The organism is Streptomyces sp. NPDC088261, assembly GCF_044740805.1.
Classification (GTDB): domain Bacteria; phylum Actinomycetota; class Actinomycetes; order Streptomycetales; family Streptomycetaceae; genus Streptomyces.
In genome coordinates this window covers 115,344-171,760 of record NZ_JBIURL010000009.1, presented here as the reverse complement: position 1 = coordinate 171,760, position 56,417 = coordinate 115,344, and the positions used below count along the sequence as shown (strand labels likewise).

The following is a 56,417-nucleotide window of genomic DNA, read 5'->3' as shown; positions in this document are numbered from 1 at the left end:
GGACCCGGACGCCCTGTACCCGGACCCGCTGCGCCCCGACCCGTCGTACGGCGACACGGTGTACCCGGACGCGGTGTATCCGGAGGCGGCCTACCAGGAGACCGCGTACCACCAGCCCCCCTATCAGGAGGCCGCGTACCAGGACACGTCGTACGGGGAGCAGGCCTACGCGGCGCCCGCGGAGACGGTGGTGGAGGACGAGGACCTGCTGCTCATGCCGAGCGCGCAGGGGGCGTGGGGCGACCCGCTGCCGGTGCCTCCGCCGGAGCCGGTGCGGGTGGAGCAGCAGGCGCCGCCCATAGAACAGCCGGCGCCGCTGGCGGAGCCGGTTTCCCCTTCCCCTTCCCTTTCGGTGCCGGTCGCGGCGCCGGTTCCGGACCCGGTCCCGGATGTGTACGAGCCACCGCTTGAGTTCCCCGCCGAGCAGGGGTTCGTGGCCGAGCAGGCGTTCCGGGCGCCGGAGTTCACGGCGGCGGAGGCGTTCGCCGCGCCGCCGGTGGGGCAGGTGCCGGCCGCGCGGGTTTCCCAGGACGAGGTTCCGGCGGGCGAGGAGTCCAGGGGCCAGGAGCCGGTGGAGCGGCAGGTGGGGGAAGAGCACGCGGTGGGCCGACAAGAGGTGACAGGCCCGGAGCCCGTCGCGCAGGAGCCCGCAGCCTTGGAGCCGACGGCGCAGGAGCCCACGGACCAGGGAGCCACGGACCAGGGATCTGCGAACCAGGGATATGCGGATCAAGGATCTGCGGATCAAGGCTCCACCGGCCCGGAATCCCCCGTCCAAGAATCCCCTGTCCAGGAGTCACTGGAGTCCTCCGTCCAGGAATCCCTCGGACGCGGGCTGGACCTGCACCAGCCGGAGGCGCACGAGACCGACGGGCGGGACTCCGGTGCGGTGGATCTCACCGGCGTACGGATCCCGCAGCCCGAGCCGGCTCCTGTCCGGACAACGCCCGCTCCTGCGCCCGCCCCGGCGCCGACGCCCGTGCGCCGGCCGTTGCACCTGGGCCCGCCCCTGCCGGACACCTCCGGCGGGGTGGTGCGCTCCCTGGCCGACCGCGGGCCCGCGGCGGCACCGTCCCGGGCGGTCCGGGTACGGAACCGCGCCCAGCCCACCCCGACCCTGGGCCCCGAGTACCTGGACATCCCGCGTGAGGACGCCGCGGTGGCCCCGGCCGTCCCCGCACCCCAGCTGAGCGAGATCCCGCCGCAGGCGGGCACGCCGTGGAGCGCCGAAACGGCCGCCCCGGCAGAAACGGTCGTTCAGCAACCCGAACCGGTCGCGGCAGAGCCGCTGCCCGAGGCGCCCGAAGCGGTACGGGAAGCGCCCCCGGCGGAGGAGTCCGTACCGGCCGAGGCCGAGGCGCACCTGCCTCCGACCGAGCCCGAGCCGCAGCCCGATCCGGTCGCCGAGCCGGTCTCCGAGCAGGCGCCGGACGAGACGCCCGTGGTCGCGGAGCAGGCCGAACAGGCCCCGGCGTCCCCGGAGGCGCTCGTGCCGGTGGCGGAGCCGGAGGCCGTACAGGAACCGGTCGTGGAGGCGACCCCCGTACCGGAGCCGACTCCTGTAGCGGAGGCGACCCCCGTGCCGGAGTCCGCACCCGCACCCGAGGCGATTCCCGTACCGGAGGCGGACATCGCGCCGGTGGCGGAGCCGGACCCGGAGCCGCTGCCGGAACCCACCCCGGAGGCAGCCCCGGAACCCGAGCCGGAGCCGGAGCCCGCGCCGGAGTCCGAGCTCGCGCCGGAAGCCGCGCCCGAGACCGAGCCCGAGCTCCCGACGGCCCTCATCCCCGAGAACACCCCGCAGGCCGCGCCCGTGGCCGAGCCCGACGCCGCCCCCGAGCCCGCCTCCGTACCGGACGCGGACGAAGCGCCCCCCCTCGCGGCCGAAGCAGCACCAGCGCCAGAACCGGCCCCCGTCCCCGTCGCGGACGAAAGCTACGCGGCGGCGTCCGGCTACGACGACGCGGAGCGCGACGCCGTGCTGCGCGTCATGCGCGAACGCCGCGACATCCGCAACGGCTTCCGCTCCGACCCGATCCCGCACGAAGTGCTCCTCCGCGTCCTGGAGGCCGCGCACACCGCCCCGAGCGTCGGCCACTCCCAGCCCTGGGACTTCGTGGTCATCCGCTCGGCGGAGACCCGGCGTTCCATGCACGAACTGGCGCAGCGCCAGCGCGAGGCGTACGCGAAGTCGCTGCCCAAGGGACGGGCGAAGCAGTTCAAGGAACTGAAGATCGAGGCCATCCTCGAAACCCCGGTGAACATCGTGGTCACCGCCGACCCGACGCGCGGCGGCCGGCACACCCTCGGCCGCCACACGCAGCCGCAGATGGCGCCCTATTCCTCCGCGCTCGCCGTGGAGAACCTCTGGCTCGCGGCCCGCGCGGAAGGGCTCGGCGTCGGCTGGGTCAGCTTCTTCGACGAGCGCGAGATGGTACGGGCGCTGGGCCTGCCCGAGCACCTGGAGGTCGTGGCGTATCTGGTGGTCGGGTACGTGGACGAGTTCCCGGAGGAGCCCGAACTGATGCAGGCGGGCTGGTCCAAGCGCCGCCCGCTGTCCTGGGTCGTCCACGAGGAGACGTACGGCCGCCGCGCGCTGCCCGGCGGGGAGCCGCAGGATCTGCTCCAGGAGACCGTCGCGGCGATCCGTCCGCTGGACGCGAAGGCGCTGGGGGAGGCGTGGGAGCGGCAGAAGCGGATGACGAAGCCGGCCGGCGCGCTCGGCATGCTGGAGATCATCTCCGCCCAGCTCAGCGGTCTGTCGCGGCTGTGCCCGCCGCCCATCCCGGAGCCGGCGGCAGTGGCGATCTTCGCGGGTGACCACGGGGTGCACGCCCAGGGGGTCACCCCCTGGCCGCAGGAGGTGACCGCGCAGATGGTCGCGAACTTCCTCGGCGGGGGCGCGGTGTGCAACGCGTTCGCCAACCAGGTGGGCGCCGAGGTCTGTGTGATCGACGTGGGCGTCGTCGGCGACCTGCCGGCCACGCCGGGGCTGCTGCCCCGCAAGGTACGGGCGGGCACGGCGGACTTCACGACCGGACCCGCGCTGAGCCGCGAGGAAGTGCTCGCGGCGATCGAGGTGGGCATCGAGACGGCCCGCGACCTGGTGGCGGCGGGCAACAAGGCGCTGCTGACGGGGGAGATGGGCATCGCCAACACGACGGTGTCGGCGGCGCTGATCTGCGTGTACACGGGCCAGGACCCGGCGGAGGTCACCGGCCGGGGCACCGGCATCAACGACGAGACGCACGCGCGGAAGATCGATGTCGTACGGCGTGGCCTCGACCTCCACCGCCCCGACCCGGCCGACCCGGTGGGCGTCCTGGCGGCGGTGGGCGGCCTGGAACACGCGGCGATGGTCGGATTCCTGCTGGGCGGCGCGTCGTTGCGTACGCCGGTGATCCTGGACGGCGTGAGCGCGGGCGCGGCGGCGCTGGTGGCGCGGGCGATCGCGCCGGAGGCCCTGGCGGCCTGCATCGCGGGCCACCGCAGCGCGGAGCCCGGCCATGTGGCGGCCCTCAACAAGCTCGGCCTGCGCCCGCTGATCGACCTGGACCTCCGCCTGGGCGAGGGCACCGGCGCCCTGCTGGCCCTCCCGGTGGTCCAGAGTGCGGCGCGGGCGATGCACGAGGTGGCGACGTTCGACTCGGCGGGCGTGACGGAGAAATAGCGGACGGCACGGCGGAACAACCGGGCGGAGGGCAAGCGGACATGGAGCGCGGTGGGCGCCGAACCGTCCGGTGGCGCCCCCCTCTGACGACGCGCCGGCCACCCGGCCCGCCGGCCACCGGACCGGGCTCGTCCACGCGGCCGCAGTGCTGGGTGCTCAACCGGGTGCACGGCGCCCCGGCGCCACCGAGCCGCCAGGCTCCGGCTGCGCGCTGGTGACCCACCCGCGCGCCGTGGTCCACCGGGGTGTCAGTAGCGAGGAATACGTGGCCGCGCTCAAGGTGCTGCGCACGGTGGTCGCCGACATCGAGGGCGATGTGGCGTTCCAGCGCCGTGACGGGACCGATCACCGGAGCGGGCTCCGCCCGGTGGGAACGGCGTCCCCGTCGTCGCCGGGCGTGCGCCCCCCGTCAAGCCCCCTCGGGCTTGCGGGCCAGCAGGCACGCCCGTGGCCGGTTCACTCGTCCGCCGGGCTCCTGCTCCAGCCGCGCGGTGACGACGAGTCCGGCCTCCTCCAGCAGGCCGGCCACGCGGTCCAGGGGCAGGAGGTACGACTCGTAGGTCACCGGACGGCCGTAGCCCCGGGTCGGCCGCAGCCGCTCGTCGCCGACATAGTCGCCCCAGAGCAGGTAGCCGCCGGGCGCGAGCGTGCGGTGGAACTCGGCGCACACGCCGGGCAGCCACTCCGGCGGCGTGTGGTGGGTGGAGTACCACGCCAGGACGCCGCCCAGCTCGTCGTCCCCCATCTCCAGCGCGGTCATCGAGCCCTCGTGGAACCGCAGCTCCGGGTACGCGAGCCGGGCCAGCCCGATCATCTCCGGCGACAGATCGACGCCGAAGGCGGACACGCCCAGCCCGGCCAGGTGCGCCGTCACACGACCGGGTCCGCACCCCAGATCCGCGACCGGCCCCGTCCCCGCCGTCCGTACCAACTCGGCGAACGCCGCCAGCATCGCGCGGGACAGCGGGTCCATCGCGGCGGGAGGCGGGACGCGTTCGACGTAATCGGCGGCGACCGTGTCGTACGACTCGCGCACGGCGGCCAGGAAGGAGGGCTCAGCCATGCGGCGACCCTAGACCAGGGAACTGACAGGCCCTGCCACGACCTTGACCCGAACCCGACCCCGGCGGACGGGGCGGGCACGCGGGACAACGGCCGTACGTGACAGCTGTCCCAGGTACGGGGCGGCGCCCGGTTCTCGCGTACCGCGACGCACCGCATCGCACCGCCGTCCAGGCACACCGCACCGCACCGCCCGCCACGCCAGGACCCAACGCCCGCCGCCCACGCCACGCCCGCCGCCCCCGCCGCGCGCCCCGCCCCCGCCACGGGCCCCGCCCGCGCCGCGCACCCGCCCGGCCCGGGGCCTCATCCCGCTCCGGGGGTCCCCGTAAGCTGGTTCCCGGGAGTCACCCCATCTCACCAGCCGCTTCAGGAGTCCCTACCGACATGGCCGAGCACGCCGAGCACCCCGCCTACCCCGTCGGACTCCGCCTGTCAGGGCGGCGCGTCGTTGTTGTCGGCGGCGGGCAGGTCGCCCAGCGCCGGCTGCCCGCGCTCATCGCGGCGGGCGCCGACATCGTGCTCGTGTCGCCCTCCGCGAAGGCGTCCGTCGAGGCCATGGCCGAGGCCGGCGAGATCCGCTGGGAGCGCAGGCGGTACGAGGAGGGCGACCTCGCGGGCGCCTGGTACGTCCTCGTCGCCTCCAGCGACCCCGTCGCGAACACCACCGCCTCCGCCGAGGCCGAACGCCTCCGCGTCTGGTGCGTCCGCAGCGACGACGCGGAGGCCGCCACCGCCTGGACCCCCGCCACCGGCCGCGGCGAGGGCGTCACCGTCGCCGTGCTCACCGGCCGCGACCCGCGCCGCTCCGCCGCCGTCCGCGACGCCATCGTCGAGGGCCTGCGCGACGGCACCCTCGCCGCGCCCCACCACCGCACCCGCACCCCCGGCGTCGCGCTCGTCGGCGGCGGACCCGGCGACCCGGACCTGATCACCGTGCGCGGCCGCCGCCTCCTCTCCGAGGCGGACGTCGTCATCGCCGACCGCCTCGGCCCCCGCGGCCTCCTGGACGAGCTGCCGCCGCACGTCGAGGTGATCGACGCCGCGAAGATCCCGTACGGCCGCGCCATGGCCCAGGAGGCGATCAACGAGGCGCTGATCGAACACGCCAAGGCGGGCAAGGCCGTGGTCCGCCTCAAGGGCGGCGACCCGTTCGTCTTCGGACGCGGCATGGAAGAGGTCCACGCCCTCGCCGCCGTCGGCATCCCGTGCGTCGTGGTCCCCGGGATCTCCAGCTCCATCAGCGTCCCGGGCGCCGCCGGGATCCCCGTCACCCACCGCGGGGTGGCCCACGAGTTCACCGTGGTCAGCGGTCACGTCGCCCCCGACGACGCGCGCTCCCTGGTCGACTGGGGCGCGATCGCCCGCCTGCGCGGCACGCTCGTCCTCCTCATGGCCGTCGACAAGATCGGCGCCATCGCCCAGGCCCTCATCGAGCACGGCAAGTCCCCCGAGACCCCCGTCGCCCTGGTCCAGGAAGGCACCACCGCCGCCCAGCGCCGGGTCGACGCGACGCTCGCGACGGTCGCGGAGGCCGTACGGACCCATGGGGTACGTCCTCCGGCGGTCATCGTCGTCGGGGACGTCGTGGCCCTCGGCTGACGGCTTCCGTCTCCGCCCGCCTCGCCCGCACTTCCACCCCGTGGCGCCCATCCGCGCCACCCGCCCGCCCCCGTCCTCAAGGCAGGATCAGCACGTGGCCGAACTCATCACCCTCGACGACCCGGACGACCCCCGCCTGCACGACTACACCGGCCTGACCGACGTGGAGCTGCGCCGCAGGCGCGAACCCGCGGAAGGGCTCTTCATCGCCGAGGGCGAGAAGGTCATCCGGCGCGCGACCGAGGCCGGCTACACGATGCGGTCCATGCTCCTCTCCGCCAAGTGGGTCGAGCCCATGCGGGACGTGATCGACGCCGCGCAAGCCCCCGTGTACGCGGTCACCCCCGACCTCGCAGAACGCGTCACCGGCTACCACGTCCACCGGGGCGCGCTCGCCTCCATGCGGCGCAAGCCGCTCCCGGAGCCGGCCGAGGTGCTTCGTACCGCCCGCCGCGTCGTCGTCATGGAAGCCGTCAACGACCACACCAACATCGGCGCGATCTTCCGCAGCGCGGCGGCGCTCGGCATGGACGCCGTCCTGCTCTCGCCGGACTGCGCCGACCCGCTCTACCGCCGGTCCGTGAAGGTCTCGATGGGCGCGGTCTTCGCCGTACCGTACGCACGGCTGGACGCCTGGCCCAGGTCCCTGGACACCGTACGGGGAGCGGGTTTCAGGCTGCTCGCCCTGACCCCGCACGAGAAGGCGGTCCCGATGGACGAGGCCGCGCCGCACCGCCTGGAACGGGTCGCGCTGATGCTGGGCGCGGAGGGTGACGGACTGTCGGCGCGGGCCCTGGACACCGCCGACGCGTGGGTACGCATCCCCATGGCGCACGGGGTCGACTCGCTGAACGTGGGTGCGGCGGCGGCGGTCGCGTTCTACGCGGTCACGGCGGGCCGCCCGGTGGACTGAGCGCCCGGCCGGGCGGCCCGGTTGAGAGCTGGTGCGCCGCTCAGACCTGCTGGGCCGCAGGGGACCGTTGCCCTGCTCAGAGCTGCTGCGCCGCCGCGATCCCCAGGGCGACGATCAGCGTCACCACCACGAACACGATCAGGCGCTGCCGCAGCAGCCGGGGATTGGCGGGGCGGCGGGCGCCCGAGGTCGGCCGAGGCGCCGTGTTCGGCCGCCCGCCCGTACGGGCACCGGCGCCGTCCCGCTGCTGCGGGGGCCGCCGTCCGCTCGTCCGCGGGGGCCCGCCCCGGGAGACGCCGGAACGGGAAGCGGTCGAGCCGGAGGGACGGCTCTGAGGCCCGCGTTCCCGCTCACGCTCCCGCTCCCGGTCGCGGTCGCGGTCCCGTTCCGTGACCCGTTCCCGCTCGGGACCCCACTCCATCCGCTCCGTGTAGCGCTCCGTCAGCCGCCCCGTCGCCCTGTCCTGTTCCAGACGCTCCCGCTGGGCCGGCGTCCTGATCTCCGCGACGCCCTGCGCCTCCCTGGCCGCGATCTCCTTGAGCCGCATCGACAGTTGGAGCGTGCTCGGCCGGTCCTCCGGGTCCTTGGCCAGGCAGGCCCGCACCAGCGGCGCGAGCGCGTCCGGCACTCCGTACAGCTGCGCCTCCTCGTGCACCACCCGGTAGAGCATGACCTCCGAACTGCCCTGCCCGAACGGCGAGTCGGCGGTGGCCGCGTACGCCAGCGTGGCGCCGAGCGAGAAGACGTCGGTCGCCGGGGTCACCGCCACCCCCCGCACCTGTTCGGGCGCGAGGAACCCGGGCGATCCGACTGCCGTCCCGACATGCGTCAGGGTGCTCGCGCCGGTCGCCCAGGCGATGCCGAAGTCGATGATGCGGGGGCCCTTGGGGGAGAGCAGGATGTTCGACGGCTTGAGGTCGCGGTGCACCACCCCCGCCTCGTGCACGGCCACCAGCCCCTCGGAGAGCGCCGCGCCCACGGAGGCCACCTCGGCCGCGCTCAGCGGGCCGTCCTCGTTGACCTTGTCGTGCAGCGAGGGCCCCGGAACGTACTGCGTCGCGAACCACGGCCGCTCCGCGTCCAGGTCCGCCGCCACCAGGCGGGCCGTACAGCCGCCCCGGATCCGCCGCGCGGCGGACACCTCGCGGGCGAACCGCGAGCGGAACTCCTGATCCTCGGCCAGATCCGGCCGGATCACCTTCAGCGCGACCCGCTGGCCGCGCCGGTCGGACCCCAGATAGACGACACCCATGCCGCCTGCGCCCAGCCGTCGGTGAAGCCTGAACGAACCGACGACACGCGGGTCCTCGCGCCGGAGCCGCATCATCGCCATGTCCATCCCCGCTGCCCGGTCGTCCGTGTGACGTGGCACAGCTTACGTACCCGCGCCCCGGCGCGCTCATAGGCCGCGCCCTCGCGGGCCGACCGATTGTCAGTGCGGGGTGGGAAACTTGAAGCGTGGTCAGGGGACGGCGGATCCAGGTCCCTTGGCCCGTGCGAGATCTCAAAGGTCCGTCGCAGAAGGGGGATTGGATCGTGAAGGGTGACCGGGTGGAGATAGTCGTGGACGCCGGGGACACGACGCGTACGTACGAAGTGGTGGCAAGCCGGGCAGGCCGCCGGGTGGAGACGGCGGTGCGCAGGGGAGTGGTGGAAGTGAGCGAAGTCACGCGCAACGGCACGGTGGTCCGCACCGCCAGGTTCATGGCGACGCGGGTGCTCGCCCTGGTGGAGCAGCCGGTCCCGCGGGAGGAGGCGTCGGAGCGTCCCCTCCGGGAAGACCCCAAGCCCTGAGGCGTTGTCGTACGTGCTTTCTCCACCCAGGGGAGTACGTGATCCGTACCGGGCTCATCCTCCGGGAGGCCCGGCAATCGGTACGCGGGCATGACGACCGGGCGTTCTCGCGTCCCTAGTGTTGAGGTCAAGCGGCGAGTGCAAGTACTCGTCCCCCGAGGTCGGACACTCGCCGCTGCCAATCTGACAGGAGAGGGACCATGACGGACACGGCATCGCGGGCATTGATCCGCACGCAGGGACGCAAGGCTTTCGCCGCGTTCGGCGGAGGCCGGTCCGGTACGCGCCACCCGCTGGTGGCGACGGCGATGGTCCTTCCCCTGGCGGCTCTGCTCGTGGTCGTCTTCGGCGGCTGGGAAGCAGTGGTCACACAAGCGTCGTCCGTGGGCGTGATGCTGGGGCGCTGAGCGGCGCCCCAGACCCGGGAGAGCGGCCCGGGTCAAGGACATCCGGCCAACAACCCCGTGGGGACGGGGGTGCGGCGGACGGCAGCGTTTGGCCGGTCAGCTGGGGAGCTGACCGGCCATCGCGCTGTCCGGGCCCGTTCTGACCCCGGCTCAGGAATGTCGACCGCACCCCGCCCGGACCGGCCCCTCCCGGGGGGCCTCAGCCGTGGCCGCACCTCCCGGCGTCGGTTCTGCCGGCGTCACGGGGTCGGTGGAGGCCCCGCGCCGGTCCCGTTGCCCAGGCCGCCCGTACACTCGCTCGGAGCCGTATCGCCCGGGGGAACCGTGACCGCAGACGTCGTCAGCGCGCTGGCCCTGGTCGCTCGCCGGGCGGCCCACCTCTCCGTGCCCCCGTCCTCCTGCCCGGCCTGCGGCGGTGACGGTGACGGCGCCGGTGACGTCGTGCTCGCGGAGCGGGCCGACGGGGTGGTCGTACGACACGGCGACGCCGTCGCCAAGGCGCACGCCGACACCACCGACCCGGCCGACCACCGCGCCAGGCTCGCGGTCGCCTCCCATCCGCTGCTCGCCGGGATCCTCCTGCCCCCGCTCCCGACCGCCGCCGGCGAACCGCTCGGCCGGCCGGTCACCTCCTGGCCGTACGGCACCCCCGTCGACCCGGCGGACCCGGACGCCGCGCCGTGGGAGGAGACCGGCGCGCTCCTCGCCCGGCTGCACTCCGTCCCCCTCGACGCCCTCTCCCGTACGCCCCTGCCGGCCATGCGCGGCCCCGCCAAGGTCGCCCGCGCCCTCGCCCGGCTGCGTGCCGCATCCCCCCGCCCCGCCCGCCCGCTCCCCGCTCACCCGCTCCCCGGCCGCCCCGCGCCCCCGGCGGAACTCGCACCCGTCCACCGCGCCGCCGCCACCCTCCCCCCATGGGCCCGGGGCGAAGCGCCCCCGCCCCCGGCGCCCCGCGCGCTGTGTCACGGGGACCTGCATCTCGGGCAGCTCGTGCGGCATCCCGTCTCCGGCGGGGCCTGGTCGCTCATCGACATCGACGACCTGGGCGCCGGCGACCCCGCCTGGGACCTCGCCAGGCCCGCCGCCTGGTATGCCGCCGGGCTGCTGCCGCCCTCCGCCTGGGAGCGGTTCCTCGGCGCCTACCGCGCCGCGCGCGGCCCCGCCGTGCCCGCCCACGGCGACCCCTGGCCCCGACTGGACGTCGCCGCCCGCGCCCTCACCGTCCAGACCACCGCGCTCGCCCTCGCGAAACGCGCCGCCGAACACCGCGAACCCGACGACGTCGAGCGGTTGATGATCGACGCCTGTGCCCGAATCGCAGCAATCCCTGCCGAGTTGGGGTAGGCGCACCGTCGTAGGGTGAACCGACTGCCGCCGGGCGCGTGTTCCGGCGGCGCCGAAGAGACGGCGAGGAGCTGAGCCGACGATGCAGTGTCCCAAGTGCCACGCAGCGATGCACACGTACAACCGCAACGGTGTCCAGATAGAACAGTGCAGCGGCTGCCGGGGAATCTTCCTCGACTACGGCGAGCTGGAGTCCCTGACCCGCCTGGAGTCGCAGTGGGTGCAGCAGGCACCGCCGCCCGTGCCGCCCGCCCCGCAGCCGGGCTACCCGGCCGCCCCGCCGGCCTACCCGGCGGCGCCCGCGCCCGCGTGGGGCGCCCCGCAGCACGGCCAGCACGGCGGTCACTACGGCGGCCACGGCGGCCACCACAAGAACAAGAGCTTCGGCCGGATGCTGTTCTCGTCCTGACGCCCTGGTGCCCTGACGCCCCAGCCGTGTGAACGGAAGAAGAACGGAAGAAGCCCCCGGCCGTCGAACGGCCGGGGGCTTCTCTCGGTACGCGTGCGCGATACTGGGATTGAACCAGTGACCTCTTCCGTGTCAGGGAAGCGCTCTCCCGCTGAGCTAATCGCGCGGGACCCACATCAACTGCTCACACACATCGTGCTCATCCTGCGTGCGCGATACTGGGATTGAACCAGTGACCTCTTCCGTGTCAGGGAAGCGCTCTCCCGCTGAGCTAATCGCGCGGGACGTACCGATCCTGCCTGTCCTACTGCCGTGATCTGTTCTGCGTGGACGATACTGGGATTGAACCAGTGACCTCTTCCGTGTCAGGGAAGCGCTCTCCCGCTGAGCTAATCGTCCTTGGAGGTGGAGACGGGATTTGAACCCGTGTAGACGGCTTTGCAGGCCGTTGCCTCGCCTCTCGGCCACTCCACCCGAGCGGCGCGTTTTCCAACTGCGCCACGTGGGCCTCTCGTTTCCGTTCCGTGTGCACGGCCCGGCGACGAGTTGAACTCTAGCGGATTCCCGAGCCAGCACAAAAACGCGTTTGCGCAGCGTGCTGCGGTGCGTGCACGGTGCGTTCCGGCCGGAGCGGCCCGGTGGGGCTTGTTCTAGACTCGCAAGCGTGCACGACCTCGCTCCTCTGGCCCGCTTCGGGAACCTCGTCGCCTCCGGGCTGCGGGATGTCACCCATGATCCCGAAGCCCTCGACTCCTCGGGGTTCTGGGCGGTGGTCGCGGACTTCGAGGGCCACCTGACCTGCGCCCGCTTCGACGACGTACGGACCGAACCGGTGCCGGCGGCGGTCCCCGGGCGGTGGCGCGGACCCGGCGCGGGTGACTGGACGTCGTCGCTCGACCGCGCCGCGTACACCTCGGGCGTACGGCGTATCCGCGAGCACATCGCCGCCGGTGACGTCTACCAGGTCAACCTCTGCCGGGTCCTCTCGGCCCCCCTGCCCCACCCCGGCGCCGCCGACGTGGACGCCCTGACAGCCGTGCTCGCCCACGAGCACCCCGCCGCGTACGCCGGTACGATCCGGCTCCCCGGCCACGGCGTCGAGATCGCCACCGCCTCCCCCGAGCTGTACCTCTCCCGCGACGACCTCACCGTCGAGTCCGGTCCGATCAAGGGCACCGCCCGTACGGCCGCCGAACTCCTGGACAAGGACCGCGCCGAGAACGTGATGATCGTGGACCTCGTCCGCAACGACCTGGGCCGCGTCTGCGTGCCCGGTTCCGTGACCGTCCCGGCGCTCATGCGGGTCGAGCCGTACCCCGGGCTCGTCCACCTCGTGTCGACCGTACGGGGCGAACTCACCGAAAAGGCGGGCTGGTCCGACCTCCTGCCCGCCACCTTCCCGCCCGGCTCGGTCACCGGCGCGCCCAAGTCCAGCGCCCTGACGATCATCGAGGAGCTGGAGGCGGAACCGCGCGGACCGTACTGCGGAGGCATCGGCTGGGTCGACGCCGACCGTGGCACCGCCTCCCTCGCCGTCGGCATACGCACCTTCTGGATCGACCGCACCACGGCGGCCGGGCCCGTCCTGTGCTTCGGCGCCGGCGCGGGCATCACCTGGGGCTCCGACCCCGAGGGGGAGTGGCGCGAGACGGAACTGAAGGCAGCCCGCCTCCTGGCCCTCGCGTCGGGCGGGTACGGGGCGGACGCGCGCGCGTCCGACGAGTACGGCACGTACGAGGAAAGTGGAAGGACGGCCTGATGAAGATCTGGGTCAACGGCGCACTGCACCCCGCCGCATCCGCGCACGTATCCGTGCTCGACCACGGCATGACCGTCGGCGACGGCATTTTCGAGACTGTCAAGGCCGTCCACGGACAGCCCTTCGCCCTCACCCGCCACCTCGACCGGCTCACCCGCTCGGCCCGCGGCCTCGGACTGCCGGACCCCGACCTGGACGAGGTGCGCCGCGCCTGTACGGCGGTCCTCGACGCCAACCCGGCTTCCCTGGCCCGCCTCCGGATCACGTACACCGGCGGGCTCTCCCCCCTCGGCTCCGACCGGGGCGACGCGGGACCGACCCTCGTCGTCGCCGCCGGCGCGACGACCCGCCGCCCGGACACCACCGCCGTGATCACCGTCCCCTGGACGCGGAACGAACGCGGCGCCCTGACCGGCCTCAAGACCACGTCGTACGCGGAGAACGTCGTCGCTCTCGCCCGCGCGCGCGAACAGGGCGCGTCCGAGGCGCTCTTCGCCAACACGGTGGGCCACCTCTGCGAGGGCACCGGCTCCAACGTCTTCGTCGTCCTCGACGGCGAACTGCACACCCCGCCCGTCTCGTCCGGCTGCCTGGCCGGCATCACCCGTGCTCTGACCGTCGACTGGACCGGCGCCCACGAGACCGATCTGCCGCTCGACGCCCTGGAGCGGGCGGAGGAGGTCTTCCTGACCTCCACCCTCCGCGATGTCCAGGCCGTCCACCGCGTCGACGGCCGTCAACTGCCCACGGCTCCGGGGCCGGTGACCGCCAAGGCGATGCGGGTGTTCGACGAGCGCTCCGGCGCCGACCTCGACCCGTAGGCGCACGCCGCCCGCGAAATCGGATGCCACGGGGGCGGAGGACGGGTACAACTCCCCTGATGACCACGACACTGCGGCCGACCGAGCCGCTCCAGCAGACCGGCGACGGTGCCCGCTCCCGTACGTACGAGGTATGCGTGAACAGCCGCCCCGTCGGGACGATCGCCCTCGGCACGGGCACCGGATTCGGGCCCGCGGTCGGCGTGATCCGGGCGCTGCGGATCGACGGGCCCGACCGGCGGCGCGGACGCGGCACGGTCGCGGCCCTCGCCGCCGAAGAGGTGCTGCGCGGCTGGGGATGCGGGGAGGTGCTGGCCTCCGTGGAGATCCCCGGGCAGGGCGGCCGGGCCGAGGACGCGGCCCCCGCGCTCCGCCTCCTCACCGCCCTCGGCTACACCGAACGCAGCAGCAACATGGTCAAACCCCTGCTGTCCCGGCCGCCCGAGTTGCCCGCCGACACCGAGGGCCGGCCGCTCGAGGACGGCGAGTACGAGACCTGGTGGGCGGCGGCGGCCACGCGCTACGCGCAGGCCTGGATCGACCGGGGCGCCTCGCCCGAGCAGGCCAGGGCCAAGGCGGAGACGTCCAGGACCGAGGCCCTGCCCGACGGCCTCGCCACCCCCGGCGTCTCCCTGAGCGCGCTGGTCCACGCCGGGCAGGTCGTCGGCACGCTCTGGGTCTCCCGGCGCGAGGAGACGCCGGACGAGCCGGGCGCGTACGTGTACGACGTCGTGGTGGGGGAGGACCAGCGGGGCAAGGGGTACGGCCGCGCTCTGATGCTGCTGGCCGAGGGAGTGGCCCTGGACTTCGGGGCGACCCGGCTGGGACTGCACGTCTTCGCGGGCAACACCCCGGCGATCCGGCTGTACGAGTCGCTCGGGTACGTGACGACGCACCGGAACTTCCGCAAGGCGCTGCTCTGAGCCCGACGCCCGATGCCCGACGCTGTAGGGCCACGAGGCCGAGACGCCCGACTCCCGGGTCAGGCGTCCTCCCGCGCCACCACCCGGTCCACGATCGCCTCGATCCGGGCCCGCAGTCCCTCCTGACTCGTGCCGCCGTCCAGCCGCTCGCCGTCGACGACGTACGTGGGCGTGCCGGTCACCCCGATCGCCTTGCCCTCGGCCTGGTCCGCGTCCACGATCAGGATGTGCCGGCCGTCGATCAGGGCGGTGTCGAACTCCTCGGCGTCCAGGCCCAGCTCCCCGGCGATCTCCAGCAGCACCGGCTCGCCCTTGGCCGCGAGGTCGTCGGTACGGGCCAGGACGGCCTCCACGTACGCCCAGCCCCGCCCCTGCTCGAAGGCCTCCTCCGCGGCCTGCGCGGCGGCGAACGCGTGGCGGTGCTTCTCCAGCGGGAAGTGCCGCAGCCGGGTCTCCAGCCGGCTCCCGTACCGCTCGCGCAGCGCCCGCAGGTCGTCCAGGGCGTGGCGGCAGTCGGGACACTGGAGCTCGCACCAGAAGTCGAGGAGGACGGGGGCGGCGGGGGCGGAATCGTTCATGGACGGCAGTCTCCCAGCCCGGCCGCCCCCGGCCCAACCACCCGGAACGGAGAAGCGACCCCGGAGCCCCCCGCCCCCACCCCAGGGAGGAGGAAGCCCCGGGACACCCCCGAGATCTCCCTGAGGTCACCCCGTTGCGTGGCCCCGACCGCCCCACCAGGTGCACAGTGGATGCAGAACACGTTCCGACGACGACCCGGCCTGCCTGGAGGACCCGATGATTGCCGAGACCATCTTCTCCGCGGTGTCCGCAGCCGGCCTCGGTATCGCCGCCGTGACGGCGTACCGGAAGCGGTTCCTGTCGGCGACGCGCATCGCGGCGTACTCCCTGGTCCCGGTGGGTCTGGTGATGACCGGCGTCGTCAAATGGGTCGCGCACACGGCCTTCTCGCCGGTGGCCTGGCTCGGCTTCGTCGTGCTGGGCGTCGCCTGGCTGCTCTTCCTGACGACCCGGGCGGTGGAACGGCGCAGGGGCGGCACCCGCAAGGAGCGCAGGGCCGCCGCGAAGGCGGCGCGGCGCGAGGCGGTCGCCCCGGCGGCGTCCGCGCCCTCCCTCCCGGGCCGCAGCCCGGCGGTACGGGCCGAGCCGCGGCCCGCGCCGCGCGCCAAGGGGTCCGGCGACGACTTCAGCGACATCGAGGCGATCCTCAAGAAGCACGGCCTCTGAGGAGCCCGGGCCCGGGGGCCCGTACTCCCCAGCACGTCCCAGGTGCCCACACCGCCGAAAAGGGCCCCTGAGCGGCCCCCGTCTTGAATGCCGGACGGGTTTCCACGGAATATGATGAACTACCGCGCCGAAGACGCGTGTTGGTCATCAGCGCCCTCCGGGGTACGTCATCATCGCCCCGAGATGCTCGATACCTCCCGGGACCAGACCCCGGCACCCACCGATGAACAGCGCGGTTGCCTCTTCGCGCTCTCCCAGCCGCCCCTGATGATCTTCCTCACGGTGATCGGCGCCCTGCTGCTGATGGCGGCCGTCCATGACCTGTTCCTGCTGTGAGGAACGGTGCGCGACGGCCCGCGCGGCTCAGCCGGCCGCTTCCTTGCGGCGCGCCCGGTACGCGGCCACATGCAGCCGGTTGCCGCAGGTGCGGCTGTCGCAGTACCGCCGGGAGCGGTTGCGTGACAGGTCGACGAACGCGCGCCCGCAGTCCGGGGCCTCGCAGCGCCGCAGCCGTTCCTGTTCGCCCGCCACGACGATGAAGGCCAGGGCCATGCCGCAGTCGGCGGCGAGGTGGTCGGCGACCGAGGCGCCCGGCGCGAAGTAGTGGACGTGCCAGTCGTAGCCGTCGTGGTCGGTCAGCTGCGGGGTGGTGCCCGCGCCCGCCACCAGCTGGTTGATCAGGGCGGCCGCCGTCGGCGCGTCCGGCGCCCCGAACACGTCCGCGAACCGCTTCCGTACGTCCAGCACCGCCCGCAGATCGCGGACGCCCAGCTCCTCCACCCCGCTGACGCTGTGTTCCCGTACGAACGTGTGCAGTGCCGCCACATCCGCGAGCCCGTCGGGCGTGACCTCCGCCGCGTCGCCGTCCGGCGCGGTGTTCACCAGATCGACCACGGTGTCGAGGGCGATCCTGGTGTCGTGGGGAATCAGCACGATCCGCTCCCTGGCCTGCTGCGGGCCGGTGCCCGCCGAATCCCGCCGACTTTAGCCGCTGTACGGGGCGGGCGTGGCCTCGCTCGGCCACCGGTGCCCGCACGGGCGTACGCGGGCGCACGAGCGGGCGGCGGCGGACGCACCGGCGCCGTCGCCGCGGTGGGTCCGCGGCGACGGCGCCGGTGTGCTCCGTATGCGGTTGTCTGCGCGGCGCCGTCTCCCCGAGTCGGACGGCGCCGAGCGGCCCTCGGCCTGGCTCAGCTCTCGGCCAGGATGTGCGAGAGTTCCGTGTCGAGATCGAAGTGGCGGTGTTCGGTGCCCGGTGGCACCGCGGCGTCGGTCCGCTTGAGGAACGACTCCAGGGCCCGCGCCGGGGCCTCGAGCAGGGCCTCGCCCTCCGGAGAGCTCAGAGCGATGCAGACGACGCCCTGACCGTGGCTGCGCGACGGCCAGACTCTGACGTCGCCGGTGCCGGTGGGCCGGTGCAGCCCCTCGGCGAGAAGGTCGCGGGCGAAGACCCACTCGACCGTCTCTTCGGCTCCGGTGTGGAAGGTGGCGTGCACGGCGTAGGGATCGGCCGTGTCATACCGCAGGCCCGCGGGTACAGGCAGTGAGGACTCGCTCGATACAACGAGGCGCAGGTGCAGCTCGCAGCTGACCGTGGTGTTCATAAGCGCCAGGGCCTTTCGCTCAGTGTGCGCTCGGGGATTCGCACGTCGGCGAAATCGACATGCCACCTACGGTGTCGTTGTAAACCCCTCTGTCTGTTTTGTGATCCTTGGGGTAGCTCGTACAGCGGTGCGTGACTTCAGGCCATACCGCCATTCCGGTGACGTGACCGATTCCGGTAGGTTGGGGGTTATGCATGCGGAGAGTGACGAGCGGGGGGACGTCGTCGTACCGACGGCTACGGCGGACGCCGGCGCGGACCACGGAAAAGTTGAATCCGGGGCGCATCTGGTGCGGGTCCGGAAGACCGGGGACGAACGGACCGGGACGGCGGAGCTGGGCTCCCGGGCGCCCGGCTTCATCAAGGCGTCGAGGCCGCTGCATCTGAGCTGGCAGGTCGGCGTCTTCATCGTCGGGCTCGCGGTGGTCGGCGGGGGCGTCGTCCTGCTGCCGCTCCCGGGCCCCGGCTGGCTGATCATCTTCGGCGGCATGGCGATCTGGGCGACCGAGTTCGTCTGGGCGCAGCTGGTGCTCCGCTGGACCAAGCGGAAGGTCACGGAAGCCGCCCAGAAGGCGATGGACCCCAAGGTCCGGCGGCGGAACATCGTGCTCACCAGCATCGGGGTCGCGCTCCTCGCCGCGGCGGCCGCGGTCTACCTCTGGTACTTCGGCTGGGTCCTGCCGTGGAACATCGACCGCTGACCCCGACCGGCCCGCCGGCGCCCCGCGCACGGCGGGGAGCGGCGCTGACATGGGGTAATGTGTGCGGTGCGTTCCCGGGCGATTAGCTCAGTGGGAGAGCGCTTCGTTCACACCGAAGAGGTCACTGGTTCGAACCCAGTATCGCCCACCCGGAACCGAGGCCCGCGGACCTGTCACAGGTCCGCGGGCCTCGGTCGTTCTCGCCGCCGGCATCGGGTCAGCGCAGGCGGTTCAGGCCGTCCCGCAGCCGGCGCGCGTCCCTCAGGCGGTGTTCGTACGTCGCCCCCACCGCGAGGAGCAGCAGTCCGGCCAGGGCCGGCGGCAGCCAGCGGGGGAGCGCGCCCACCACCTGGACGACGTACGGCGCCAGCTCGTGCAGCCCGACCAGCGCCAGAACGGCGCCGCCCAGCACCAGCGGCGCCTGGAGGCGGAGCCGGGCACCGGCGAGCGTGACCGCGAGCGCGGCCAGCCCCAGCAGCAGCGGCCGGGCCCAGTGCGGATCGCCCCAGACCGCCACCAGGCTCGGCACCAGCGTGGCGGCCAGACCGGGCCCGTACGCCGTCCACGACGACGCCTCGGGATCGCGCCGGCGGCGCAGCAGGCCCACGGCGAGCGCGGGGACGGTCACCGGCAGGGTGTACGCCTCGGGCGCCCCCACCCCGGAGGCGGCGAGCCGCACCCAGGAGGCCAGGACGAACAGCCCGGTCGCGGCGTACCCCGCCACGGCCCGCCGCTCCGCGCGTACCGCCGTGCCCGCCGCGATCACCCCGCACAGGGCGAGCACCAGCGCCAGGACCGGGGCCCGGCCCAGCGCCAGGACCACGGCGAGCGCGCCCGCGCCCGCGCCGGCGAGCTCGACGGGCGCGGCCACCGGGTGGCGCCGCAGCCGCGCGCCGAGCAGCGCCACCAGGGCCGGGACGACGAGCACGAGCACCGCCACCCCTTCGGCCGACCACCCCGCCGCCGCGCCGGCGGCCACGGCCAGCCCCGCCGCGTACACGACGGCCCCGCAGCCGAGCACCGCCTGGACGAGCACCCGGAGCGGGGCGAGGGCCGCCTCCGGGGCCGCTTCCGGCCGCCGTACGTACTCCATGGCCACCGCCGTTCCCGCGTGCAGAAGCGTCAGGGTGGCGAGCACCGTCACCGTCGCGGGCCGGGTCGCGAGGGACAGCAGCGCGGCCCCGGCCCCGGCGGCCAGGGCGCAGCACAGGGCCGTGACCGTCACCGGACCGTGCGGGGGAGCCCCGATACGGCCGGCGAGGACAACGAGTGCCAGCGCGAGGGCCGTCAGGACCAGCGGGACCACCAGCGCCGCGCCGAACCCGAGGTCCAGCGTCAGCGGCAGGACGAGCAGGGCGGCCCAGACCAGCGCCACGACCCCGGACAGCAGGGCGGCCCGCACCCGGTCCGCACCGGTCGCCGGACCGGCGGCCGTCCCGGTGGTCGCGTCGGCATCCGCGCCCGGGGCCCCGGCCGTCGCCGCCCCCCGCGTCCGCCCGTACGCCACCCCCAGCGCCCCGGCCACCATCAGCAGCACCGGGGGAGCGGCCGTCAGGCCGGACCACGGGAAGTCCGCCCCGGCCGCCGCCCGTGCCCCGCCCGGCGCGCCCGCCCACACGCCGGCGAGTTGCCTCACGCCACCGCCCAGGGCCAACGCCACCAGCGGCAGCGCCCACACCACCGAGCACGCCCCGACACCCCCGGCGACGCCGACCAGTCCCCGCACCGCCGGGCGCGGCAGCCTCCCCCGTACCCCAGGCACCAGGACCGTCACCGCCGCCAGCGCCACCGCGCCCAGCACGTACGCGGGCACCGCCCAGCTGTCCGGCACCCCCGGGCGCAGCACCCCGCCGACCGCCGCGATCACCGCGAGACCCGACACCCCCGCGCACCCGACGGCCCCACCCGGCAGGCGCAGCGCGGCGAACAGGCCCAGCGCCGCCCCCGCGAGCAGCAGCACACCGGGGCCCGCGGCGGCCACCGGCGACCCCGCCGTCAGCGACAACTCGCAGCCCGTGAGCAGCGCCAGAGCCCCGGCCACCCCGGCGCCCGCCGCCGCGAAACCCCGTACCGGGGCAGACTTCGCCCACACCACCACCGCCACGTCCAGCGCGGCCGTCGCGAACAACGCCCAGGCCGTCGCCGACACCGGCGCCCCCGCCGCCGACACCCCCAGCGGCAGCGGGAGTTGGGCGGCCACCACGGCGGCGGGCAGCGGAACGCGGAGCCCGCCGACCACCCGCCCGTACCCCGCCCACAGCGCCGCCAGCACGGCCGCCGCCCCCGCCACGTACCCCAGGGGCGGCGTGCCGGACAGGGCCGTCGCGTACAGGCCGTACGCGTCCAGGACCGTCAGCACCAGCGCGAGCGCGGCCACCGCCTCCGCCGTCGCACCGCGCCCCCGGCGCACCAGCAGGGCGGGCACCGAGAGCGCCAGGACCGTCACCGCCCCCAGCACCACCGACCGGCCGGCGATCCCCATCTGGCCCCAGCCGACCAGCGTGAAGGCCACGGCCGCGATCGCCAGCAGCACCCCGCCCAGCGTCAGCAGCACATGCCGCACCCCCGGCGGGGACGTCTCGGGCCGCCGCGCGCCGCCCCCGCCACCGGGCGCCACCCACCCGGATCCCCACCCGGATGCCGGTCCCACCGACGGCCCGGCGCCCGCCAGCAGGCTCACCAGGTAGGACCTGCGCAGTAGCAACTGCCCCCTGCGCGCGTCGAGTCGGGCCAGCTCCTGATCGAGGATCACCAGCTCGTGGTCGGGCCGTAGTACCTGTGTCATGGCAGCGAGTGTGGTCCGCGCCACAGCCCGTGCCATCGGCACGCCTACTCAGATCCCCGGTGAGTACGTCCCCTCCGGTTTGAAGCCGACCCGTCCGGGCCTGTATGGTTCAAGGCGTTCCCGGGCGATTAGCTCAGCGGGAGAGCGCTTCGTTCACACCGAAGAGGTCACTGGTTCGAAACCAGTATCGCCCACCGGGAAAAGCCGGTCCGTCCCCGACGGACCGGCTTTTGTGTGCCCGGACGTGCCCGGACGTGCCCGGACGTGCCCGGACGTGCCCGGACGTGCCCGGAACGTGCCCGGACCGCCCGCCCCTCAGGCTGCCGCCGCGGGCACCTCGGGGCGCAGCGGCCACGCGGGATCCACCGACTCCTCCGTGCCGTTGCGCGAGAACCACGCCTGCAACCCCCGCGCCTGCGCCGCGTGCCACACCGCCTGGAGCGCGTGCAGCTCCGCCGCCGACAGCCGCTCCATCCGCGAGGCGAACCGCCGCCCCACCGCCCGTACCAGCTCCAGCGACGCCAGCGCGTCGGCCGCCGCGTCATGGGCGCCCTCCAGCTCCACGCCGTACTGGGCGCAGAGATCCGTGAGCGTACGGCGGCCCTTGCGATAGCGGTCCAGGTGCTTGTCCAGCACCCGCGGATCCAGCACGCACAGCGGCACGTTCTCCAGATGCCGCCCCAGCGACGACGCCCGGTGCCGCCTCAACTCCCGGTCCAGCAGGGTCAGATCGAACGGCGCGTTCATCACCACCAGCGGCCGGCCCGCCGCGCACTGCTCGGCCAGCGCCCGCGCCATCTCCTCCACCGCCGGCGCCGGCCACCGCCCGTTGCGGTGCAGGAAATCATCCGTCAGACCGTGTATCTCGGTGGCGGCGGGAGGCACCGGCACCCCCGGGTCTATCAGCCACCGCGTCACGCGGGGCCTCGCCCCCGCCATGTCCTGGACCACGAGGGCGGCCGAGACGATCCGGTCCCCCTCGACGTCCACCCCCGTCGTCTCCGTGTCGAATGCGGCCAGCGGGCCTTCGTACCAACGCGTCATCCCCGAACTCCTCGCGCGTATCGGGCAGATGGCGTCCGTCCTCTGCCCGAACCGGTGATACCCGGACACGACATGCGGTACGCACCGTTTACGGAGGACGCCGGACGGTGACAACACAAGGGACGGACACGGACGTTGACGGCCCGTCGCCCCCGACTCATCCGTACGGCCCGGAAGGCACCCAGAGCCATGGCTCTCGCGCAGCCCGAACCGGGCGGGCTGCTGCCCGAGCGGACCGCACCGCTGCGCGGAGCACTCGCCACCACCGCCTGCATGGAGACCCTCCAGGTGGGCTACCTCCACGCGGTCGCCGCCGCGGCCGGCTGCTCACTCAGCCAGCCCTTCCCCGACACCGGCATCGACTGGCACGTCAGCCACAGCTCACCCGGCCACGCCGTGGACGACGAGGTGACCATCAAGGTCCAGCTCAAGAGCACCTACCAACTTGCCCCGCACCCGGCGGGCCCGGCCTTCTCCTTCGCCCTCGACAACGCGCACCTGGTGAAACTGGCCCGCACCCCCGTCTCGGTGCACAAGATCCTGGTCGTCATGATCGTGCCCCGCACCCAGGACGAGTGGCTGCGCGCCGGGCACGACCGCCTCGACCTCAGACACTGCTGCTACTGGATCAACCTGGCGGGCCACCCTGTGACCGGCCGCCACCGGACGACCGTGCGGGTGCCCACCGCGCGCATCTTCGACGACCGGGCGCTCTGCGAGATCATGACCCGCGTCGGGTCGGGAGGGAGACCGTGATGCACCGGCCGTCCGACGAGCCCGCCGGCGGGGTGACCCCCTGGGCGGCCCGCCCCCGCCCCGCGCACCACCCCGCCGCGGAACCGCCGGGCCTCTGGACGGGCGCCCTGGCCCCCGACCCCGCGCGGACCGACCCCGCCGTCCTCGGCGCCCTCCTCGCCCGGCACGGCTGGCGCCGCCGGGGCGGCGCCCCCGGCCGCTACACCCGCTGGACACCCCCGGCACCCGCCGGCGGCGGCACCAGCCTCCTGGTGCCGGAGAGCCGCGCCTTCCCCGACTGCGACGACCTGCTCGCCGAGGCCTTCACCGCCCTCGCCCGCAGCGCGGCCCCCTCCGCCCGCGAAGTCCTCGTCGGCCTCACCGTCCCCAGCGACGAGATCCGCTGGTGGCGCGACGTGCCGCAGGGCCCCTCGGGGGCGGCGGCCTGGACCGTACAGGAACAACTGCGCGCGGCGGCCCGGCAATTGTTGCTGGCCGGTGCGCTCGCTGTGCGGAGCAGGGCCGGCTACCACGGAGCCCGCCACCGCAGCCGGGCCCAGGCCTCCCTCGAAGGGATCCTCGTCGGACCGGCCCCCGGCGGACGCGAACTCACCGCCTTCGTCCCGGTCACGGACGGCCGCGCCGTCGCCGTCCGCCTCCACCACGCCCTCTACGCCGCCCGCGAGGCCGTCGACTACCAGCGCGCCACCGGCGGCATGGAGGCGTTCGACACCGCCGTCCAGGCGGGGGTCAGCCGCGAGCTGACCGACGCCCTGGTCGCTCTCGTACGCGGCACGGAAGGCGCCCGTATCACCCTGGCCTGGGCCCCCGGCGCCGGTGTCCCCGACGGCTGCGTGCCCCGCCCCGAACCGGTGGAGTTCTCGCCCGGCGACCTGCCCGCGCTCCGCGAGGCGGGCCGCCGCTACCTGCGCGACGAGCCCTCCATGCCGGTACGGATCACCGGCTCCGTCATCCGGATGCGCCGGGCCGGACCGCGCGGCGCCGGATCCGTACGGCTGCGGGTCCTCGCCGGGGCGGAGATCCCGCACGTACGGGTCGCGCTCGACGAGGAGGCGTACCGTATCGCCGGACACGCGCACCTGGTCGGGCTGCCCATCCGGGTCGTCGGCCGGCTGGAGAGCCGGGGCGGCTTCCGCAGGCTCTCCGACGCCAGCGGTGTGGTGCCCGTCCAGGTGGACGAGGCGGAGCGCGACCGGCTGATGAAATCGCTCCAGGAGAACCTGGACTTCTTTGAAGAGGTATGCGGCGGGGGACGCGATCCGGAGGCCGACGCGGAAACCGTTTAGTGGGTGACGGCCCGGGCTCGGTACGATTCCTGATGCGCACGGAAAACAGGACGTGCGCGCCCCGTGCAGTCAGGAGAGTCCGGTGTCAGACGTCCGTGTGATCATCCAACGCGATTCCGAGCGGGAAGAGCGCGTGGTGACGACGGGCACTACGGCGGCCGAACTGTTCCCCGGCGAGCGCACCGTCGTCGCCGCGCGCGTGGGCGGCGAGCTGAAGGACCTCGCGTACGAGATCGCCGACGGCGAGACCGTCGAGCCCGTCCTCATCTCCTCCGAGGACGGCCTCGACATCCTCCGCCACTCCACCGCGCACGTGATGGCGCAGGCCGTGCAGGCGATCTTCCCCGAGGCCAAGCTGGGCATCGGCCCGCCGGTCAAGGACGGCTTCTACTACGACTTCGACGTCGCGAGGCCCTTCACCCCCGAGGACCTCAAGGTCATCGAGAAGAAGATGCAGGAGATCCAGAAGCGCGGCCAGCGCTTCTCCCGCCGCGTCGTCACGGACGAGGCGGCCCGCGAGGAGCTGGCCGACGAGCCGTACAAGCTGGAACTCATCGGCATCAAGGGCTCGGCGTCGACCGACGACGGCGCGGACGTCGAGGTGGGCGGCGGCGAGCTGACCATCTACGACAACCTGGACCCGAAGACCGGCGACCTGGCCTGGCGCGACCTGTGCCGCGGCCCGCACCTGCCCACCACCCGGTACATCCCGGCGTTCAAGCTGATGCGGAACGCCGCCGCGTACTGGCGGGGCAGCGAGAAGAACCCGATGCTCCAGCGCATCTACGGCACCGCGTGGCCGACGAAGGAAGAGCTGAAGGCGCACCTGGACTTCCTGGTCGAGGCCGAGAAGCGGGACCACCGCAAGCTCGGCAACGAGCTGGACCTGTTCTCCTTCCCCGACGAGGTCGGCTCCGGCCTCGCGGTCTTCCACCCCAAGGGCGGCATCATCCGCCGCACCATGGAGGACTACTCGCGCCGCAGGCACGAGGAGGAGGGGTACGAGTTCGTCTACACCCCCCACGCCACCAAGGGCCGCCTTTTCGAGAAGTCCGGGCACCTCGACTGGTACGCGGACGGCATGTACCCGCCCATGCAGCTCGACGAGGGCGTGGACTACTACCTCAAGCCCATGAACTGCCCGATGCACAACCTGATCTTCGACGCCCGGGGGCGGTCGTACCGCGAACTGCCGCTGCGGCTCTTCGAGTTCGGGACGGTGTACCGGTACGAGAAGTCGGGCGTCGTGCACGGCCTGACCCGCGCGCGCGGCTTCACCCAGGACGACGCGCACATCTACTGCTCCAAGGAGCAGATGGCGGACGAGCTGGACTCGACGCTGACCTTCGTGCTCAACCTGCTGCGTGACTACGGTCTGACAGACTTCTACCTGGAACTGTCGACCAAGGACCCCGAGAAGTACGTCGGGACCGACGAGGCGTGGGAGGAAGCGACCGAGACGCTGCGCAAGGTCGCCGAGAAGCAGGGGCTGCCGCTGGTCCCCGACCCGGGCGGCGCGGCCTTCTACGGGCCGAAGATCTCGGTGCAGGCGCGGGACGCCATCGGCCGTACGTGGCAGATGTCGACCGTGCAGCTCGACTTCAACCTCCCGGAGCGCTTCGACCTGGAGTACACCGCGCCGGACGGCTCCAAGCAGCGGCCCGTCATGATCCACCGGGCGCTGTTCGGGTCCATCGAGCGGTTCTTCGCGGTGCTGCTGGAGCACTACGCGGGCGCGTTCCCGGCGTGGCTGGCGCCGGTGCAGGCGGTGGGGATCCCGATCGGGGACGCCCACGTCGAGTACTTGCAGGGCTTCGCCGCCGAGGCGAAGAAGAAGGGCCTGCGGGTCGAGGTGGACGCGTCCTCCGACCGCATGCAGAAGAAGATCCGCAACCACCAGAAGCTCAAGGTCCCCTTCATGATCCTGGTCGGCGACGAGGACATGAACGCGGGCACGGTGTCCTTCCGCTACCGCGACGGGTCGCAGGAGAACGGCATCCCGCGCGACGAGGCGCTGGCGAAGCTGCTCGACGTGGTGGAGCGCCGCGTCCAGGTCTGACACCTGACAGCACGTGTACGAGGCCCCCGGCGGGCGTTCAGCCCGCCGGGGGCCTCTCCCGGTCCTCCCGGCCGAAAACCTGGATGAGCCACGACGAGAACGACCCCGTCACCGCCCCCAGCAGCGCCAGCCCGCACCCCATCAGGACGACCGCGAAGACCCGGCCCCACGGCGTCACCGGGGTCACGTCCCCGTACCCCACCGTCGTGATCGCCGAGGACGCCCACCACACCGAGTCGCCGAACGTACGGATCGTCGCGCCCGGCGCGCCCCGCTCCTGCTGGTAGACGGCGAGGGCGGTGGCGAAGCCCAGGAGGAGGGCGCTGAGTCCCGCGTACGCCATGACCCTGGCGTACAGGCTGAGGCGCGGGCGGTCCCGGCGGCGCTGGACGGCGCTGTACGTCTTCACGATGCGCAGCGGGCGCAGCAGGGGCAGGACCAGCACCACCGTGTCCAGCCAGTGCTTGCGCGGGAAGTGCCGTCCCTGGCCGCTGAGGATCAGCCGTACCAGGTAGTCCACCAGGAAGACGGCCCACGTCAGCAGGACACCCGCCAGGGCGAGGTCACGCCACACCGCGCTGGTGTGCGGGGCCAGGACGAGGATCGCGTAGCAGCCGAGGAAGACCGCCGAGCCCATGAACAGCGGCAGGTCCATGCGGCGCTCCCAGCGGAGCCGGCGTTCGGGGCCGTTCCTGACGTGCATCGCCCCAGCATCGCGGGGGCCGGTCCGGCGGAGGCCCGGCGACACGCTTCCCCCGTCCTAAGTCATATGCTGCACAGCATGACGAGTGAGCCGGAGCAGCAGATCGGTGTGGGGACCCCGGACGCGTTCCAGCGTCTGTGGACGCCCCATCGGATGGCGTACATCCAGGGCGAGAACAAGCCCACCGGACCGGAGGCCGGCGACGGCTGTCCCTTCTGCGCGATCCCGTCGAAGTCCGACGAGGACGGGCTGGTCATCGCGCGGGGGGACCGCGTCTACGCGGTGCTGAACCTGTATCCGTACAACGGCGGCCACCTGATGGTGGTGCCGTTCCGTCATGTCGCCGACTACACGGAGCTGGACGACGCGGAGACGGCCGAGCTGGGGCTGTTCACCAAGCGGGCGATGACCGCGCTCCGTACGGCGTCCGGCGCGCACGGCTTCAACATCGGGATGAACCAGGGCTCGGTGGCCGGGGCGGGGATCGCCGCGCATCTGCATCAGCACGTCGTGCCCCGCTGGGGTGGCGACACCAACTTCATGCCGGTCGTCGGGCACACGAAGGTGCTGCCGCAGCTCTTGGCCGACACGCGGGCGATGCTGGCCGCGGCCTGGCCCGTACAGCCGTAGCCGCCCCCCGGCCCGTCCACCACCGCGGAGGCGGGGCGGGCCCGGGGGCGCCGGCTCACGCGTCGTAGGCGTCCGCCTTCCGCGGGCTCGGGTCCTGTACGGCCCCGCCGAGCGCGGACGCCCTGCTGCCGAAGTTCGTGGTATCCACGCCGTGTTCGTCCAGGACCTTCATCGCGGCGGCGTGGGCCACCCGCAGAACCGGGGTCGCGGTCCGCATCGCGTCGTCCGCCATGAAGCGGTGGCGCCAGGGCTGGTCGGCCCAGGCGTGCCGCAGGCCGAACGGCTCGGGCAGGCCGAGCTTGCCGCCGAGGTGGTCGAGCAGCGGCGGGTACCACGTGAAGGGCGCGCGGACCGCGAGGCGGACCGCTTCCTTCGGCTCGACCAGCGGCAGCGGCCGGTCGACGGTCTCCCAGAAGCGGACCGGCTTGGCGACGGTACGGCTCTTGGGGGAGGGCCCGCTGGTGAAGAGGGAGTGCACCGGGCCGAGCGCGTGGCCCGTGACCTCGATGCGCAGCGTCTGGTAGAGGACGGTGACGCTGATCATCATGGTGATGACCAACTGGCCGTCCCACAGGTTGAACTGGACGCCGAGGTAGTGGCGGTTGCCGCTGCCGAACTGCTGCTGGTTGCAGATCCGCTGTATCTCGTGGCTCTTGACCTGGTAGGCCTCCACGTCCTGGCCGTCGGGGCGGCTCACGGAACCGGCGCCCTCGCCGACCGCCGCGACGATCCAGTGCTTGACCGAAGGCGGCGGGAAACCACCGGAGTTGAGGGGGCCGCGCTCCAGCAGCTTCAACTGGTCGTGGATGGCCCGTATGACGTCGTAACTGCGGAACTGGTGGATCTCCTTGGCCGGGTCCTTGGGGACGAGGTCCTCGGCGAGCTGCCAGCTGCCCCAGCGGGTGCCCATACCCAGTATTCCCTTGGGGCCCGCGTAGAAGACGACGTTGGACCGCTGCTCGGCGGTGAGCTTCTCCAGGCCCTGGCGCAGCTCCTCGCGGCTCGCGTCGCCAGGGTTCCCCGGCACGGCCTCGGGGATCTTCGCGCCGATGCCGCCGCCGGCCAGCAGGGCGCTCCAGCGGGAGCGCAGGTCCTTCGCGGTGGACTCGCAGATCCGTTTGGCCAGCCACCAGCCGATGACCGGGGCGACGATCATGCCGCGCAGGTACCAGCCGAGGACGCCGACGAAGGGGAGCGCGATCAGGAAGATGACGGCGAGGACACCGACGGCGATCAGGAGGGCCGAGCCCATGGCCCCGACACGCCGGTCCTTGGCCCCGGCGAGCGTACGGCGCAGCTGGAAGACGCCCAGCCAGAGCAGGGCGCCGGGCAGGAACAGCAGGCCGAACACGGCGGTCACGGCGGTGAGCTTCTTGTCCCGTTCCTTCCGTATCCCGTTCGCCGCGAGGCAGTGCTCGACGATGGTCCGGGACTCGGTGCCGAAGGACTGGATGAGGGCGCCGCGCCCGCCGCCGAGGGTCCTGAGCTGGACGGCGCGTGCGAACGCCTCGCCCAGATTCGGCTCCATCAGCGAGAATCTGCCCTTGGAGACGCTGGACTTGTGCCATTCGTTGTCGGCCTTGAGGATCTCCTCGACCGGGCTGTCCCGGTAGGCCGCCGAGGCGAGGGCGTGCGTCGCCGCGGTCTGTCCGTCCGACCCCATGAGCGGGACCTGTGCCCCCGGGCTGAAGTCGAAACCGTCACTCGCCACTGCCGCCCCCTCGCCGCAAGGATCCGCTGCCGCGGCCTGTCTCCTGGTCAGAGCGCCCGGCTCACCTGCGGAGCTGGGCACCTCAGCGTAACGGCGGTACGCGGTCCACGTCAGGGGAGTTGGCGCTCTTTCGCCACCGGGCGCCCGATGCCGTCCGGCGCCCGGTGCGGGTGGGGCGGCGGTGGCGCGCCGCGGGCGTGGCTACGATGGGCCAGCCGGTGGCCGTCGGGGCCGCGCGGTACAACGACCGTCGGGAAGGCCATGCTGAACAAGTACGCGCGTGCATTTTTCACGCGTGTCCTCACGCCGTTCGCCGCGTTTCTGCTCCGGCGTGGAGTCGGTCCGGACGCGGTCACGCTCATCGGTACGGCCGGAGTGATGGCGGGTGCGCTGGTCTTCTTCCCTCGCGGGGAGTTCTTCTGGGGCACGATCGTCATCACGCTCTTCGTCTTCTCCGATCTCGTCGACGGCAACATGGCGCGGCAGGCCGGCGTCTCCAGCCGCTGGGGCGCCTTCCTGGACTCGACGCTCGACCGGGTGGCCGACGGCGCGATCTTCGGGGGCTTCGCCCTCTGGTACGCGGGCAGCGGCGACAACAACATGCTGTGCGCCGTCTCGATCTTCTGCCTGGCCAGCGGCCAGGTCGTCTCGTACACCAAGGCCCGGGGGGAGTCGATCGGCCTGCCGGTCGCCGTCAACGGGCTGGTGGAGCGGGCGGAGCGGCTGGTCATCTCGCTGGTCGCGGCGGGCCTGGCCGGATTCCACCGGACCTTCGGGGTCCCCGGGATCGAGATCCTGCTGCCGATCGCGCTGTGGATCGTCGCGGTGGGCTCCGCGGTGACGCTGGCGCAGCGGGTGGTGACCGTACGGCGGGAGTCCGCGGAGGCCGACGCGGCAGCGGCGGCCGAGGCCGCCTCGGCCGCGGGCCCCGGGTCCGGTTCGCAGGGGCGTGAGGCCGCGTCATGAGCGGGGTGCGCGACCGGGTCACGGACGGGCTGTACGGACTGGGCTGGAGCACGGTCAAGACGCTGCCGGAGCCGGCGGCGGCCGCCCTCGGCCGGACGATCGCCGACACGGCGTGGAAGCGGCGCGGCAAGAGCGTGCTGCGGCTGGAGTCCAATCTGGCGCGGGTCGTGCCCGGGGCGGGGCCCGAGCGGCTCGCGGAGCTGTCGAAGGCCGGGATGCGCTCGTACATGCGCTACTGGATGGAGTCGTTCCGGCTCCCCACCTGGAGCGCGGAGCGGGTGAGCGCGGGCTTCGACCCCCAGGACGTGCACCATCTGACGGACGGGCTGGCGTCGGGGCGGGGCGTGATACTGGCGCTGCCGCACCTGGCCAACTGGGACCTCGCGGGGGTCTGGGTGACGCGCGCGCTGGGGGTGCCGTTCACGACGGTCGCCGAGCGGCTCAAGCCCGAGACCCTGTACGACCGGTTCGTGGCGTACCGCGAGAGCCTGGGGATGGAGGTGCTGCCGCACACCGGCGGCTCCGCCTTCGGGACGCTGGCGCGGCGGCTGCGGGACGGCGGTCTGGTCTGCCTGGTCGCCGACCGAGATCTGTCGGCGTCGGGCGTCGAGGTCGACTTCTTCGGGGACACGGCCCGGATGCCGGCGGGACCCTCGCTGCTCGCGCAGCAGACGGGGGCGCTGCTGCTGCCGGTGACGCTCTGGTACGACGGCTCCCCGGTGATGCGGGGGCGGGTCCATCCGCCGGTCGGGGTGCCGGAGTCAGGCACGCGCGCCGAGAAGACGTCCGTCATGGCACAGGCGGTGGCGGACGTCTTCGCCGGCGGGATCGCCGAGCATCCGGAGGACTGGCACATGTTGCAGAGGCTGTGGGTCGCGGACCTTGAACCGTCCGGGGCGCCCGGCGCCGGGTCCCGGTCCGGCTCCGACGGCGTGTCGCGCGGGGGGCCGGTGTGAGGATCGGGATCGTCTGCCCCTACTCGTGGGACGTGCCCGGCGGGGTCCAGTTCCACATCAGGGACCTGGCGGAGCATCTGATCCGGCTCGGGCACGAGGTGTCCGTCCTGGCGCCCGCCGACGACGAGACGCCGCTGCCGCCGTACGTGGTGTCGGCGGGGCGCGCGGTGCCCGTCCCGTACAACGGGTCGGTGGCCCGGCTGAACTTCGGGCTGCTGTCGGCCGCGCGGGTACGGCGGTGGCTGCACGACGGGCACTTCGACGTGATCCACATCCACGAGCCGACGTCGCCGTCGCTGGGCCTGATCGCGTGCTGGGCGGCGCAGGGACCGATCGTGGCGACGTTCCACACGTCGAACCCCCGGTCGCGCGCCATGCTCGCGGCGTACTCGATCCTCCAGTCCGCGCTGGAGAAGATCAGCGCGCGGATCGCGGTGAGCGAGTACGCGCGCCGGACGCTGGTGGAGCACCTGGGCGGGGACGCCGTGGTGATCCCGAACGGCGTCGACGTCGACTTCTTCGCGAAGGCCGAGGCCGATCCGGCGTGGCAGGGCGGCACGATCGGCTTCATCGGGCGCATCGACGAGCCGCGCAAGGGCCTTCCCGTCCTGATGCGGGCGCTGCCGAAGATCCTGGGCGCGTACCCGGAGACAAGACTGCTCGTCGCCGGCCGGGGCGACGAGAAGGAAGCGGTCGAGTCCCTGCCCAAGGCGATGCGCTCGCGGGTGGAGTTCCTCGGCATGGTCAGCGACGAGGACAAGGCACGGCTGCTGCGCAGTGTCGACCTGTACGTCGCCCCCAACACGGGCGGCGAGAGCTTCGGCATCATCCTGGTCGAGGCGCTGTCGGCGGGCGCGGCGGTGCTGGCGAGCGACCTGGACGCGTTCGCCCAGGTCCTCGACCAGGGCTCGGCGGGCGAACTGTTCCGCAACGAGGACGCGGACGCCCTGGCGGCCTCGGCGGTCCGCCTCCTGGGCGACCCGTCCCGCCGCGCACAACTGCGCGAGCGGGGGAGCGCGCACGTACGGCGCTTCGACTGGTCGACGGTGGGCGCGGACATCCTGGCGGTGTACGAGACGGTGACGGACGGCGCGGCATCGGTGGCGACGGACGAACGGACGACGGGCTTGAGGGCGAGATTCGGCCTGGGCGCGACGAGGGACTGATTCCGCGGATCTCAGCCCTGGCCAGCCCCTTTGAGCCCGTCCGGCGATTGAGGACACCGGGGCCCGGGGCGGAGCCCCGGTTCCGGGAAGGGGCGGGTAGGGGAAAGCGCCGCAGGCACCGCCCCCCCCACGGCACCGCACACCCCCGCCCCCCCAACGCCCCCGCACCCCCCAACCCCCCACGCCGGTAACCTTGCGGCCCGTGACCCCAACCCTCGTATGGATCGCCGTCGCCGTCATCGCGATCGGCCTCTACCTCAGCTGGACCGCAGGCCGCCTCGACCGCCTCCACGCCCGCATCGACGCCGCCCGCGCCGCCCTCGACGCCCAGCTGCTGCGCCGCGCCTCGGTCACCCAGGAGCTGGCCACCTCCGGCGTCCTCGACCCCGCCGCGTCCATCGTGCTGTACCAGGCCGCGCACGCGGCCCGGCAGGCCGAGGAGGAGCAGCGCGAGGTCGCGGAGAGCGAGCTGAGCCAGGCGCTGCGCGCGGTGTTCGGGGAGACCGAGCAGGTGGAGGCGGTACGGGCCGCCCCGGGCGGCGAGGACGCCGCCGGCGAACTCGCGGCCGCCGTGCGGCGCGTACCGATGGCGCGGCGGTTCCACAACGACGCCGTACGGGCCGCCCGCGCCCTGCGCCGCCACCGCAAGGTCCGCTGGTTCCGGCTCGCCGGGCACGCGCCGTTCCCGCTGGCCTTCGAGATGGACGACGAGCCGCCGGTGGCACTGGCGGACCGCCCGGGAAGCGGCTGAGAAGGGTCCACTCGCCCCGCCCGGAGGCCGAGAACGATCCACCGGCACCACATTGGCTCTTGCTGTGGACCGCCCACCGGGCGTTTCCTCAGGGATGACGATGACGTCGTTTCCGTCCACCCTTTTCAGCCAGTGAGGTCGCTTCCGTGTCCACTTCATCCGCTTCCCCCCAGTCCCCCGAGACCGGCACCGCCCGCGTCAAGCGCGGTATGGCCGAGCAGCTCAAGGGCGGCGTGATCATGGACGTGGTCACGCCCGAGCAGGCCAAGATCGCCGAGGACGCCGGCGCGGTCGCCGTGATGGCGCTGGAGCGGGTGCCCGCCGACATCCGCAAGGACGGCGGCGTGGCGCGCATGTCCGACCCCGACATGATCGAGGGCATCATCGAGGCCGTCTCGATCCCGGTCATGGCCAAGTCCCGTATCGGCCACATCGTGGAGGCGCAGGTCCTCCAGTCCCTCGGCGTCGACTACATCGACGAGTCCGAGGTCCTCACCCCGGCCGACGAGGTCAACCACTCCGACAAGTGGGCCTTCACCACCCCGTTCGTCTGCGGCGCCACCAACCTGGGCGAGGCCCTGCGCCGTATCGCCGAGGGCGCGGCGATGATCCGCTCCAAGGGCGAGGCCGGCACGGGCAACGTCGTGGAGGCGGTCCGCCACCTGCGCCAGATCAAGAACGAGATCGCCAGGCTGCGCGGCTTCGACTCCAACGAGCTGTACGCCGCCGCGAAGGAGCTGCGCGCGCCGTACGAGATCGTCCAGGAGGTCGCCGCGCTCGGCAAGCTGCCCGTGGTGCTCTTCTCGGCCGGCGGCGTGGCCACCCCGGCGGACGCGGCGCTGATGCGCCAGCTCGGCGCCGAGGGTGTCTTCGTCGGTTCGGGCATCTTCAAGTCGGGCGACCCGGCCAAGCGGGCCGCCGCGATCGTGAAGGCGACCACGTTCTACGACGACCCGAAGATCATCGCGGACGCGTCCAGGAACCTGGGCGAGGCCATGGTCGGCATCAACATCGACACGCTCCCCGAGTCCGAGCACTACGCGAAGCGTGGCTGGTAAGCACCCATGAGCACCCCTGTGATCCCTGAGGCTGTGATCCCAGAGGCGGCCCCCGAGACCCCGGCGGCGCCGGTGATCGGGGTCCTCGCCCTCCAGGGTGACGTCCGGGAGCACCTGGCCGCCCTGGCCGCGGCGGGCGCCGTGGCCAGGACGGTACGGCGCCCGGAGGAACTGGCCGCGGTCGAGGGTCTGGTGATCCCCGGCGGCGAGTCCACCACCATGTCCAAACTGGCCGTGCTCTTCGGGATGCTGGAGCCGCTCCGCGCGCGGATCGCGGACGGGATGCCCGTCTACGGCACCTGCGCCGGGATGATCCTGCTGGCCGGCAAGATCCTCGACCCCCGGTCCGGGCAGGAGACGCTCGGCGGGATCGACATGATCGTGCGCCGGAACGCCTTCGGGCGGCAGAACGAGTCCTTCGAGGCGTCCGTGGACGTCACCGGTGTCGAAGGCGGCCCCGTGGAGGGCGTGTTCATCCGGGCCCCCTGGGTCGAGTCGGTCGGCGCCGAGGTGGAGGTGCTGGCGGAGTACGGGGGCCATGTGGTCGCCGTACGGCAGGGAACGGCCCTCGCGACGTCGTTCCACCCCGAGCTGACCGGCGACCACCGCCTGCACCGCCTCTTCTCCGACATGGTGCGCTCCGCACGGTGACGGTGGGCCGGTAGGATCGCTGCCGAACGGAGCAGGATGGGTTACGCGAAGGAGACAGGCAGATGTCCGGCCACTCTAAATGGGCTACGACGAAGCACAAGAAGGCCGTGATCGATGCCAAGCGCGGCAAGCTCTTCGCGAAGCTGATCAAGAACATCGAGGTCGCGGCCCGCAGCGGCGGCGCGGACATCGACGGCAACCCGACGCTGTTCGACGCCATCCAGAAGGCGAAGAAGAGCTCGGTGCCGAACAAGAACATCGACTCGGCGGTCAAGCGCGGGGCCGGCCTGGAGGCCGGTGGCGCCGACTACGAGACGATCATGTACGAGGGCTACGGCCCGAACGGGGTCGCGGTGCTCATCGAGTGCCTCACCGACAACCGCAACCGCGCCGCCTCCGACGTCCGGGTCGCCATGACCCGCAACGGCGGTTCGATGGCCGATCCCGGTTCCGTCTCGTACCTCTTCCACCGCAAGGGCGTGGTGATCGTCCCCAAGGGCGAGCTGGGCGAGGACGACGTCCTGGGTGCCGTGCTCGACGCGGGCGCCGAGGAGGTCAACGACCTGGGTGACACCTTCGAGGTGCTCAGCGAGGCCACCGACCTGGTCGCGGTCCGTACGTCCCTCCAGGAGGCGGGCATCGACTACGACTCCGCGGACGCGAGCTTCGTCCCGACCATGCAGGTCGACCTGGACGAGGAGGGCGCGCGGAAGATCTTCAAGCTCATCGACGCGCTGGAGGAGAGCGACGACGTGCAGAACGTCTTCGCCAACTTCGACGTCTCCGACGAAGTGATGGAGAAGGTCGACGCCTGAGCGCCGCCGCTGACACCGCTTCACCTGACGGACCGACGGGGCAGGACTCCGTCGGTCCGTCCTGTTGTCAGTGGCGACCGATACTGTGCTGATCAGCGAAGTCGAAGTCGAAGTCGAACGCGAACAGCGGGACCGTGGGCACGGAGAGCGGGAGGGGGCGCGATGCGGGTGCTGGGGGTCGACCCGGGGCTGACCCGGTGCGGAGTCGGCGTGGTCGAAGGGGTCGCGGGCCGCCCGCTGACGATGCTCGGCGTCGGCGTCGTCCGGACACCGGCGGACGCCGAGATCGGGATGCGGCTGGTCGCCATCGAGCGGGGCATCGATGCCTGGCTCGACGAGCACCGGCCCGAACTGGTCGCGGTGGAGCGGGTGTTCGCCCAGCACAACGTCCGTACGGTCATGGGTACGGCGCAGGCCAGCGCGGTCGCCATGCTCTGCGCCTCCCGCCGCGGCATCCCCGTGGCGCTGCACACCCCCAGCGAGGTCAAGGCCGCCGTCACCGGCAGCGGCCGGGCCGACAAGGCACAGGTCGGCGCGATGGTCACCCGGCTGCTGCGGCTGGCCGCCCCGCCGAAACCGGCCGACGCGGCGGACGCCCTCGCGCTCGCCATCTGCCACATCTGGCGTGCCCCCGCCATGAACCGCCTCCAGCAGGCCCAGGCCGCGGCCCACGCCTCCCGCGTCCCCGCCAAGGCCCCCGCCACCGCATCCGTACGGAAGGTCCCCCGATGATCGCCTTCGTCAGCGGCCCGGTCGCCGCGCTCGCCCCGACCACGGCCGTCATCGAGGTCGGCGGCATCGGCATGGCCGTCCAGTGCACCCCCGGGACCCTCGCCGGACTCCGGATCGGCCAGGACGCCAAGCTCGCCACCTCCCTCGTCGTCCGCGAGGACTCGCTCACGCTGTACGGCTTCGCGGACGACGACGAGCGCCAGGTGTTCGAGCTGCTCCAGACCGCCAGTGGCGTCGGCCCGCGCCTCGCCCAGGCCATGCTCGCCGTGCACAGCCCCGACACCCTGCGGATCGCGGTGGCCAACGGCGACGAGAAGACGCTGACGGCGGTGCCCGGCATCGGCAAGCGGGGCGCCCAGAAGCTGCTGCTGGAGCTCAAGGACCGGCTCGGCGCCCCGGTGGGACCGGCCCGCGCGCAGGGCATCGGCACCGCGCTCTCCGCCTCCTGGAGCGACCAGTTGCACGCCGCGCTGATCGGCCTCGGGTACGCCACCCGCGAGGCCGACGAGGCGGTCGCGCTGGTCACGCCCCAGGCCGAGGCCGCCGTCGCGGAAGGGCTACAGCCGCCCGTGCCGCAACTGCTGCGCGCCGCGCTCCAGAGCCTGAACAGAACGCGCTGAGCGGACAGCGCGGTGCGACAGAGTGAACGCCGGGACCGAGCCAACGACAGTGAGACAGAGTGAACATCGGCGGGACAGAGTGAACTGGGACGACAGCGGCGCCGACACACAGGCACCCGACGACCGGGACGACCGCCTCGTCGCCCCGTCCGCGGACGGGGAGGACCAGGCCGTCGAAGCGGCACTGCGCCCCAAGTCGCTGGACGAGTTCGTGGGCCAGGAGCGGGTCCGCGAGCAGCTCGACCTGGTGCTCAAGGCGGCGCTCGCCCGCGGCGCCACCGCCGACCACGTGCTGCTCTCCGGCGCGCCGGGCCTCGGCAAGACCACCCTCTCCATGATCATCGCCGCCGAGATGAACGCCCCCATCCGCATCACCTCGGGCCCCGCCATCCAGCACGCCGGCGACCTCGCGGCGATCCTCTCCTCCCTCCAGGAGGGCGAGGTCCTCTTCCTCGACGAGATCCACCGCATGTCCCGGCCCGCCGAGGAGATGCTGTACATGGCGATGGAGGACTTCCGGGTCGACGTCATCGTCGGCAAGGGCCCCGGCGCCACCGCCATCCCGCTGGAGCTGCCGCCGTTCACCCTGGTCGGCGCCACCACCCGGGCCGGTCTGCTGCCGCCCCCGCTGCGTGACCGGTTCGGCTTCACCGGCCACATGGAGTTCTACGAGAGCGCCGAGCTGGAGCGCGTCATCCACCGTTCGGCCCAGCTCCTCGACCTGGAGATCGACGCCGAGGGCGCCGCCGAGATCGCGGGGCGCTCGCGCGGCACGCCCCGTATCGCCAACCGCCTGCTGCGGCGGGTCCGGGACTACGCCCAGGTCAAGGCGGACGGCGTGATCAACCGCGAGATCGCCCAGGTCGCCCTCGCGGTGTACGAGGTCGACGCGCGCGGTCTCGACCGCCTCGACCGGGCCGTGCTCAGGGCCCTCCTCAAGCTGTTCGGCGGCGGCCCGGTGGGCCTGTCGACCCTGGCCGTGGCCGTGGGGGAGGAGCGTGAGACGGTGGAGGAGGTCGCCGAGCCCTTCCTCGTACGGGAGGGCCTGCTGGCCCGCACCCCCCGCGGCCGGGTCGCCACCCCCGCGGCCTGGGCGCACCTGGGGCTCGTACCCCCGCAACAGGCCCCGGGCACAGCCGGACAACAGGGTCTGTTCGGGACGTGAGGCGCAGCACGCTCGACCGGGGCGGAACCAGGGTGCGATGCTGGGCGTTGTTCCAACGACGCGGACTCGCTTAGACTCCGCCGATGCCGCCCTTCCAGGTCGGCATGCCCACCCCCGTATATGAGGCCGTTCTCCAGCGCGGTCGTGCGAAGGAAGTTCCCTCCCGTGAGTCCAGTGACCCTTCTCCCCTTCATCGTGCTCATCGGGGCCATGTTCCTGATGACCCGGTCCGCCAAGAAGAAGCAGCAGGCCGCCGCGCAGATGCGCAGCGACATGCAGCCCGGCACCGGCGTCCGGACGATCGGCGGCATGTACGCCACGGTGAAGGAGGTGCACGAGGACATGGTCATTCTCGAGGTCGCTCCCGGCGTACACGCCGTCTACGCCAAGAACGCCATCGGCGCGGTGCTGGACGACGACGAGTACAACCGCATCGTGCACGGCGACGACCTGACGTCCGACGACACCGTCGTCCCCGACGACGCCTCGTCGCTCATCGACGCCGACCCGGCCGACGACGCCGTCGCCAAGATCGACCTGGGCAAGCGCCCCGAGGCCGACGACGCCGACGCGGCGAAGGCCGACAAGGAGGAGCCCGCGGCGGCCAAGGCGGCCGAGACCAAGGACGCCAAGGCCGACGGCGAAGCGGACGCGAAGTAGTCGGTCCGTGACCGAGGGCCGCTCCGCGGTCCTCGTCGGCGTGCGTTCCGTGCTGTGTTCTGCGGGGGCAGGTCCCCACATCACTTCGTGGCCGCTCCGGCGCACACCCGGCGCGGGGCGGTTGGACAGGGAGAAACGAGAAGGTGGCAGCACCTAATAAGGGCCGAAGGCAGGCAGGGTCCCCAGGCAGGCCGGGGCGCACCCTGGCCCTGTTCCTGATTGCCATGGTCGCCCTCACCGGCGGCATGTTCTGGTCCGGTCATGTCACGCCACGCCTGGGGATCGACCTCGCGGGCGGCACGAGCATCACGCTCCAGGCGAAGAACACGCCGGGCAAGCCGAACGCGATCAACAAGACCAACATGGACACCGCGGTCAACATCATCGACCGCCGCGTCAATGGTCTGGGTGTCTCCGAGGCCGAGGTTCAGACCCAGGGTGACAAGAACATCATTGTCAACATCCCCAAGGGTACGAACAGCAAGCAGGCCCAGGACCAGGTCGGTACGACGGCCCAGCTCTTCTTCCGGCCGGTGCTGACCTACGCGCCCGGTACACCCACGGCACCCGAGCCCGCTCCCAGCACCTCTCCCAGCGGCTCCGCGAAGCCCTCGGCGAGCGGCAAGCCCCAGGCGGACAGCTCGGCGTCCTCGACGCCCAGCCCGTCCAGCACCACCCAGGGCCGGGCCGTCACGGACGCGCTCAAGAAGGCGCCGACGCCCACCCCCACCCCCGGCGCCAGTGACGCGCCCCCCGCCGCCACGACGCCCCCGGACCCGGCGGCCACGACGCCTCCGGACCCGGCCACCGCCGCCCTGGAGAAGAAGTTCACGGCGCTCGACTGCCGTGACGAGGCCTCCCGTACGACGGTCAACCAGAGCAGCGGTCCCAAGGACACGATCGTCGCCTGCGGCCAGGACACCACCGGCAAGAACTGGGACAAGTACATCCTCGGCCCGGCCGAGCTGGACGGCACCGACGTCTCCAAGGCGAAGGGCGTGCTCGACCAGCAGCGCGGCATGTGGATCGTCCAGATGGACTTCACCGGCGGCGGCACGAAGAAGTTCCAGTCGATCACCGGCAAGCTCTCCCAGCAGCAGCCCCCGATGAACCAGTTCGCGATCGTGCTCGACGGCAACGTCGTCTCGGCGCCCTCGGTGAGCCAGACCCTCGGCGCCAGCGCCGAGATCTCCGGCAGCTTCGACCAGGAGTCGGCCCAGAACCTGGGCAACATCCTGTCCTTCGGCGCGCTCCCGCTCTCCTTCGACGTGGCGAGCACCACCACGGTCACCGCCGCGCTCGGCGGTGAGCAGCTGCACGCCGGCCTCATCGCCGGCGCGATCGGCCTGGGCCTGGTCATCATCTACCTGGTGGCCTACTACCGCGGCCTGTCGCTGATCGCGATCCTCAGCCTCGGCGCCTCCGCGATCATGACGTACACGATCATGTCGCTCCTCGGCCCGGGCATCGGCTTCGCCCTGAACCTCCCCGCGGTGTGTGGTGCGATCGTTGCGATCGGTATCACCGCGGACTCCTTCATCGTGTACTTCGAGAGAGTCCGTGACGAGATCCGGGAGGGCCGCACACTGCGCCCCGCCGTCGAGCGGGCCTGGCCGCGCGCCCGGCGCACGATCCTGGTCTCGGACTTCGTGTCGTTCCTCGCCGCCGCCGTGCTCTTCGTCGTCACGGTCGGCAAGGTCCAGGGCTTCGCGTTCACCCTCGGTCTGACCACCGTCCTCGACGTGGTCGTGGTGTTCTTCTTCACCAAGCCCGTGATGACGCTCATGGCCCGCAAGAAGTTCTTCTCCGAGGGACACAGCTGGTCCGGCCTGGACCCGAAGCGGCTCGGCGCCAAGCCGCCGCTGCGCCGTTCGCGCCCCAGCCTGCTGGAAGAAGACCCGCCCGAGCCACCGCAGCGCCGCTCCCGCGTCAGCGCCGCCCCGACCGACTCGAAGGAGGCGTGAGATGTCGCGACTCGGCGCACTCGGCGCCCGGCTGTACCGCGGTGAGGTCGGTTACGACTTCATCGGCAAGCGGAAGGTCTGGTACGGGCTCTCGATCCTGATCACCATCACGGCCATCCTCGGCCTGGCGGTGCAGGGCCTCAACATGGGCATCGAGTTCAAGGGTGGTGCCGTCTTCACCACCCCGAAGACGAGCATCTCCGTCTCGCAGGCCCAGACGGACGCCCAGGAGGCGGCCGGACACGACGCGATCGTCCAGAAGCTCGGCAACGGAACCCTCAGGATCCAGGTCACCGAGCTGAGCCAGGCGCAGGCCGACAAGGTCAAGACGCAGCTGGCGAAGGACCTGAGCGTCGACGAGAACAAGATCGCCGCCGACATCGTCGGTCCCAGCTGGGGCGAGACGATCGCCAACAAGGCCTGGACGGGCCTGGCGGTCTTCATGGTCCTGGTGGTGATCTACCTCGCCATCGCCTTCGAGTGGCGGATGGCCGTCGCCGCCCTCATCGCCCTGATCCACGACCTCACCATCACCGTCGGGGTGTACGCCCTGGTGGGCTTCGAGGTCACACCGGGCACCGTGATCGGTCTGCTGACCATTCTCGGTTACTCCCTGTACGACACCGTGGTCGTCTTCGACAGCCTCAAGGAGGGGTCGAAGGGCATCACCAAGCAGACCCGGTGGTACTACAGCGAGGTGGCCAACCGGTCCATCAACGGGACCCTGGTCCGCTCCATCAACACCACCGTCGTCGCGCTGCTCCCGGTCGCGGGCCTGCTCTTCATCGGTGGCGGCGTCCTGGGCGCCGGGATGCTGAACGACATCTCGCTGTCGCTCTTCGTCGGCCTCGCCGCCGGCGCGTACTCCTCGATCTTCATCGCCACTCCGCTCGTCGCCGACCTCAAGGAACGCGACCCGCAGATGAAGGCCCTGAAGAAGCGGGTGCTCGCCAAGCGCGCGGCGGCCGCCGCCAAGGGTGAGCCGGCCGAGGGGTCCGTGGAGACGGACGCGCGGTACGACGACGAGCCGGAGGACGCCCCCAACGGGGTCGCGACCGCCGCCGCCGTGGCCGGACCGCGCAGTGGCCGGGGTGGCCGGGGCCGTCCCTCGGGACGGCGGCGGTGACCGACGACGGCACCAGGGACCTGCTCCTCAGCCGCATCCGTGATGTCCACGACCACCCGAAGCCCGGGATCGTCTTCAAGGACATCACCCCGCTGCTGGCGGACCCCAAGGCGTTCACGGCGCTCACGGACGCGCTCGCCGCGCTGTGCGGGGAGTACGGAGCGACGAAGGTCGTCGGCCTGGAGGCCCGCGGCTTCATCCTGGCCGCGCCGGTCGCGGTCCGGGCGGGCCTCGGCTTCATCCCCGTACGCAAGGCGGGCAAGCTCCCCGGCGCGACCCTGTCGCAGTCCTACGAGCTGGAGTACGGCACCGCCGAGATCGAGGTCCACGCCGAGGACCTGGGGGAGGGGGACCGCGTCATCGTCATCGACGACGTCCTCGCCACCGGGGGCACGGCGGAGGCCTCCGTCGAGCTGATCCGGCGGGCCGGCGCCGAGGTCGTGGGGGTGGCGGTCCTGCTGGAGCTGGCCTTCCTGGACGGCCGGGCCCGGCTGGAGCCGTCGCTGCACGGCGCCCCGCTGGAGGCGCTGCTCACGTTCTGAGCGCCGGCCGGTCCGTACGGAAACGTCCGGCCGGGCCGTACGGAAACGTACGGACCCCCGGCGGCACCCGTTCGGACCACCGGCGCGGGGCCCGTCGGGCGCACGGGGAAGACACACACGCGTCACAGGGAACACGCACGAAACGCGCAGGGACGGGCACCCGGGAACAAGCGGGTGCCCGTCCCGCGTTCTGTAAACCCTTCGGTCCCGGGGCGAGAGGGGCGCCCGAGGTCGATACCATGGACCTTCCGGCCCTGTCCGGGGGTCCCGGAACCGCACGAGGAGCGCTCTTGCCAGACGAGGCACAGCCACTGGCCGCCGCGACGCCCGAGCAGCACGCAGCCCAGGCCGCCGCGCGGCCTGCCGCGCCCCAGGACAAGGCGGCCGCGGACCGGGCGGCTGCCGCGGACCCGTCCGCGCCGAAGGCGGCGGAGAACGGCCGCCCGGCGCCGGGCACCCCCGCGCCCGTGGAGCCGCAGGCCGCGAAGCCCGCGCCCGAGCTGCCCTCGACCCCGGTCACCGCCCCCAAGCCGGCGCCCGCGACCCCGCCCCGTACCGGCGGGTCCTCCAACCGGGTACGGGCCAGGCTCGCCCGGCTCGGCGTGCAGCGCTCGTCCACGTACAACCCGGTCCTGGAGCCGCTGCTGCGGACCGTGCGCGGCAACGACCCGAAGATCGAGACCGCCACCCTCCGCCAGATCGAGAACGCGTACCAGGTCGCCGAGCGCTGGCACCGCGGCCAGAAGCGCAAGAGCGGCGACCCGTACATCACGCACCCCCTCGCGGTGACGACGATCCTCGCCGAGCTGGGCATGGACCCCGCCACTCTGATGGCGGGCCTGCTGCACGACACGGTCGAGGACACCGAGTACGGCCTGGACACCCTGCGCCGTGACTTCGGCGACCAGGTCGCGCTGCTGGTCGACGGCGTGACCAAGCTGGACCGCGTCAAGTTCGGCGAGGCCGCGCAGGCCGAGACCGTACGCAAGATGGTCGTGGCCATGGCCAAGGACCCGCGCGTCCTGGTCATCAAGCTCGCCGACCGGCTGCACAACATGCGCACGATGCGCTACCTCAAGCGGGAGAAGCAGGAGAAGAAGGCCCGCGAGACGCTGGAGATCTACGCGCCGCTGGCCCACCGCCTGGGCATGAACACCATCAAGTGGGAGCTGGAGGACCTCGCCTTCGCGATCCTCTACCCCAAGATGTACGACGAGATCGTGCGGCTCGTCGCCGAGCGCGCCCCCAAGCGGGACGAATACCTCGCCATAGTGACCGACGAGGTGCAGTCCGACCTGCGCGCGGCCCGGATCAAGGCCACCGTCACCGGCCGGCCGAAGCACTACTACAGCGTCTACCAGAAGATGATCGTCCGCGGCCGTGACTTCGCGGAGATCTACGACCTGGTGGGCATCCGTGTCCTGGTCGACACCGTCCGTGACTGCTACGCGGCGCTCGGCACCGTCCACGCCCGGTGGAATCCGGTCCCGGGGCGGTTCAAGGACTACATCGCGATGCCCAAGTTCAACATGTACCAGTCGCTGCACACGACGGTCATCGGCCCCAACGGCAAGCCCGTCGAGCTCCAGATCCGTACGTTCGACATGCACCGCCGCGCCGAGTACGGCATCGCCGCGCACTGGAAGTACAAGCAGGAGGCCGTCGCCGGCACCTCCAAGGTCCGGACCGACGTGCCCCGCTCCACCAGCAGGGTCGGCGGCCAGGACACCGTCAACGACATGGCGTGGCTGCGCCAGCTGCTCGACTGGCAGAAGGAGACCGAGGACCCCAGTGAGTTCCTGGAGTCCCTGCGCTTCGACCTGTCGCGCAACGAGGTCTTCGTCTTCACGCCGAAGGGCGACGTCATAGCGCTGCCGGCCGGGGCCACCCCCGTCGACTTCGCCTACGCCGTCCACACGGAGGTCGGCCACCGGACCATAGGGGCACGGGTCAACGGGCGGCTCGTCCCGCTCGAATCGACGCTCGACAACGGTGACCTGGTGGAGGTCTTCACCTCCAAGGCGTCCGGGGCGGGGCCGTCCCGCGACTGGCTCGGCTTCGTCAAGTCGCCGCGCGCCAGGAACAAGATCCGCGGCTGGTTCTCCAAGGAACGGCGCGACGAGGCCATCGAGCAGGGCAAGGACGCCATCGCCAAGGCGATGCGCAAGCAGAACCTGCCGATCCAGCGGATCCTCACCGGCGACTCCCTGGTCACCCTCGCGCACGAGATGCGCTACCCCGACATCTCGTCCCTGTACGCGGCGATCGGCGAAGGCCATGTGACGGCGCAGAGCGTCGTCCAGAAGCTGGTGCAGGCGCTCGGCGGCGAGGAGGCGGCCAACGAGGACATCGCCGAGACGGCCCCGCCGTCGCACGGCCGCAGCAAGCGCCGCTCCAGCGCGGACCCCGGCGTGGTCGTCAAGGGCGTGGACGACGTCTGGGTGAAGCTCGCCCGCTGCTGTACGCCGGTACCGGGCGACCCGATCATCGGCTTTGTCACCCGGGGCGCGGGCGTCTCCGTGCACCGCGCGGACTGCGTCAACGTGGACTCGCTCTCGCAACAGCCCGAACGGATGCTCGAAGTCGAGTGGGCGCCGACCCAGTCCTCGGTGTTCCTGGTCGCCATCCAGGTCGAGGCGCTGGACCGGTCGCGGCTGCTGTCGGACGTCACGCGCGTCCTCTCCGACCAGCACGTCAACATCCTGTCGGCGGCGGTCCAGACGTCGCGCGACCGGGTGGCCACCTCGCGCTTCACCTTCGAGATGGGCGACCCGAAGCACCTGGGGCACGTCCTGAAGGCGGTACGGGGCGTGGAGGGCGTGTACGACGTCTACCGTGTGACGTCGGCGCGCAGGCCGTAAGCAGTCCGCGGCCGCAAGAAGTCCTGGCGTACGAAGAGGCTCCCCGTACACGCGGTACGGGGAGCCTCTTCGTACGACCGGGGGTGGTCCGGCGCGGTGTGTCAGCCGCCGAACTCCTGGAGACCCTTGAGCGCCTGGTCCAGCAGCGCCTGCCGGCCCTCCAGCTCCTTGGCGAGCTTGTCCGCCCGGGCGTTGTTGCCCGCCGCCCGCGCCGTGTCGATCTGCCCGCGCAGCTTGTCGACGGCGGCCTGGAGCTGACCCGTCAGACCCGCGGCACGCGCACGCGCCTCCGGGTTCGTACGGCGCCACTCGTTCTCCTCGGACTCCTGGAGAGCCCGCTCCACCGCGTGCATCCGGCCCTCGACCCGCGGCCGGGCGTCGCGCGGCACGTGCCCCACGGCCTCCCAGCGCTCGTTGAGGGCGCGGAAGGCAGCCCTGGCGGCCTTGAGGTCCTTCACCGGGACCAGCCGTTCGGCCTCGGTGGCGAGATCCTCCTTGACCTTCAGGTTCTCGGTCTGCTCCGCGTCCCGCTCGGCGAAGACCTCACCGCGCGCCGCGAAGAAGACGTCCTGCGCACCGCGGAAACGGTTCCACAGATCGTCCTCGGCCTCGCGCTGGGCGCGGCCCGCCGCCTTCCAGTCCGTCATCAGCTCGCGGTAACGCGCGGCCGTGTCGCCCCAGTCGGTGGACTTGGAGAGCGCCTCCGCCTCGGCGACGAGCTTCTCCTTCGCCCTGCGGGCGTCCTCGCGCTGCGCGTCCAGGGCCGCGAAGTGCGCCTTGCGGCGCTTGGAGAACGCCGAGCGCGCGTGCGAGAAGCGGTGCCACAACTCGTCGTCGGACTTCCGGTCGAGCCTGGGCAGGCCCTTCCAGATGTCCACGAGCGCCCGCAGCCGCTCACCGGCCGACCGCCACTGGTCGCTCTGCGCCAGCTCCTCGGCCTCGGTGACGAGCGCCTCCTTGGCCACCTTGGCCTCGTCGGTCTGCTTCGCCCGCTGCACCTTGCGCTCCTCGCGGCGCGCGTCGACCGTCGCGACCAGGGCGTCGAGCCGCTTGCGCAGCGCGTCCAGGTCGCCCACGGAGTGGTGCTCGTCCACCTGGCCGCGCAGATGGTCGATGGCCGCCGTCGCGTCCTTCGCGGACAGGTCGGTGGTCTTCACCCGCCGTTCGAGGAGGCCGATCTCGACAACCAGGCCCTCGTACTTGCGCTCGAAATAGGCCAGAGCCTCATCCGGAGAGCCTGCCTGCCAGGATCCGACGACCTGTTCGCCGTCGGCCGTACGCACGTACACGGTGCCCGTCTCGTCGACACGGCCCCACGGGTCGCTGCTCACAGCGCCTCCTCCACCTGATGCCTGCGGGGGAGTTCGCCCCCGGGCATCGTCCACAGTTTCCTGGGACGGGCTCGCGCCCGTCCTCCACCCCGCCAATCTAGGCGACCGGCGGGCCGGCTGTCCGCACTCCGCACGGCCGAATTCAGAGGGTCACGTCTTGTCGACCGTGCCCTTCTCGATGGTGACGGCCTTCTTGGGGGCGCCGTCGCCCGTGGCACCGTCCACACCGGCCTTGGCCACGGCATCCACGACCTTCAGGCTGTCCGCGTCCATCGTGCCGAACGGGGTGTACGTGGGGGGCAGTTTGGTGTCCTTGTACACGAGGAAGAACTGGCTGCCGCCGGTGTGCGGCTGGCCGGTATTGGCCATCGCGACCGTCCCGGCCTTGTACGTCACCGCGCCGTCGGCGGCCGGCTTGCCCAGGGACTTGAGGTTCTCGTCCGGGATCGTGTAGCCGGGGCCGCCCGTGCCGTCGCCCTTGGGGTCGCCGCACTGGAGCACGAAAATACCCTGGGTGGTCAGACGGTGGCACTTCGTGTTGTCGAAGTACTTCTTGTCCGCGAGGGACTTGAACGAGTTCACGGTGCTCGGCGTCTTCGCGGCGTCCATCGCGATGGCGATGTCCCCCACGTTCGTCTTGAGCGACATCGTGTACTTGGCCGTCTTGTCGATCGTGATCTTCGGCTCGGGGGAGGCGGCCTCGCTCGGCTCGGGCGACGCGGGGGGAGAGGTCGCCGGGGCCGCGGCGTCGCTCTTGCCGTCCTTGTCGCCGTCGCTCAGACCTGCCACGGCGTACGCGACGCCACCGGCGGCCACCACGACGGCCAGCACGGACGCGATGATGACATTGCGCCGCCTGGCCTTCTGACGGGCCTCCACCCTGCGCTGCTGCTGCCGCTCGAACTTCTCCCGGGCGAGCTGCCGCCGCCGCTGATCGGTCCCTGCCACCGGGTCTTCTCCTCGTTCGTCGTGATGCTGGGTCGTGAAGCTGGGTCGTGGTGCTGAGGGCCCCTGGCCCTGGCCCCGTACGGTATATGGGTTAGCTGTGGAATGAGCAGCGCCGGTAGGCTCTGATGCACCGCATCGCCGCACCTGAAGCGCCGCGGCGCCGTTTCCCGGGGTCCACATCGGGGATTCGGGGACATCGGTGACATCTCGCCCCCTCGACATCTAAGGACGATCGTGCTCATTGCCGGGTTCCCCGCCGGGGCCTGGGGGACCAACTGCTATCTGGTCGCCCCCGCCGCGGGCGAGGAGTGCGTGATCATCGACCCCGGCCACCAGGCCACCGAGGGCGTCGCGGACACCGTACGGAAGCACGGGCTCAAGCCCGTCGCCGTCCTCCTCAGCCACGGCCACCTCGACCACGTCGCCTCGGTCGTCCCCGTCTGCGGCGCGCACGACGTGCCCGCGTGGATCCACCCCGCCGACCGGTACATGATGAGCGACCCGGAGAAGGGCCTCGGCCGCGCGGTCGGTACGCCGCTGATGGACGGGATCACGGTCGGCGAGCCGTCCGACGTGCGGGTGCTGGCCGACGGCGCCGTGCTGCGCCTGGCGGGCCTGGACCTCACCGTCGCGCACGCGCCCGGCCATACGAAGGGGTCGGTGACCTTCGGGCTGCCCGAGGCCGCCGGCGGGGACGACATCCCGCCGGTCCTGTTCTCGGGCGATCTGCTGTTCGCCGGCTCCGTCGGACGCACCGACCTGCCCGGCGGCGACCACGCCGAGATGCTCGAATCGCTGGCCCGCGTGTGCCTGCCGCTCGACGACTCGACCGTGGTGCTCTCGGGCCACGGCCCCCAGACGACCATCGGCCGGGAGCGCGCCACCAACCCGTATCTGCGGGAGGTGGCCGCCGGCCTCGGACGCGGCCGGGAAGCCGCTCCGCGACGAGGAATGTGAAACAGCGAACCCCATGAGCACCTTCCAGGCCCCCAAGGGGACCTACGACCTTCTCCCCCCGGTCTCCGCGGTCTACCTCGCCGTCCGGGACGCGATCTCCGCCCCGCTGCGCACCTCGGGCTACGGCTATGCCGAGACCCCGGGCTTCGAGGACGTCGAGCTCTTCGCGCGCGGTGTCGGTGAGTCCACCGACATCGTCACGAAGGAGATGTACACCCTCACCACCAAGGGCGGTTCCGAGCTGGCGCTGCGCCCCGAGGGCACCGCCTCGGTGCTGCGCGCCGCGCTGGAGGCCAACCTCCACAAGGCCGGGAACCTGCCCGTCAAGCTCTGGTACTCCGGCTCGTACTACCGCTACGAGCGCCCCCAGAAGGGCCGTTACCGCCACTTCTCGCAGGTCGGGGCCGAGGCCATCGGCACCGAGGACCCCGCGCTCGACGCGGAGTTGATCATCCTGGCCGACCAGGCGTACCGCTCGCTGGGCCTGCGGGAATTCCGCATCCTCCTCAACTCCCTGGGCGACAAGGAGTGCAGGCCGGTCTACCGCGAAGCCCTCCAGGGCTTCCTGCGCGGGCTCGACCTGGACGAGGAGACGCGCCGCCGCATCGACATCAACCCGCTGCGCGTTCTCGACGACAAGCGCGCCGAGGTACGGAAGCAGCTCGCCGGCGCCCCGCTGCTGCGGGACTACCTGTGCGACGCCTGCCGGGCGTACCACGAAGAGGTCCGTGAGCTGCTGGCCTCGGCGGGGGTCGCGTACGAGGACGACGACCGGCTCGTCCGGGGGCTCGACTACTACACCCGTACGACCTTCGAGTTCGTCCACGACGGGCTCGGCGCGCAGTCCGCGGTGGGCGGTGGCGGCCGGTACGACGGGCTGTCCGAGATGATCGGCGGGCCCGCGCTGCCGTCCGTCGGCTGGGCGCTCGGCGTGGACCGTACGGTGCTGGCGCTGGAGGCGGAGGGCATCACGCTCGCCCTGCCCGCCCCGGTGACCGTGTACGCGGTCGCCCTGGGGGACGAGGCGCGGCGCCTGCTCTTCGCGGTGGTCACGGACCTGCGCAAGGCCGGGATCGCCGCGGACTTCTCGTACGGCGAGCGGGGCCTCAAGGGCCACATGAAGAACGCCAACCGGTCGGGCGCGCGGTTCACGATCGTCGCCGGGGAGCGCGATCTCGCCGAGGGGGTCGCCCAGCTCAAGGACATGGAGTCCGGCGAGCAGGTTCCGGTCGCCGTCGACGCCCTGGTGGCGGAGATCGGGAGCCGGCTCGGCTGAGCCCCCGTACCGGGGTCCTTATCTCCACCGAACGGTGGAGATGAGGGCACGTACGGCACAATGGGCCTGCCCACCCCACAGGCCCAGGCCACACAGCGACGGATCACAGACATGACCAGTGCAACGCTCGACGACGTCTCCTCGGACCGCGAGGAAGGCGGCGGCGCCCCCGGCGCGGTCGGTGCCGGCCGGGCGTTCGCGGTGATGCTGGTGATCACCGGTGCGATGGGGCTGCTGGCGGCGTGGGTGATCACGCTGGACAAGTTCAAGCTGCTGGAGGACCCGAATTTCACCCCGGGGTGCAGTCTGAATCCGGTGGTGTCGTGCGGGAACATCATGAAGAGCGCGCAGGCCTCGGCGTTCGGGTTCCCGAATCCGATGCTGGGGCTGGCGGCCTATCCCGTGGTGATGGGGATCGGTCTGGCGCTGCTGGCCGGGGCGCGCTACCGCCGGTGGTTCTGGCTGGGCCTCAACGCGGGCACGCTCTTCGGGGTCGGATTCTGCACCTGGCTCCAGTACGAGTCGCTCTACCGGATCAACTCGCTGTGCCTGTGGTGCTGCCTGGCCTGGGTCGGCACGATCGTCATGTTCTGGTACGTGACCTCCCGCAACCTCCGCCGCGGGATCATCCCCGCGCCCGCCGGGCTGCGGAGCCTGCTGAGCGAGTTCACGTGGGTCCTGCCCGCCCTGCACATCGGACTCATCGGGGTGCTGATCCTGATCCGCTGGTGGGACTTCTGGACCGGCTGACCCGGCCGTCGCGCGCCCCGGCCGGACGGCTGGACCGGCCGGACTGTCAGTGGGCTGGCATAGGCTTCACACGTGGAGCCAGACCTCTTTACCGCAGCCGCCGAAGAGCGCCAGGAGAAGGACCCGTCCAGCAGTCCCCTGGCCGTCCGGATGCGTCCGCGCGTCGTGGACGAGGTGGTGGGGCAGCGGCATCTGCTCAAGCCCGGGTCCCCGCTGCGCCGGCTGGTCGGTGAGGGCAGCGGCGGCCCCGCGGGCCCCTCGTCCGTGATCCTCTGGGGACCTCCGGGCACCGGCAAGACGACCCTGGCGTACGTGGTCTCCAAGGCGACGAACAAACGCTTCGTGGAGCTCTCCGCGATCACCGCGGGCGTGAAGGAGGTACGGGCCGTCATCGACGGCGCCCGCCGCGCCTCCGGCGGCTTCGGCAAGGACACCGTCCTCTTCCTCGACGAGATCCACCGGTTCAGCAAGGCCCAGCAGGACTCCCTGCTGCCCGCCGTGGAGAACCGCTGGGTGACGCTCATCGCCGCGACCACCGAGAATCCGTACTTCTCGATCATCTCCCCGCTGCTCTCCCGCTCCCTCCTGCTGACGCTGGAGCCGCTCACCGACGACGACCTGACCAGCCTGCTGCGCCGGGCCCTGACGGAGGAGCGGGGCCTCGGGGGCGCCGTCACCCTCCCCGGCGACTCCGAGGCGCACCTGCTCCGGATCGCGGGCGGGGACGCGCGGCGCGCGCTGACCGCGCTGGAGGCGGCGGCCGGTGCCGCGCTCGCCAAGGGCGAGAAGGAGATCTCGCTCCAGACGGTCGAGGAGACGGTCGACCGCGCGGCGGTGATGTACGACCGGGACGGCGACCAGCACTACGACGTCGCGAGCGCGCTGATCAAGTCGATCCGGGGCTCGGACGTGGACGCGGCGCTGCACTACCTGGCGCGGATGATCGACGCGGGGGAGGACCCCCGGTTCATCGCCCGCCGCCTCATGATCTCGGCGAGCGAGGACATCGGCCTCGCGGACCCCGCCGCCCTGCCGCTGGCGGTCGCCGCCGCCCAGGCCGTCGCCATGATCGGCTTCCCGGAGGCCGCGCTCACCCTCAGCCACGCCACGATCGCCCTGGCCCTGGCCCCGAAGTCGAACGCGGCGACGCTGGCGATCGGGGGCGCCCTGGAAGACGTACGGAAGGGACTGACCGGCCAGATCCCGCCGCACCTGCGGGACGGCCACTACAAGGGCGCGGCCAAGCTCGGCCACGCCCAGGGGTACGTGTACCCGCACGACGTACCGGGCGGGATCGCCGCCCAGCAGTACGCGCCGGAGTCGGTGGCGGGCCGGCAGTACTACGAACCGACGCGGTACGGCGCGGAGGCGCGCTACGCGGACGTGGTCGACAAGGTCCGCGAGCGGCTGCGGGGGGACGGCTCCTGAACGAGCCCCCTCTCAGTCGCCTCAGTCGCCGGCCGGCGACGGGGACACCGCGTCGAACAGCGTGTGCATCGCCCGCCGCAGCCCGCCGACGTCCTTCACCGGCTCGGGGAAGTCGAAGCGGGCGTCGAAGCACTGGACCCCGGTGAAGCGCACCCGCAGCCCGAACCGGTCGAGCGCGACCGGCACGGCCGCCGTCCCCGCGCCCGGAGGACCCCCGGCCCGCACGCCGAGCAGCCCGCGCAGCGCACGGACCTCCGCGCCGTGGGCCGCGTGCAGGTGCTGGAGCAGCTCGGCCTCGTGCTCCACCAGCGGATCGGCGGTGGCCGCCACGAAGTCCTCGGCCTCCACGCTCTCCGCGCCCCAGAGGTCGTCCACGCACGCCTCCCCGACCTCCAGCCGCAGGATCACCCGCCCGGGCTCCGCCTCCCGGTCCGGTACGCGCGTCAGCCAGCCGGAGAGCCAGGCCCGCCCCCGGATCCGGTGGGGTACGGAGACCGGCGCCACGTCCGTGATCTCCAGCACCGCGGTCAGCTCGTCGTCCTGCGCGTGGGTGGCCGCCCGCGCCGCCGGGGACTCCGGGGAGAAGACCATGAGCACCTCGCCGTCGCTCCCGACGGTCCGCGCGTCGGGCATCAGCTGGTACGGCACGGCCCCGTCCAGACCGGGAATGACCAGTACCGCCGAGCATGTACTCTGTACGAGAGTTCGTGTGCGTTCGGCTGCTGACGGCATCCGATCGGTTTCAAGCCCGCTGGGACGCGGCTGACCATGAGCTGATCGGACCTCCGTCGAATCGACCCCCTCCTGCGGGCTGTCGAGGCTGTCTGTGATGCGCGTGGTGTTCCCAGGGCGAGACATGCGATCTCCTTTGAGTAAGGTGAGCCTAACCTAACCTACATGGAGGTCTGGAGAACGTGCCTAACCAGTCGCGTCCCAAGGTCAAGAAGTCACGCGCGCTCGGTATCGCGCTGACGCCGAAGGCGGTCAAGTACTTCGAGGCCCGCCCCTACCCGCCGGGCGAGCACGGCCGCGGACGCAAGCAGAACTCGGACTACAAGGTTCGTCTGCTGGAGAAGCAGCGCCTGCGCGCCCAGTACGACATCAGCGAGCGCCAGATGGCCCGCGCCTACGACCGCGCCAAGAAGGCCGAAGGCAAGACGGGCGAAGCGCTCGTCGTCGAGCTGGAGCGCCGCCTCGACGCCCTGGTCCTGCGTTCGGGCATCGCCCGCACCATCTACCAGGCCCGTCAGATGGTCGTCCACGGCCACATCGAGGTCAACGGCGGCAAGGTCGACAAGCCGTCCTTCCGCGTCCGTCCCGACGACGTCGTGATGGTCCGCGAGCGCAGCCGCGAGAAGGTCCCCTTCCAGGTCGCGCGCGAAGGTGGCTACGACACCGACGGCGAGACCCCGCGCTACCTCCAGGTCAACCTGAAGGCGCTGGCGTTCCGCCTGGACCGTGACCCGCAGCGCAAGGAGATCCCGGTCATCTGCGACGAGCAGCTGGTCGTCGAGTACTACGCCCGCTGATCAGGCGTACCTCCACAGCGTTCCGGCCCGTCTCCTCCCCGCCGTCACCGGTGCGGAGGAGGCGGGTTTCCGCGTTTGCGCCGGGCCGTAATGCGGTACGGGCCCCGACCCGCGGCGCGATAGGGTCGTACCTCGTCGGCGGAGCGGCGAAGACACCTTCGCCGGAGCGGGCAACCAAGCGATTCGACCGAACAAGCAGGGGAGCGGTGCAGCGTGACCGGTGGAGAAGTTGCCGGGATCCTCGTGGCCGTGTTCTGGGCGATTCTGGTCTCCTTCCTCGCCGTGGTGCTGGTGAGGCTGGCCCAGACGCTCAAGGCGGCCACCAGACTCGTCGCGGACGTGACCGAGCAGGCCGTACCGCTGCTCGCCGACGCCTCGGCGACCGTACGCTCCGCACAGACCCAGCTCGACCGCGTCGACGCCATCGCGACCGACGTCCAGGAAGTCACCTCCAACGCCTCCGCGCTGTCCTCGACGGTCGCCTCGACCTTCGGCGGCCCCCTCGTCAAGGTCGCGGCCTTCGGCTACGGCGTACGACAGGCGTTGAGCCGCAAGGGCGCCCCGGCCCCCGGGAGCGCCGCCCCCGAGCGCGGAACGCGCCGCACGGTCGTGGGCCGTACGGTGCCGGCCGCCCGGCGCAGGAACAAGAAGGGCTGAGGCAGCGATGTTCCGCCGTACGTTCTGGTTCACCGCGGGTGCGGCGGCCGGCGTGTGGGCGACCACCAAGGTCAACCGCAAGCTCCGGCAGCTCACCCCCGAGTCCCTCGCCGCGCAGGCCGCGAACAAGGCGATCGACGCCGGTCACAAGCTCAAGGACTTCGCCCTCGACGTGCGGACCGGAATGGTCCGCCGCGAGGCCGAACTGGGCGAGGCGCTCGGCCTGGAGGCGCCGGTGAACCCGGCGCTCCCCGCGCCCGGGCGCGTCACGGCGATCGAGTACACCGAGTACACCGACAGGACCGGCGCCCCGCGCCCCCGTACGAACCCCTACAACCCGCACAACCGGAATGAGGACCACTGATGGAGTCGGCCGAAATCCGCCGTCGCTGGCTGAGCTTCTTCGAGGAGCGCGGTCACACCGTTGTCCCTTCGGCGTCGCTCATCGCGGACGACCCGACTCTCCTGCTGGTCCCGGCGGGCATGGTGCCCTTCAAGCCGTACTTCCTGGGCGAGGTCAAGCCGCCGTTCCCGCGCGCCACCAGCGTGCAGAAGTGCGTCCGTACCCCGGACATCGAAGAGGTCGGCAAGACCACCCGCCACGGCACCTTCTTCCAGATGTGCGGCAACTTCTCCTTCGGCGACTACTTCAAGGAAGGCGCCGTCAAGCTCGCCTGGGAGCTGCTCACCACCTCCCTGGCCGACGGCGGCTTCGGCCTGGACCCGGACAGGCTCTGGGTCACGGTGTACGAGGAGGACGACGAGGCCGAGCGCATCTGGCGTGACGTCGTCGGGTTCCCCGCCGAGCGCATCCAGCGTCTCGGCAAGAAGGAGAACTACTGGTCGATGGGCGTGCCCGGCCCCTGCGGCCCCTGCTCGGAGATCATGTACGACCGGGGCCCCGACTTCGGCGTCGAGGGCGGCCCCGCCGTCAACGACGAGCGCTACGTGGAGATCTGGAACCTGGTCTTCATGCAGTACGAGCGCGGCGAGGGGACCGGCAAGGAAGACTTCGAGATCCTCGGCGACCTGCCCTCGCAGAACATCGACACCGGTCTCGGCCTCGAACGCCTCGCCATGATCCTCCAGGGCGTACAGAACATGTACGAGACCGACACCCTGCGCGTCGTCATGGACAAGGCCACCGAGCTGACCGGCGTGCGCTACGGCGCCGAGCACGGCTCGGACGTCTCGCTGCGCGTGGTCGCCGACCACATGCGCACCTCCGCCATGCTCATCGGCGACGGCGTCACCCCCGGCAACGAGGGTCGCGGCTACGTGCTGCGCCGCATCATGCGCCGCGCCATCCGCAACATGCGCCTCCTCGGCGCCACCCAGCCGGTCGTCGCCGAGCTGATCGACGTGGTCATCAGGACCATGGGCGAGCAGTACCCGGAGCTGGAGACCGACCGCAAGCGCATCGAGACCGTCGCCCTCGCCGAGGAGGCCGCCTTCCTCAAGGCCCTCAAGGGCGGGACGAACATCCTCGACACCGCCGTCACCGAGACCAAGGCCGCCGGCGGCCGGGTGCTCTCCGGCGACCGGGCCTTCCTGCTCCACGACACCTGGGGCTTCCCCATCGACCTCACCCTGGAGATGGCCGCGGAACAGGGCCTCTCCGTGGACGAGGACGGCTTCCGCCGGCTCATGAAGGAGCAGCGCGAGCGCGCCAAGGCCGACGCCAAGGCCAAGAAGTCCGGCCACGCCGACCTCTCGGCCTACCGCGCCGTGGCCGACCACAGCGGTTCCACCGAGTTCACCGGCTACACCTCCAACGAGAACGAGTCGACCATCGTCGGCCTCCTCGTGGACGGGGTGTCGTCGCCGGCCGCCACCGAGGGTGACGAGGTCGAAGTCGTCCTCGACCGCACGCCGTTCTACGCCGAGGGCGGCGGCCAGCTCGCCGACCAGGGCCGGATCCGGCTCGACACCGGCGCCGTCATCCAGGTCCGCGACGTCCAGCAGCCCGTGCCCGGGGTCTCCGTGCACAAGGGCGTCGTCCAGGTCGGCGAGGTGACCGTCGGCGCCCCCGTCCAGGCCGCCATCGACCTCAACCGCCGCCGGGCCATCGCCCGCGCCCACAGCGCCACCCACCTGACGCACCAGGCCCTGCGCGACGCCCTCGGCCCCACGGCCGCCCAGGCCGGCTCCGAGAACTCCCCGGGCCGCTTCCGCTTCGACTTCGGCTCGCCCGCCGCCGTACCGGGCACGGTCCTCACCGACGTCGAGCAGAAGATCAACGAAGTGCTCGCCCGTGAACTGGACGTCCAGGCCGAGGTCA

General features: G+C 72.3%; 52 protein-coding genes and 6 tRNA genes (2 of these 58 cut by a window edge). 42 read left to right on the top strand and 16 right to left on the bottom strand.

Annotation, left to right across the window (positions count from 1 at the left end; all coding sequences use genetic code 11):
• On the top strand, window positions 1-3,670 hold the 3' portion of the coding sequence (gene cobT, locus ACIODU_RS19465; RefSeq protein ID WP_401768999.1) for a nicotinate-nucleotide--dimethylbenzimidazole phosphoribosyltransferase. The gene continues 98 nt to the left of window position 1, outside the view; the window shows 3,670 of its 3,768 coding nt (coding positions 99-3,768); the start codon falls outside the window, past its left edge; the stop codon is at window positions 3,668-3,670.
• A 409-nt stretch (window positions 3,671-4,079) separates the two neighbouring features.
• On the opposite strand, the gene ACIODU_RS19460 is transcribed toward cobT, so the two are convergent.
• Complete coding sequence (locus ACIODU_RS19460; RefSeq protein WP_401768996.1) at window positions 4,080-4,733, bottom strand: class I SAM-dependent methyltransferase; 654 nt, start codon at window positions 4,731-4,733, stop codon at window positions 4,080-4,082.
• A gap of 386 nt (window positions 4,734-5,119) precedes the next feature.
• On the opposite strand from ACIODU_RS19460, the gene cobA reads away from it, so the two are divergent.
• A complete protein-coding gene (cobA, locus tag ACIODU_RS19455) occupies window positions 5,120-6,334 on the top strand; it encodes a uroporphyrinogen-III C-methyltransferase (RefSeq protein ID WP_401768993.1) in 1,215 nt (404 codons plus the stop codon).
• Window positions 6,335-6,428: 94 nt separating this feature from the next.
• Entirely contained in the window at window positions 6,429-7,247 is an 819-nt protein-coding gene (locus ACIODU_RS19450; protein ID WP_401768990.1) for a TrmH family RNA methyltransferase, read from the top strand.
• 76 nt (window positions 7,248-7,323) lie between these two features.
• On the opposite strand, the gene ACIODU_RS19445 is transcribed toward ACIODU_RS19450, so the two are convergent.
• A complete protein-coding gene (locus tag ACIODU_RS19445; protein WP_401769159.1) occupies window positions 7,324-8,580 on the bottom strand; it encodes a serine/threonine-protein kinase in 1,257 nt (418 codons plus the stop codon).
• A 203-nt stretch (window positions 8,581-8,783) separates the two neighbouring features.
• On the opposite strand from ACIODU_RS19445, the gene ACIODU_RS19440 reads away from it, so the two are divergent.
• The 4 genes from ACIODU_RS19440 to ACIODU_RS19425 all read left to right on the top strand — a co-directional run bounded on the left by ACIODU_RS19440 (window position 8,784) and on the right by ACIODU_RS19425 (window position 11,201).
• A complete protein-coding gene (locus tag ACIODU_RS19440) occupies window positions 8,784-9,041 on the top strand; it encodes a hypothetical protein (protein WP_356424790.1) in 258 nt (85 codons plus the stop codon).
• 200 nt (window positions 9,042-9,241) lie between these two features.
• A complete protein-coding gene (locus ACIODU_RS19435; protein WP_356424788.1) occupies window positions 9,242-9,448 on the top strand; it encodes a hypothetical protein in 207 nt (68 codons plus the stop codon).
• A gap of 324 nt (window positions 9,449-9,772) precedes the next feature.
• Window positions 9,773-10,792, top strand: coding sequence for a phosphotransferase (locus ACIODU_RS19430; RefSeq protein ID WP_401768985.1), 1,020 nt, complete (start codon window positions 9,773-9,775; stop codon window positions 10,790-10,792).
• A gap of 82 nt (window positions 10,793-10,874) precedes the next feature.
• Window positions 10,875-11,201, top strand: a complete 327-nt coding sequence (locus ACIODU_RS19425) for a zf-TFIIB domain-containing protein (RefSeq protein ID WP_401768983.1) — start codon at window positions 10,875-10,877, stop codon at window positions 11,199-11,201.
• Between the two features lie 94 nt (window positions 11,202-11,295).
• Here ACIODU_RS19425 and ACIODU_RS19420 read toward each other — a convergent pair.
• The 4 genes from ACIODU_RS19420 to ACIODU_RS19405 form a co-directional block, all read right to left on the bottom strand.
• A tRNA-Val gene (locus ACIODU_RS19420) sits at window positions 11,296-11,367 on the bottom strand.
• Window positions 11,368-11,410: 43 nt separating this feature from the next.
• Window positions 11,411-11,482, bottom strand: a tRNA-Val gene (locus ACIODU_RS19415).
• A gap of 46 nt (window positions 11,483-11,528) precedes the next feature.
• A tRNA-Val gene (locus tag ACIODU_RS19410) sits at window positions 11,529-11,600 on the bottom strand.
• A gap of 1 nt (window position 11,601) precedes the next feature.
• Window positions 11,602-11,675 (bottom strand) — tRNA-Cys (locus ACIODU_RS19405).
• Window positions 11,676-11,865: 190 nt separating this feature from the next.
• Here ACIODU_RS19405 and ACIODU_RS19400 point away from each other — a divergent pair.
• From ACIODU_RS19400 to ACIODU_RS19390, 3 genes are read left to right on the top strand one after another with little or no spacing between them, the layout of a single operon-like run.
• Window positions 11,866-12,960, top strand: a complete 1,095-nt coding sequence (locus tag ACIODU_RS19400) for a chorismate-binding protein (protein WP_401768980.1) — start codon at window positions 11,866-11,868, stop codon at window positions 12,958-12,960.
• Window positions 12,960-13,781: an aminotransferase class IV gene (locus ACIODU_RS19395; protein WP_401768977.1), complete on the top strand. Its 822-nt coding sequence runs from the start codon at window positions 12,960-12,962 to the stop codon at window positions 13,779-13,781. Before ACIODU_RS19400 ends, ACIODU_RS19395 begins: the two co-directional genes overlap by 1 nt.
• A 59-nt stretch (window positions 13,782-13,840) precedes the next feature.
• Complete coding sequence (locus ACIODU_RS19390; protein ID WP_401768974.1) at window positions 13,841-14,704, top strand: GNAT family N-acetyltransferase; 864 nt, start codon at window positions 13,841-13,843, stop codon at window positions 14,702-14,704.
• 59 nt (window positions 14,705-14,763) lie between these two features.
• Here the strand turns inward: ACIODU_RS19390 and ACIODU_RS19385 are convergent, their stop codons facing one another.
• Window positions 14,764-15,282, bottom strand: coding sequence for a DsbA family protein (locus tag ACIODU_RS19385; protein ID WP_401768971.1), 519 nt, complete (start codon window positions 15,280-15,282; stop codon window positions 14,764-14,766).
• 217 nt (window positions 15,283-15,499) lie between these two features.
• Between ACIODU_RS19385 and ACIODU_RS19380 the strand changes: the two genes are divergently transcribed.
• Together ACIODU_RS19380 and ACIODU_RS19375 are read left to right on the top strand one after the other, a co-directional pair.
• Window positions 15,500-15,949: a hypothetical protein gene (locus tag ACIODU_RS19380; protein WP_401768968.1), complete on the top strand. Its 450-nt coding sequence runs from the start codon at window positions 15,500-15,502 to the stop codon at window positions 15,947-15,949.
• Window positions 15,950-16,132: 183 nt separating this feature from the next.
• Window positions 16,133-16,285, top strand: a complete 153-nt coding sequence (locus tag ACIODU_RS19375) for a hypothetical protein (protein WP_167034211.1) — start codon at window positions 16,133-16,135, stop codon at window positions 16,283-16,285.
• Between the two features lie 27 nt (window positions 16,286-16,312).
• On the opposite strand, the gene ACIODU_RS19370 is transcribed toward ACIODU_RS19375, so the two are convergent.
• The gene (locus tag ACIODU_RS19370) at window positions 16,313-16,882 is read right to left on the bottom strand and encodes a CGNR zinc finger domain-containing protein (protein WP_356424766.1); all 570 of its coding nucleotides are present in this window, start codon (window positions 16,880-16,882) and stop codon (window positions 16,313-16,315) included.
• Between the two features lie 257 nt (window positions 16,883-17,139).
• Window positions 17,140-17,553, bottom strand: a complete 414-nt coding sequence (locus tag ACIODU_RS19365; RefSeq protein ID WP_003959770.1) for an SsgA family sporulation/cell division regulator — start codon at window positions 17,551-17,553, stop codon at window positions 17,140-17,142.
• A 190-nt stretch (window positions 17,554-17,743) separates the two neighbouring features.
• Here ACIODU_RS19365 and ACIODU_RS19360 point away from each other — a divergent pair, with 190 nt between their 5' ends.
• Both ACIODU_RS19360 and ACIODU_RS19355 read left to right on the top strand, forming a co-directional pair.
• Window positions 17,744-18,253, top strand: coding sequence for a TIGR02611 family protein (locus ACIODU_RS19360; RefSeq protein ID WP_401768965.1), 510 nt, complete (start codon window positions 17,744-17,746; stop codon window positions 18,251-18,253).
• 76 nt (window positions 18,254-18,329) lie between these two features.
• A tRNA-Val gene (locus tag ACIODU_RS19355) sits at window positions 18,330-18,401 on the top strand.
• 69 nt (window positions 18,402-18,470) lie between these two features.
• Here the strand turns inward: ACIODU_RS19355 and ACIODU_RS19350 are convergent.
• Entirely contained in the window at window positions 18,471-21,038 is a 2,568-nt protein-coding gene (locus tag ACIODU_RS19350; RefSeq protein WP_401768962.1) for an SCO7613 C-terminal domain-containing membrane protein, read from the bottom strand.
• A gap of 122 nt (window positions 21,039-21,160) precedes the next feature.
• Here ACIODU_RS19350 and ACIODU_RS19345 point away from each other — a divergent pair.
• A tRNA-Val gene (locus ACIODU_RS19345) sits at window positions 21,161-21,232 on the top strand.
• Between the two features lie 121 nt (window positions 21,233-21,353).
• Here the strand turns inward: ACIODU_RS19345 and ACIODU_RS19340 are convergent.
• Window positions 21,354-22,082, bottom strand: coding sequence for a 3'-5' exonuclease (locus ACIODU_RS19340; protein WP_401768959.1), 729 nt, complete (start codon window positions 22,080-22,082; stop codon window positions 21,354-21,356).
• A gap of 189 nt (window positions 22,083-22,271) precedes the next feature.
• Here ACIODU_RS19340 and ACIODU_RS19335 point away from each other — a divergent pair, with 189 nt between their 5' ends.
• From ACIODU_RS19335 to thrS, 3 genes are all read left to right on the top strand, one after another.
• Window positions 22,272-22,838, top strand: coding sequence for a DUF4365 domain-containing protein (locus tag ACIODU_RS19335; protein ID WP_356424753.1), 567 nt, complete (start codon window positions 22,272-22,274; stop codon window positions 22,836-22,838).
• Window positions 22,838-24,124, top strand: coding sequence for a hypothetical protein (locus ACIODU_RS19330; RefSeq protein WP_356424750.1), 1,287 nt, complete (start codon window positions 22,838-22,840; stop codon window positions 24,122-24,124). The genes ACIODU_RS19335 and ACIODU_RS19330 overlap by 1 nt, the downstream gene beginning before the upstream one ends.
• An 82-nt stretch (window positions 24,125-24,206) precedes the next feature.
• Window positions 24,207-26,183, top strand: coding sequence for a threonine--tRNA ligase (gene thrS / locus ACIODU_RS19325; protein ID WP_401768955.1), 1,977 nt, complete (start codon window positions 24,207-24,209; stop codon window positions 26,181-26,183).
• Between the two features lie 37 nt (window positions 26,184-26,220).
• Here thrS and ACIODU_RS19320 read toward each other — a convergent pair whose 3' ends face one another.
• Window positions 26,221-26,886 (bottom strand): potassium channel family protein, encoded by a 666-nt coding sequence (locus ACIODU_RS19320; RefSeq protein WP_401768952.1) that lies wholly within the window; start codon window positions 26,884-26,886, stop codon window positions 26,221-26,223.
• Window positions 26,887-26,952: 66 nt separating this feature from the next.
• Here ACIODU_RS19320 and ACIODU_RS19315 point away from each other — a divergent pair, with 66 nt between their 5' ends.
• Window positions 26,953-27,516 carry an HIT domain-containing protein gene (locus tag ACIODU_RS19315; protein WP_161312579.1) on the top strand — a complete coding sequence of 188 codons (564 nt, stop codon included), beginning with the start codon at window positions 26,953-26,955 and terminating at the stop codon, window positions 27,514-27,516.
• Between the two features lie 55 nt (window positions 27,517-27,571).
• On the opposite strand, the gene ACIODU_RS19310 is transcribed toward ACIODU_RS19315, so the two are convergent.
• Window positions 27,572-29,227, bottom strand: coding sequence for a hypothetical protein (locus tag ACIODU_RS19310; protein ID WP_356424741.1), 1,656 nt, complete (start codon window positions 29,225-29,227; stop codon window positions 27,572-27,574).
• Between the two features lie 261 nt (window positions 29,228-29,488).
• Here ACIODU_RS19310 and pgsA point away from each other — a divergent pair, with 261 nt between their 5' ends.
• The 15 genes from pgsA to ACIODU_RS19235 all read left to right on the top strand — a co-directional run bounded on the left by pgsA (window position 29,489) and on the right by ACIODU_RS19235 (window position 45,260).
• The gene (gene pgsA / locus ACIODU_RS19305) at window positions 29,489-30,193 is read left to right on the top strand and encodes a phosphatidylinositol phosphate synthase (RefSeq protein ID WP_356424738.1); all 705 of its coding nucleotides are present in this window, start codon (window positions 29,489-29,491) and stop codon (window positions 30,191-30,193) included.
• Entirely contained in the window at window positions 30,190-31,149 is a 960-nt protein-coding gene (locus ACIODU_RS19300) for a phosphatidylinositol mannoside acyltransferase (RefSeq protein WP_356424735.1), read from the top strand. The genes pgsA and ACIODU_RS19300 overlap by 4 nt, the downstream gene beginning before the upstream one ends.
• On the top strand, window positions 31,146-32,315 hold the full coding sequence (locus tag ACIODU_RS19295) for a glycosyltransferase family 4 protein (RefSeq protein WP_401768947.1): 1,170 nt from the start codon (window positions 31,146-31,148) through the stop codon (window positions 32,313-32,315). Before ACIODU_RS19300 ends, ACIODU_RS19295 begins: the two co-directional genes overlap by 4 nt.
• A gap of 202 nt (window positions 32,316-32,517) precedes the next feature.
• Complete coding sequence (locus ACIODU_RS19290) at window positions 32,518-33,066, top strand: hypothetical protein (RefSeq protein WP_356424729.1); 549 nt, start codon at window positions 32,518-32,520, stop codon at window positions 33,064-33,066.
• 146 nt (window positions 33,067-33,212) lie between these two features.
• The gene (gene pdxS / locus ACIODU_RS19285; protein ID WP_356424726.1) at window positions 33,213-34,124 is read left to right on the top strand and encodes a pyridoxal 5'-phosphate synthase lyase subunit PdxS; all 912 of its coding nucleotides are present in this window, start codon (window positions 33,213-33,215) and stop codon (window positions 34,122-34,124) included.
• A gap of 6 nt (window positions 34,125-34,130) precedes the next feature.
• Entirely contained in the window at window positions 34,131-34,775 is a 645-nt protein-coding gene (gene pdxT, locus ACIODU_RS19280) for a pyridoxal 5'-phosphate synthase glutaminase subunit PdxT (RefSeq protein ID WP_401768943.1), read from the top strand.
• Between the two features lie 62 nt (window positions 34,776-34,837).
• On the top strand, window positions 34,838-35,590 hold the full coding sequence (locus ACIODU_RS19275; protein WP_356424720.1) for a YebC/PmpR family DNA-binding transcriptional regulator: 753 nt from the start codon (window positions 34,838-34,840) through the stop codon (window positions 35,588-35,590).
• A 162-nt stretch (window positions 35,591-35,752) separates the two neighbouring features.
• Entirely contained in the window at window positions 35,753-36,322 is a 570-nt protein-coding gene (gene ruvC / locus ACIODU_RS19270; protein ID WP_401768940.1) for a crossover junction endodeoxyribonuclease RuvC, read from the top strand.
• Complete coding sequence (ruvA, locus tag ACIODU_RS19265; RefSeq protein ID WP_401768937.1) at window positions 36,319-36,942, top strand: Holliday junction branch migration protein RuvA; 624 nt, start codon at window positions 36,319-36,321, stop codon at window positions 36,940-36,942. The genes ruvC and ruvA overlap by 4 nt, the downstream gene beginning before the upstream one ends.
• 79 nt (window positions 36,943-37,021) lie before the next feature.
• Window positions 37,022-38,107, top strand: coding sequence for a Holliday junction branch migration DNA helicase RuvB (ruvB, locus tag ACIODU_RS19260; protein WP_356424711.1), 1,086 nt, complete (start codon window positions 37,022-37,024; stop codon window positions 38,105-38,107).
• A 165-nt stretch (window positions 38,108-38,272) separates the two neighbouring features.
• Window positions 38,273-38,767, top strand: a complete 495-nt coding sequence (gene yajC / locus ACIODU_RS19255; protein ID WP_401768933.1) for a preprotein translocase subunit YajC — start codon at window positions 38,273-38,275, stop codon at window positions 38,765-38,767.
• A gap of 143 nt (window positions 38,768-38,910) precedes the next feature.
• Complete coding sequence (secD, locus tag ACIODU_RS19250; RefSeq protein WP_356424705.1) at window positions 38,911-40,731, top strand: protein translocase subunit SecD; 1,821 nt, start codon at window positions 38,911-38,913, stop codon at window positions 40,729-40,731.
• 1 nt (window position 40,732) lies between these two features.
• Window positions 40,733-41,857, top strand: coding sequence for a protein translocase subunit SecF (gene secF / locus ACIODU_RS19245; RefSeq protein ID WP_401768930.1), 1,125 nt, complete (start codon window positions 40,733-40,735; stop codon window positions 41,855-41,857).
• Window positions 41,854-42,399, top strand: coding sequence for an adenine phosphoribosyltransferase (locus ACIODU_RS19240; protein WP_356424699.1), 546 nt, complete (start codon window positions 41,854-41,856; stop codon window positions 42,397-42,399). The genes secF and ACIODU_RS19240 overlap by 4 nt, the downstream gene beginning before the upstream one ends.
• A 290-nt stretch (window positions 42,400-42,689) precedes the next feature.
• On the top strand, window positions 42,690-45,260 hold the full coding sequence (locus ACIODU_RS19235; protein ID WP_356424696.1) for a bifunctional (p)ppGpp synthetase/guanosine-3',5'-bis(diphosphate) 3'-pyrophosphohydrolase: 2,571 nt from the start codon (window positions 42,690-42,692) through the stop codon (window positions 45,258-45,260).
• A 101-nt stretch (window positions 45,261-45,361) separates the two neighbouring features.
• Here ACIODU_RS19235 and ACIODU_RS19230 read toward each other — a convergent pair whose 3' ends face one another.
• Together ACIODU_RS19230 and ACIODU_RS19225 are read right to left on the bottom strand one after the other, a co-directional pair.
• Window positions 45,362-46,591: a DUF349 domain-containing protein gene (locus tag ACIODU_RS19230; protein ID WP_356424693.1), complete on the bottom strand. Its 1,230-nt coding sequence runs from the start codon at window positions 46,589-46,591 to the stop codon at window positions 45,362-45,364.
• Between the two features lie 150 nt (window positions 46,592-46,741).
• On the bottom strand, window positions 46,742-47,539 hold the full coding sequence (locus ACIODU_RS19225; RefSeq protein WP_356424690.1) for a peptidylprolyl isomerase: 798 nt from the start codon (window positions 47,537-47,539) through the stop codon (window positions 46,742-46,744).
• Window positions 47,540-47,773: 234 nt separating this feature from the next.
• On the opposite strand from ACIODU_RS19225, the gene ACIODU_RS19220 reads away from it, so the two are divergent.
• From ACIODU_RS19220 to ACIODU_RS19205, 4 genes are all read left to right on the top strand, one after another.
• Window positions 47,774-48,496, top strand: coding sequence for an MBL fold metallo-hydrolase (locus tag ACIODU_RS19220; protein ID WP_401768925.1), 723 nt, complete (start codon window positions 47,774-47,776; stop codon window positions 48,494-48,496).
• A gap of 13 nt (window positions 48,497-48,509) precedes the next feature.
• Window positions 48,510-49,772 (top strand): histidine--tRNA ligase, encoded by a 1,263-nt coding sequence (gene hisS / locus ACIODU_RS19215; RefSeq protein WP_401768922.1) that lies wholly within the window; start codon window positions 48,510-48,512, stop codon window positions 49,770-49,772.
• Between the two features lie 111 nt (window positions 49,773-49,883).
• Window positions 49,884-50,522 (top strand): vitamin K epoxide reductase family protein, encoded by a 639-nt coding sequence (locus tag ACIODU_RS19210; protein WP_401768920.1) that lies wholly within the window; start codon window positions 49,884-49,886, stop codon window positions 50,520-50,522.
• A 72-nt stretch (window positions 50,523-50,594) separates the two neighbouring features.
• On the top strand, window positions 50,595-51,950 hold the full coding sequence (locus ACIODU_RS19205) for a replication-associated recombination protein A (RefSeq protein WP_356424678.1): 1,356 nt from the start codon (window positions 50,595-50,597) through the stop codon (window positions 51,948-51,950).
• 21 nt (window positions 51,951-51,971) lie between these two features.
• Here the strand turns inward: ACIODU_RS19205 and ACIODU_RS19200 are convergent, their stop codons facing one another.
• Complete coding sequence (locus ACIODU_RS19200; protein WP_401768917.1) at window positions 51,972-52,682, bottom strand: DUF2470 domain-containing protein; 711 nt, start codon at window positions 52,680-52,682, stop codon at window positions 51,972-51,974.
• A 182-nt stretch (window positions 52,683-52,864) separates the two neighbouring features.
• Between ACIODU_RS19200 and rpsD the strand changes: the two genes are divergently transcribed.
• The 4 genes from rpsD to alaS form a co-directional block, all read left to right on the top strand.
• Complete coding sequence (gene rpsD / locus ACIODU_RS19195) at window positions 52,865-53,479, top strand: 30S ribosomal protein S4 (RefSeq protein WP_161311511.1); 615 nt, start codon at window positions 52,865-52,867, stop codon at window positions 53,477-53,479.
• A gap of 213 nt (window positions 53,480-53,692) precedes the next feature.
• Window positions 53,693-54,136 carry a DUF948 domain-containing protein gene (locus tag ACIODU_RS19190; RefSeq protein WP_401768914.1) on the top strand — a complete coding sequence of 148 codons (444 nt, stop codon included), beginning with the start codon at window positions 53,693-53,695 and terminating at the stop codon, window positions 54,134-54,136.
• A 7-nt stretch (window positions 54,137-54,143) separates the two neighbouring features.
• On the top strand, window positions 54,144-54,500 hold the full coding sequence (locus ACIODU_RS19185; RefSeq protein WP_401768912.1) for a hypothetical protein: 357 nt from the start codon (window positions 54,144-54,146) through the stop codon (window positions 54,498-54,500).
• A protein-coding gene (alaS, locus tag ACIODU_RS19180; RefSeq protein ID WP_401768909.1) for an alanine--tRNA ligase crosses the window boundary here: on the top strand, window positions 54,500-56,417 show its 5' portion. Its footprint extends 752 nt past the window's final position; 1,918 of the gene's 2,670 nt are visible here — the first part of the coding sequence; its start codon is at window positions 54,500-54,502; its stop codon lies beyond the right edge, outside the window. Before ACIODU_RS19185 ends, alaS begins: the two co-directional genes overlap by 1 nt.

Coding starts and splice junctions, on each gene's coding strand:
- ACIODU_RS19460 (WP_401768996.1), bottom strand. CDS start 4,733: ATGGCTGAGCCCTCCTTCCTGGCCGCCGTGCGCGAGTCGTACGACACG.
- cobA (WP_401768993.1), top strand. CDS start 5,120: ATGGCCGAGCACGCCGAGCACCCCGCCTACCCCGTCGGACTCCGCCTG.
- ACIODU_RS19445 (WP_401769159.1), bottom strand. CDS start 8,580: ATGGCGATGATGCGGCTCCGGCGCGAGGACCCGCGTGTCGTCGGTTCG.
- ACIODU_RS19435 (WP_356424788.1), top strand. CDS start 9,242: ATGACGGACACGGCATCGCGGGCATTGATCCGCACGCAGGGACGCAAG.
- ACIODU_RS19425 (WP_401768983.1), top strand. CDS start 10,875: ATGCAGTGTCCCAAGTGCCACGCAGCGATGCACACGTACAACCGCAAC.
- ACIODU_RS19395 (WP_401768977.1), top strand. CDS start 12,960: ATGAAGATCTGGGTCAACGGCGCACTGCACCCCGCCGCATCCGCGCAC.
- ACIODU_RS19390 (WP_401768974.1), top strand. CDS start 13,841: ATGACCACGACACTGCGGCCGACCGAGCCGCTCCAGCAGACCGGCGAC.
- ACIODU_RS19385 (WP_401768971.1), bottom strand. CDS start 15,282: ATGAACGATTCCGCCCCCGCCGCCCCCGTCCTCCTCGACTTCTGGTGC.
- ACIODU_RS19380 (WP_401768968.1), top strand. CDS start 15,500: ATGATTGCCGAGACCATCTTCTCCGCGGTGTCCGCAGCCGGCCTCGGT.
- ACIODU_RS19375 (WP_167034211.1), top strand. CDS start 16,133: ATGCTCGATACCTCCCGGGACCAGACCCCGGCACCCACCGATGAACAG.
- ACIODU_RS19365 (WP_003959770.1), bottom strand. CDS start 17,553: ATGAACACCACGGTCAGCTGCGAGCTGCACCTGCGCCTCGTTGTATCG.
- ACIODU_RS19360 (WP_401768965.1), top strand. CDS start 17,744: ATGCATGCGGAGAGTGACGAGCGGGGGGACGTCGTCGTACCGACGGCT.
- ACIODU_RS19350 (WP_401768962.1), bottom strand. CDS start 21,038: ATGACACAGGTACTACGGCCCGACCACGAGCTGGTGATCCTCGATCAG.
- ACIODU_RS19340 (WP_401768959.1), bottom strand. CDS start 22,082: ATGACGCGTTGGTACGAAGGCCCGCTGGCCGCATTCGACACGGAGACG.
- ACIODU_RS19335 (WP_356424753.1), top strand. CDS start 22,272: ATGGCTCTCGCGCAGCCCGAACCGGGCGGGCTGCTGCCCGAGCGGACC.
- ACIODU_RS19330 (WP_356424750.1), top strand. CDS start 22,838: ATGCACCGGCCGTCCGACGAGCCCGCCGGCGGGGTGACCCCCTGGGCG.
- ACIODU_RS19320 (WP_401768952.1), bottom strand. CDS start 26,886: ATGCACGTCAGGAACGGCCCCGAACGCCGGCTCCGCTGGGAGCGCCGC.
- ACIODU_RS19315 (WP_161312579.1), top strand. CDS start 26,953: ATGCTGCACAGCATGACGAGTGAGCCGGAGCAGCAGATCGGTGTGGGG.
- pgsA (WP_356424738.1), top strand. CDS start 29,489: ATGCTGAACAAGTACGCGCGTGCATTTTTCACGCGTGTCCTCACGCCG.
- ACIODU_RS19300 (WP_356424735.1), top strand. CDS start 30,190: ATGAGCGGGGTGCGCGACCGGGTCACGGACGGGCTGTACGGACTGGGC.
- pdxT (WP_401768943.1), top strand. CDS start 34,131: ATGAGCACCCCTGTGATCCCTGAGGCTGTGATCCCAGAGGCGGCCCCC.
- ACIODU_RS19275 (WP_356424720.1), top strand. CDS start 34,838: ATGTCCGGCCACTCTAAATGGGCTACGACGAAGCACAAGAAGGCCGTG.
- ruvC (WP_401768940.1), top strand. CDS start 35,753: ATGCGGGTGCTGGGGGTCGACCCGGGGCTGACCCGGTGCGGAGTCGGC.
- ruvA (WP_401768937.1), top strand. CDS start 36,319: ATGATCGCCTTCGTCAGCGGCCCGGTCGCCGCGCTCGCCCCGACCACG.
- secF (WP_401768930.1), top strand. CDS start 40,733: ATGTCGCGACTCGGCGCACTCGGCGCCCGGCTGTACCGCGGTGAGGTC.
- hisS (WP_401768922.1), top strand. CDS start 48,510: ATGAGCACCTTCCAGGCCCCCAAGGGGACCTACGACCTTCTCCCCCCG.
- ACIODU_RS19210 (WP_401768920.1), top strand. CDS start 49,884: ATGACCAGTGCAACGCTCGACGACGTCTCCTCGGACCGCGAGGAAGGC.
- ACIODU_RS19200 (WP_401768917.1), bottom strand. CDS start 52,682: ATGCCGTCAGCAGCCGAACGCACACGAACTCTCGTACAGAGTACATGC.
- ACIODU_RS19185 (WP_401768912.1), top strand. CDS start 54,144: ATGTTCCGCCGTACGTTCTGGTTCACCGCGGGTGCGGCGGCCGGCGTG.